43 protein-coding genes, 3 tRNA genes, 1 pseudogene and 1 riboswitch (1 of these 48 only partly in view) are annotated in these 52,591 nt (G+C 75.3%); of the genes and pseudogenes, 26 read left to right on the top strand and 21 right to left on the bottom strand.

Going from position 1 to position 52,591, the window contains the following annotated elements:
• Nucleotides 1-328: 328 nt before the first annotated feature.
• Nucleotides 329-1,672: pseudogene (locus tag ABZ497_RS16670) on the bottom strand (PP2C family protein-serine/threonine phosphatase); the annotation flags it as partial.
• A 171-nt stretch (nucleotides 1,673-1,843) separates the two neighbouring features.
• The gene (locus ABZ497_RS16665) at nucleotides 1,844-3,211 is read right to left on the bottom strand and encodes an FAD-dependent oxidoreductase (protein WP_329492195.1); all 1,368 of its coding nucleotides are present in this window, start codon (nucleotides 3,209-3,211) and stop codon (nucleotides 1,844-1,846) included.
• Nucleotides 3,212-3,810: 599 nt separating this feature from the next.
• Between ABZ497_RS16665 and ABZ497_RS16660 the strand changes: the two genes are divergently transcribed.
• Nucleotides 3,811-4,728 carry a helix-turn-helix domain-containing protein gene (locus tag ABZ497_RS16660; RefSeq protein WP_359805765.1) on the top strand — a complete coding sequence of 306 codons (918 nt, stop codon included), beginning with the start codon at nucleotides 3,811-3,813 and terminating at the stop codon, nucleotides 4,726-4,728.
• Between the two features lie 334 nt (nucleotides 4,729-5,062).
• A complete protein-coding gene (locus ABZ497_RS16655; RefSeq protein WP_359805763.1) occupies nucleotides 5,063-7,321 on the top strand; it encodes a sigma-70 family RNA polymerase sigma factor in 2,259 nt (752 codons plus the stop codon).
• A gap of 41 nt (nucleotides 7,322-7,362) precedes the next feature.
• On the opposite strand, the gene ABZ497_RS16650 is transcribed toward ABZ497_RS16655, so the two are convergent.
• The 3 genes from ABZ497_RS16650 to ABZ497_RS16640 all read right to left on the bottom strand — a co-directional run bounded on the left by ABZ497_RS16650 (nucleotide 7,363) and on the right by ABZ497_RS16640 (nucleotide 11,161).
• Nucleotides 7,363-8,067: a DsbA family oxidoreductase gene (locus ABZ497_RS16650; protein WP_329489075.1), complete on the bottom strand. Its 705-nt coding sequence runs from the start codon at nucleotides 8,065-8,067 to the stop codon at nucleotides 7,363-7,365.
• Nucleotides 8,068-8,320: 253 nt separating this feature from the next.
• On the bottom strand, nucleotides 8,321-8,842 hold the full coding sequence (locus ABZ497_RS16645; protein WP_329489074.1) for a universal stress protein: 522 nt from the start codon (nucleotides 8,840-8,842) through the stop codon (nucleotides 8,321-8,323).
• Nucleotides 8,843-8,989: 147 nt separating this feature from the next.
• On the bottom strand, nucleotides 8,990-11,161 hold the full coding sequence (locus ABZ497_RS16640; protein WP_359805759.1) for an asparagine synthase-related protein: 2,172 nt from the start codon (nucleotides 11,159-11,161) through the stop codon (nucleotides 8,990-8,992).
• Nucleotides 11,162-11,900: 739 nt separating this feature from the next.
• Between ABZ497_RS16640 and ABZ497_RS16635 the strand changes: the two genes are divergently transcribed.
• From ABZ497_RS16635 to ABZ497_RS16595, 9 genes are all read left to right on the top strand, one after another.
• On the top strand, nucleotides 11,901-13,328 hold the full coding sequence (locus ABZ497_RS16635) for an MFS transporter (protein ID WP_329489072.1): 1,428 nt from the start codon (nucleotides 11,901-11,903) through the stop codon (nucleotides 13,326-13,328).
• Between the two features lie 67 nt (nucleotides 13,329-13,395).
• Nucleotides 13,396-13,457: transfer RNA gene (locus tag ABZ497_RS16630), tRNA-Ser, on the top strand.
• A 417-nt stretch (nucleotides 13,458-13,874) separates the two neighbouring features.
• Complete coding sequence (locus ABZ497_RS16625) at nucleotides 13,875-15,464, top strand: TROVE domain-containing protein (protein WP_359805756.1); 1,590 nt, start codon at nucleotides 13,875-13,877, stop codon at nucleotides 15,462-15,464.
• 71 nt (nucleotides 15,465-15,535) lie between these two features.
• Nucleotides 15,536-16,771 carry an L-2-hydroxyglutarate oxidase gene (gene lhgO / locus ABZ497_RS16620; RefSeq protein WP_359805754.1) on the top strand — a complete coding sequence of 412 codons (1,236 nt, stop codon included), beginning with the start codon at nucleotides 15,536-15,538 and terminating at the stop codon, nucleotides 16,769-16,771.
• A gap of 125 nt (nucleotides 16,772-16,896) precedes the next feature.
• Nucleotides 16,897-17,727 (top strand): tRNA (guanosine(46)-N7)-methyltransferase TrmB, encoded by an 831-nt coding sequence (trmB, locus tag ABZ497_RS16615; protein WP_329489069.1) that lies wholly within the window; start codon nucleotides 16,897-16,899, stop codon nucleotides 17,725-17,727.
• 128 nt (nucleotides 17,728-17,855) lie between these two features.
• Nucleotides 17,856-19,133, top strand: coding sequence for a PrsW family intramembrane metalloprotease (locus ABZ497_RS16610; protein ID WP_359805752.1), 1,278 nt, complete (start codon nucleotides 17,856-17,858; stop codon nucleotides 19,131-19,133).
• A gap of 50 nt (nucleotides 19,134-19,183) precedes the next feature.
• Nucleotides 19,184-19,257, top strand: a tRNA-Met gene (locus ABZ497_RS16605).
• A gap of 126 nt (nucleotides 19,258-19,383) precedes the next feature.
• Nucleotides 19,384-19,457 (top strand) — tRNA-Met (locus ABZ497_RS16600).
• A gap of 605 nt (nucleotides 19,458-20,062) precedes the next feature.
• Nucleotides 20,063-21,142 carry a hypothetical protein gene (locus ABZ497_RS16595; RefSeq protein ID WP_359805750.1) on the top strand — a complete coding sequence of 360 codons (1,080 nt, stop codon included), beginning with the start codon at nucleotides 20,063-20,065 and terminating at the stop codon, nucleotides 21,140-21,142.
• Here ABZ497_RS16595 and ABZ497_RS16590 read toward each other — a convergent pair.
• The 3 genes from ABZ497_RS16590 to ABZ497_RS16580 form a co-directional block, all read right to left on the bottom strand.
• On the bottom strand, nucleotides 21,139-21,861 hold the full coding sequence (locus ABZ497_RS16590) for a class I SAM-dependent methyltransferase (protein ID WP_359805747.1): 723 nt from the start codon (nucleotides 21,859-21,861) through the stop codon (nucleotides 21,139-21,141). The two genes, ABZ497_RS16595 and ABZ497_RS16590, sit on opposite strands and share 4 nt — an antisense overlap.
• Before the next feature lie 98 nt (nucleotides 21,862-21,959).
• Nucleotides 21,960-22,673 (bottom strand): sensor domain-containing protein, encoded by a 714-nt coding sequence (locus ABZ497_RS16585; RefSeq protein WP_359805745.1) that lies wholly within the window; start codon nucleotides 22,671-22,673, stop codon nucleotides 21,960-21,962.
• Between the two features lie 101 nt (nucleotides 22,674-22,774).
• Entirely contained in the window at nucleotides 22,775-23,347 is a 573-nt protein-coding gene (locus ABZ497_RS16580) for a GNAT family protein (protein WP_359805743.1), read from the bottom strand.
• Between the two features lie 42 nt (nucleotides 23,348-23,389).
• Between ABZ497_RS16580 and ABZ497_RS16575 the strand changes: the two genes are divergently transcribed.
• On the top strand, nucleotides 23,390-24,406 hold the full coding sequence (locus ABZ497_RS16575) for a hypothetical protein (protein WP_359805741.1): 1,017 nt from the start codon (nucleotides 23,390-23,392) through the stop codon (nucleotides 24,404-24,406).
• A gap of 71 nt (nucleotides 24,407-24,477) precedes the next feature.
• Here the strand turns inward: ABZ497_RS16575 and ABZ497_RS16570 are convergent, their stop codons facing one another.
• The gene (locus ABZ497_RS16570; RefSeq protein WP_359805738.1) at nucleotides 24,478-25,338 is read right to left on the bottom strand and encodes a M23 family metallopeptidase; all 861 of its coding nucleotides are present in this window, start codon (nucleotides 25,336-25,338) and stop codon (nucleotides 24,478-24,480) included.
• A 12-nt stretch (nucleotides 25,339-25,350) separates the two neighbouring features.
• Nucleotides 25,351-25,509, bottom strand: a riboswitch (cyclic di-AMP (ydaO/yuaA leader).
• Between the two features lie 244 nt (nucleotides 25,510-25,753).
• Between ABZ497_RS16570 and ABZ497_RS16565 the strand changes: the two genes are divergently transcribed.
• The 11 genes from ABZ497_RS16565 (at nucleotide 25,754) to ABZ497_RS16515 (ending at nucleotide 35,804) form a co-directional block, all read left to right on the top strand.
• Complete coding sequence (locus ABZ497_RS16565) at nucleotides 25,754-26,044, top strand: YiaA/YiaB family inner membrane protein (RefSeq protein ID WP_329489059.1); 291 nt, start codon at nucleotides 25,754-25,756, stop codon at nucleotides 26,042-26,044.
• A 122-nt stretch (nucleotides 26,045-26,166) separates the two neighbouring features.
• Nucleotides 26,167-26,994 (top strand): alpha/beta hydrolase, encoded by an 828-nt coding sequence (locus ABZ497_RS16560; protein ID WP_359805735.1) that lies wholly within the window; start codon nucleotides 26,167-26,169, stop codon nucleotides 26,992-26,994.
• Nucleotides 26,995-27,057: 63 nt separating this feature from the next.
• A complete protein-coding gene (locus ABZ497_RS16555; RefSeq protein WP_359805733.1) occupies nucleotides 27,058-27,627 on the top strand; it encodes a WHG domain-containing protein in 570 nt (189 codons plus the stop codon).
• Between the two features lie 242 nt (nucleotides 27,628-27,869).
• Nucleotides 27,870-30,146 (top strand): SpoIIE family protein phosphatase, encoded by a 2,277-nt coding sequence (locus ABZ497_RS16550; protein ID WP_359805730.1) that lies wholly within the window; start codon nucleotides 27,870-27,872, stop codon nucleotides 30,144-30,146.
• Between the two features lie 161 nt (nucleotides 30,147-30,307).
• Nucleotides 30,308-31,588, top strand: a complete 1,281-nt coding sequence (locus tag ABZ497_RS16545; RefSeq protein ID WP_359805776.1) for a sensor histidine kinase — start codon at nucleotides 30,308-30,310, stop codon at nucleotides 31,586-31,588.
• Nucleotides 31,572-31,985: a roadblock/LC7 domain-containing protein gene (locus tag ABZ497_RS16540; RefSeq protein WP_329489055.1), complete on the top strand. Its 414-nt coding sequence runs from the start codon at nucleotides 31,572-31,574 to the stop codon at nucleotides 31,983-31,985. The genes ABZ497_RS16545 and ABZ497_RS16540 overlap by 17 nt, the downstream gene beginning before the upstream one ends.
• Nucleotides 31,982-32,329 carry a DUF742 domain-containing protein gene (locus tag ABZ497_RS16535; protein WP_329489053.1) on the top strand — a complete coding sequence of 116 codons (348 nt, stop codon included), beginning with the start codon at nucleotides 31,982-31,984 and terminating at the stop codon, nucleotides 32,327-32,329. Before ABZ497_RS16540 ends, ABZ497_RS16535 begins: the two co-directional genes overlap by 4 nt.
• Nucleotides 32,307-32,939 carry an ATP/GTP-binding protein gene (locus tag ABZ497_RS16530; RefSeq protein ID WP_329489052.1) on the top strand — a complete coding sequence of 211 codons (633 nt, stop codon included), beginning with the start codon at nucleotides 32,307-32,309 and terminating at the stop codon, nucleotides 32,937-32,939. Before ABZ497_RS16535 ends, ABZ497_RS16530 begins: the two co-directional genes overlap by 23 nt.
• Entirely contained in the window at nucleotides 32,936-34,432 is a 1,497-nt protein-coding gene (locus tag ABZ497_RS16525) for a cytochrome P450 (protein WP_359805725.1), read from the top strand. The genes ABZ497_RS16530 and ABZ497_RS16525 overlap by 4 nt, the downstream gene beginning before the upstream one ends.
• Nucleotides 34,396-35,502: a cytochrome P450 gene (locus ABZ497_RS16520; protein WP_359805722.1), complete on the top strand. Its 1,107-nt coding sequence runs from the start codon at nucleotides 34,396-34,398 to the stop codon at nucleotides 35,500-35,502. The genes ABZ497_RS16525 and ABZ497_RS16520 overlap by 37 nt, the downstream gene beginning before the upstream one ends.
• 44 nt (nucleotides 35,503-35,546) lie before the next feature.
• Nucleotides 35,547-35,804, top strand: a complete 258-nt coding sequence (locus tag ABZ497_RS16515; protein ID WP_359805719.1) for a hypothetical protein — start codon at nucleotides 35,547-35,549, stop codon at nucleotides 35,802-35,804.
• 206 nt (nucleotides 35,805-36,010) lie between these two features.
• Here the strand turns inward: ABZ497_RS16515 and ABZ497_RS16510 are convergent, their stop codons facing one another.
• Nucleotides 36,011-36,823 (bottom strand): isocitrate lyase/phosphoenolpyruvate mutase family protein, encoded by an 813-nt coding sequence (locus ABZ497_RS16510; RefSeq protein ID WP_359805717.1) that lies wholly within the window; start codon nucleotides 36,821-36,823, stop codon nucleotides 36,011-36,013.
• 10 nt (nucleotides 36,824-36,833) lie between these two features.
• Nucleotides 36,834-37,307, bottom strand: coding sequence for a carboxymuconolactone decarboxylase family protein (locus ABZ497_RS16505; protein WP_352291176.1), 474 nt, complete (start codon nucleotides 37,305-37,307; stop codon nucleotides 36,834-36,836).
• Nucleotides 37,308-37,538: 231 nt separating this feature from the next.
• Between ABZ497_RS16505 and ABZ497_RS16500 the strand changes: the two genes are divergently transcribed.
• Nucleotides 37,539-38,360, top strand: a complete 822-nt coding sequence (locus tag ABZ497_RS16500) for an NRDE family protein (RefSeq protein ID WP_359805714.1) — start codon at nucleotides 37,539-37,541, stop codon at nucleotides 38,358-38,360.
• A gap of 49 nt (nucleotides 38,361-38,409) precedes the next feature.
• Here the strand turns inward: ABZ497_RS16500 and ABZ497_RS16495 are convergent, their stop codons facing one another.
• On the bottom strand, nucleotides 38,410-38,940 hold the full coding sequence (locus ABZ497_RS16495; RefSeq protein WP_352291178.1) for a hypothetical protein: 531 nt from the start codon (nucleotides 38,938-38,940) through the stop codon (nucleotides 38,410-38,412).
• A 275-nt stretch (nucleotides 38,941-39,215) separates the two neighbouring features.
• Nucleotides 39,216-40,121: a sigma-70 family RNA polymerase sigma factor gene (locus tag ABZ497_RS16490; RefSeq protein WP_329489044.1), complete on the bottom strand. Its 906-nt coding sequence runs from the start codon at nucleotides 40,119-40,121 to the stop codon at nucleotides 39,216-39,218.
• A 99-nt stretch (nucleotides 40,122-40,220) separates the two neighbouring features.
• Between ABZ497_RS16490 and ABZ497_RS16485 the strand changes: the two genes are divergently transcribed.
• Together ABZ497_RS16485 and ABZ497_RS16480 are read left to right on the top strand one after the other, a co-directional pair.
• The gene (locus tag ABZ497_RS16485) at nucleotides 40,221-40,682 is read left to right on the top strand and encodes a carboxymuconolactone decarboxylase family protein (RefSeq protein WP_359805711.1); all 462 of its coding nucleotides are present in this window, start codon (nucleotides 40,221-40,223) and stop codon (nucleotides 40,680-40,682) included.
• A gap of 138 nt (nucleotides 40,683-40,820) precedes the next feature.
• A complete protein-coding gene (locus ABZ497_RS16480; RefSeq protein ID WP_359805708.1) occupies nucleotides 40,821-42,269 on the top strand; it encodes a PLP-dependent aminotransferase family protein in 1,449 nt (482 codons plus the stop codon).
• Nucleotides 42,270-42,309: 40 nt separating this feature from the next.
• On the opposite strand, the gene ABZ497_RS16475 is transcribed toward ABZ497_RS16480, so the two are convergent.
• The 8 genes from ABZ497_RS16475 to ABZ497_RS16440 form a co-directional block, all read right to left on the bottom strand.
• Nucleotides 42,310-42,534: a DUF6126 family protein gene (locus ABZ497_RS16475; protein WP_359805706.1), complete on the bottom strand. Its 225-nt coding sequence runs from the start codon at nucleotides 42,532-42,534 to the stop codon at nucleotides 42,310-42,312.
• Nucleotides 42,535-42,566: 32 nt separating this feature from the next.
• On the bottom strand, nucleotides 42,567-43,202 hold the full coding sequence (locus tag ABZ497_RS16470; protein ID WP_359805705.1) for an XRE family transcriptional regulator: 636 nt from the start codon (nucleotides 43,200-43,202) through the stop codon (nucleotides 42,567-42,569).
• A 92-nt stretch (nucleotides 43,203-43,294) separates the two neighbouring features.
• Nucleotides 43,295-45,028 (bottom strand): pyruvate dehydrogenase, encoded by a 1,734-nt coding sequence (locus ABZ497_RS16465; RefSeq protein ID WP_329489040.1) that lies wholly within the window; start codon nucleotides 45,026-45,028, stop codon nucleotides 43,295-43,297.
• Between the two features lie 111 nt (nucleotides 45,029-45,139).
• Complete coding sequence (locus ABZ497_RS16460) at nucleotides 45,140-47,548, bottom strand: glycosyl hydrolase family 65 protein (protein WP_359805703.1); 2,409 nt, start codon at nucleotides 47,546-47,548, stop codon at nucleotides 45,140-45,142.
• Nucleotides 47,545-48,294, bottom strand: coding sequence for a beta-phosphoglucomutase family hydrolase (locus tag ABZ497_RS16455; protein WP_329489038.1), 750 nt, complete (start codon nucleotides 48,292-48,294; stop codon nucleotides 47,545-47,547). The genes ABZ497_RS16460 and ABZ497_RS16455 overlap by 4 nt, the downstream gene beginning before the upstream one ends.
• A 172-nt stretch (nucleotides 48,295-48,466) precedes the next feature.
• Nucleotides 48,467-49,252 (bottom strand): VOC family protein, encoded by a 786-nt coding sequence (locus ABZ497_RS16450; protein ID WP_359805700.1) that lies wholly within the window; start codon nucleotides 49,250-49,252, stop codon nucleotides 48,467-48,469.
• A 237-nt stretch (nucleotides 49,253-49,489) separates the two neighbouring features.
• A complete protein-coding gene (locus tag ABZ497_RS16445) occupies nucleotides 49,490-51,265 on the bottom strand; it encodes an LCP family protein (protein WP_359805699.1) in 1,776 nt (591 codons plus the stop codon).
• A gap of 699 nt (nucleotides 51,266-51,964) precedes the next feature.
• Nucleotides 51,965-52,591: the 3' end of a tyrosine-type recombinase/integrase gene (locus ABZ497_RS16440; protein ID WP_359805697.1), read on the bottom strand. Its footprint extends 1,008 nt past the window's final position; only the last 627 of its 1,635 coding nucleotides appear in the window; the start codon falls outside the window, past its right edge; its stop codon occupies nucleotides 51,965-51,967.

The following is a 52,591-nucleotide window of genomic DNA, read 5'->3' as shown; positions in this document are numbered from 1 at the left end:
GCTTCGTTCATCCAACTCGCTGGTGTCTTCTCGGGCTTGACGCCCTGTCCGACGTTTCAAACTCTAGCCGATCCCCGCCCCGAAAGGCGAATCCGACCGCAATCCATATAAACAGGCATGACGAATAAGGCATGAGCTACACCGTCAATATGACAGCGCACAGCCCAGACCGAGCCGAAATGGTGTTTCCAGGGATTGGCCGCCTCGGGACCGTCCGCGTTGATACGTGTCCGGTGCTCCCAGCCAGGCAGCTCGAAGAACACTAGACCTGTCAGGGGGTCGAGTCAAGTGCCGCTCCCAGCTCCGGGAGGGCGGGCAGGCTCTCCTCGGCCGGCAGCTGGAAGGCCAGGATGGCGACGTCGTCGTCGTGGTCCGAACTGACGCCCATGGCCCGGAGCAGCCGGGCGCAGATCACCTCGGGAGCGCCGGCGGCCCCGGCGAGCGTCCGGGCGAGCAGGTCGAGGCCCTGGTCGATGTCCTCGTCCCGGCGCTCCACCAGACCGTCCGTATAGAGGACGCCGGTGGTGCCGGGGAGCAGCCGCAGGGTGTGGGAGAGGTGGACGCCGCCGCCGGTGCCCAGGGGCGGGCCGTTCTGCTCCTCGCTGCGCAGGATGGTGCCGTCGGGGCAGCGGAGCAGCATCGGCAGGTGTCCCGCGGAGGCGTAGGTGAGGGCGTGGCGCTCCGGGTCCCAGACCGCGTAGGTGCAGGTGGCGATCTGGTTGGCGTCGATCTCCATCGCGAGGCCGTCGAGCAGGCGCATCACCTCGTGCGGCGGCAGGTCGAGCCGGGCGTAGGCCCGGACGGCGGTGCGGAGCTGGCCCATCACGGCGGCGGCGCGCAGGCCGCGCCCCATCACGTCGCCGATGACCAGCGCGGTGCGGCCGCCGTCGATGGCGATGACGTCGTACCAGTCACCGCCGACCGCGGCCTCCGCGCCACCGGGCTGGTAGGTGGCGGCGACCCGGAGGTCGGCTGGCTGGTCGAGCTTCTGGGGGAGCAGGCTCCGCTGGAGGGTGACGGCGGCCTCGCGCTGGCGGCGTTCGGCCTCGCGCAGCCGGGTGGCGGCGAGCACCTGGTCGGTGACCTCGGCGGCGAAGATGAGGACGCCGGCGGGCAGCGCGTCCCTCGGCTCCTCGCCCTCCACCATCTCGGTCCGGCCCTCGGCCCTGTTCTCGCGCCGGCCGTCCACCCGGCTCTCGGCCCGGCTCTCGTGCCGGCTGAGCGGGACGCAGGAGACGTTGTAGTAGCGGTTGCCGGTGAGCCCGAGGATGCAACGGGCCTTGACGCTGCGCGGGCTGCCGCCGCGGATGACCTGGTCCATCAGCGGCAGGACGCCCATGGTGCCGAGCTCGGGCAGTGCCTCGCAGGCGGGCAGGCCGGTGGGCCGGTCGCCGAAGAGTTCGCGGTAGGCGCGGTTGGCGTAGCCGAGCTGGTGCAGCGGGCCGTAGGTGACGGCGACCGGGGCGGGGATGCGGTTCAGCACCTCGCGCAGGTCTTGGGGCCGCTGCGGGTCGAGTACCTCGGTGGGGCTGACGAGGCTGGTGGGGTCGCGGGGGCTGGGGACGACCACGCCGTCGCCGGACGGCGTGCCCTGGTCGGTGCCGCGCCCAGCGGGCGGGGCGGTCCGCCACGGGGCTCCGGTGAGCCGGGCGCTCCAGCGCATGAGGTTCAAACGACGGCCGCTTCCTCGTTTACCAGGCATATCATCACTTTTTGTGTGCGGACTGCCACACCGGGTAATGACTCGGTCGGGCCGATCCTGTCAGGCGGAGGCCCGATTCCGGAAGTCGCGCGCGCTGGGCGCGGCCGTCTTGTCGGTCACAGCCGGCCGCCGGCGCCGCCCTCAGGTCGGCCGGTCGTCGGCGCCGCCCTTGCCGAAGCCGGCCTCGAACTCCGAACGCGGGTGCTCCACCGTCCCGAGCGAGACCACCTCCCGGGAGAACAGCCCGCCGAGCACCCAGTCCATCAGCACCCGCACCCGCCGGTCCGCGCTCGGCAGCCGACGCAGGTGCCGGGCCCGGTGCAGCCACCAGGCGCGACGGCCGGTGAGCCGGCCGCCCCCGCTGGTGTGGGCGACCGCGCGGCCCAGGCCCAGCGAGGTCGAGCAGGCCGCGCGGTCCGGCCGGTACTCGACGATGCCCTCGGCGCGCGGGCCGCCCTCCAGGGCGACGAGCACGTTGGCGGCGAGCAGCTCGGCCTGGGCGAAGGCGTGCTGGGCGTTGGGCGCGCAGGGCGCCCCGTCCGCGTGCGGGTCGGGAACGGCGGCGCAGTCCCCGGCGGCCCAGACCCCGGGCAGTGCCCGCCCGTCCGGGCCGACCGCCTGGAGGGTGGCCAGACAGCGGATCCGGCCGGCGGTGTCCAGCGGCAGGTCGGTGTCGCGCAGCAGCGGGGACGGGCGCACCCCGGCCGTCCAGACCAGGGTCCGGGCGGCGAACCGGCTGCCGTCGGAGAGCGCCATCACCCGGTCGGCGGCCGACTCCAGCCTGGTGCCCAGGCGGACGTCGACGCTGCGCTCGCGCAGTTCGGCCAGGGTGTGCGCGGCCAGCTCGGGCGACTCCTCGGCGAGGATCCGGTCGGTGGCCTCGACCAGGACCCAGCGCAGGTCCCCGGGGCTGATGTTGTGGTAGCCGCGGACGGCGGTGCGCGCCATGTCCTCCAGTTCGGCGAGCGCGCCGACGCCGGCGTAGCCCGCGCCGACGAAGACGAAGGTGAGCGCGGCCTGGCGCAGGGCCGGGTCACGGGTCGCGGAGGCCAGGTCGAGCTGTTCCAGGACGTGGTTGCGCAGGCTCACCGCCTCGCCGACGGTGGAGAACCCCAGCCCGTGCTCGGCCAGCCCGGGCACCGGCGCCGTCCGGGAGACCGAGCCGGGGGCCACCACCAGGACGTCGTAGTCGAGCTCGACCGGGGCGGGCGGTTCCCCGCGGGCGGCGGCGTCGGCCCAGGCGCGGCGGGTGCCGTGCTCGATCCGGGTGATCCGGGCGGTGAGCACCCGGCAGTCCGGCAGGGCCCGGCGCAGCGGGACGACCACGTGGCGGGGGTCGATCGAGCCGGCCGCGACCTCGGCGAGCAAGGGGTGGTACGTCAAGTAGGACTGCGGTTCGACCACGGTGATCTCCGCCTCGCCCCGGCGCAGCCGTTCGCGCAGGCCGCGCTGGAGGTGCAGCGCGGTGGACATCCCGGCGCAGCCGCCGCCGACGATCAGAATTCTGATGGCGAACCTCCTGCCGATGCGACCTGTCCCCGGCCCTCGGCCGGGGGTGCCCCCCACCACGCCCTCAATGAAGGACCGTCGGAGGGCCTCTTGTCCACCGTCCGTGCCGGGTCGGTTGGGGCGGGAGTTGCCCCGTGGTGCCAGATGTGCTGCCTGGGTGAGTTTCTGACGCACTTTCGGCTTCGAACGGCCGTGAACTATGGTCGGATTGTGCATCGGGGCGGCCATCGCCATGACAACTGGCGGCGACGCACCGTGGAGCGGCCATTACGGCCAGTTCCAGTGTTGGCGCGTAAACCCGACTGCGGGACGGTGTTCCGGGGAAGGGTAGTTCCCGGACGAGGCCCCGTGGGGTGCCGACGCGCCAGGCCGGATGTGCGGTCCCGGCCCGGTGGCACCGGTCGTGGCGGAGTCCGCATGGCCTTGCGTGCGCGGTCGTCGTGCGCGTGCGGTCTGGCGTCACCCGGACGCGGCTTGCGTCACAACCGACTACGAGCGATGGGTCATCGGGTCATTTCTGACAGGCGGAGCTGCACCGGGGGGTGCAGGGGCGGGCGACGGCAGGGTCCGGGATCGGGCACCTGCGGGGGAGAGTTGGGATGATGGAGCAGGAGCGACTGTTGGGCCGGGCGGCGGTACCGCGCGTCGGCCAGGGCGTGGTGCCGGAGCAACGCAGCCCCGCGGACCTGCCACCGCAGGCCGCGGTGGCGTACGCGGCGGTCCACTACCCGGCCGAACCGCCGCAGGGCGGTGGCGGACCGGTGTCCGGTGCCCGGCTGCGGGTGGACGCCCGGCGGAACCTGGAGAGCGTGCTGCGCGCGGCCCGCGAGGTGTTCGGCGAGTTCGGCTACGGCGCGCCGATGGAGGAGGTCGCGCGCCGGGCCGGGGTCGGGGTGGGCACGGTGTACCGGCGCTTCCCGAGCAAGGAGGTGCTGGTCCAGCGGATCGCCGCCGAGGAGGTGGCGTGGCTGACCGCCCAGGCGCGGGAGTCGCTGTACGGCGGCGGTGGTGCCTGGGAGTCGCTGGCCGGCTACCTGGCGCGGGCGGTGAGTACGGGGGCCGGGCGGCTGCTGCCGCCGGAGGCCTTCCGGTACGCGGAGGAGCTGGGCAGGGTGCCCGAGCAGCGCTCGGGGGATCCGGCCGGCGCGGGTGCCCTGCTCGGCAACCGGTTCGAGCCGAGGCCCGGCGGGCTGCCGGAGGGCGGCGGAGAGCCCGCGGCCGACGCGGACCCGCGGCAGTTGCTGCAACTGCTCGCCGCCCTGGTGGCGCGCGCGGGCGCGGCCGGGGAGCTGCGGCCGGGGGTGACGGTCGCGGACGTGGTGCTGGTGCTGACCGCTTCGGTTCCGGTGCACGCCTCGCGCGGCGTGCCGGGGGCGGACCCGTACACGGCGCCCGTGTCGGCCGCGTTCGGCGGCGCGTTCCCGGCGGCGGGCGGCCAGCAGACGGACGGTCAACCCGTCGAAGGACCGGCCGACCGGCTGCTGCGGATCCTGCTGGACGGCCTCCGGGCGCGCTGATCCCACCAATCTGGTGGCCGCGGGCCCAGGAGGGCAAGGGAGTTGAGGATCAACCCGGCGTGAGCGGCTCAGCCGCGCGCCGGGTGCGGCCGCCGCCGCGCCGGTGCACCGGACGGGGCGAACACATCCTCGACGGCCCCTCGGAAGAGTGGGTCGCGGCGGTCCGGCTACCGCCCAACTCTGCGCTATGCCATCCTTTGCCCGTGGTTGGAGCCAATGTCCCGATGCGCGCCGTTCGCGCGCCCTCGGCGCCGTACAGCGGGGAACCGTGCGCTCACGCACTCCCGTGCGCTCTGCCGCACTACGGGGGCTGTCGTGGAATCTGGGGTCCGTTGTGAGCGCCGAGGAACAGAACGACTACGGCTACGGCCTCGACTTCGGCCGCTCCGGCCCGGGCGGACCGAACGGCGGGACGGGTGGCGCGGACGGGGGCCCCGGCAGGGCGGGGCACGGGCCGGGGCAGGCGCCCGGCGCGGTGCCGAGCGCGTCGGGGCAGGTGCCTGACCAGGCCGGGATGCCCAGCCGCGAGACCCTCTCCGCCTCCGACGCGTACCCGCAGACCCGCGTCCCCGGCCAGGCGCCGGCCGGCCGCGGCGGCGTGGCCCCGGAGGCCTTCGTCGACGACGGCTCCCGCGCCCGGCCAACCGTACCGGCCCCCGCCGACCCGGTGGACGGCGAGCGCCCGGCCTCCGACGCCGAGTTGACCGCCCGGGTGCGGGCCGGCGACGACGCCGCGTACGAGGAGATCTACCGCCGGCACGCCGACTCGGTGCGCCGCTACGCGCGGACCTGCTGCCGGGACAGCTTCACCGCCGAGGACCTGGCAGGCGAGGTGTTCGCCCGCACGCTGCAGGCGCTGCGGGCGGGCAAGGGGCCGGAGTTCGCCGTCCGCGCCTATCTGCTGACCGCCGTCCGCAACGTCGCCGCGGCCTGGACCCGCAGTGAGCGGCGCGAGCAACTCGTCGACGACTTCAGCACGTTCGCGCAGACCTCGGCCGCCACCGTCGACCTGGACCTGGCCGACCCGGGGGCCGACGCCTGGGCGATGGCGCTGGCCGACCAGCGCATGGTGATGCAGGCCTACGCCGAACTGCCCGAGGACGACCGGATGGTGCTCTGGCACACCGAGGTCGAACGGGAGTCCCCCAAGACCGTCGCGGTGATGCTCGGCAAGACCGCCAACGCCACCGCCGTCCAGGCGCACCGGGCCCGCGACCGGCTGGCCGCGGCCTTCCTCCAGGCCCATGTCTCGGGCAGCCAGGCCAGGGCCTGCGAGGCGTACGCCAACCGGCTCGGCGCCTACGCGCGCGGCTCGCTGCGCAAGCGGGCGTCCGCGGAGGTCGGCCGGCACCTGCGGGAGTGCGACCGGTGCACGGCCGCCTGCCTGGAGCTGTCCGAGATCAACCACAGCCTGCGGGCGCTGCTGCCCGGCGGCGTCCTGGTCTGGGTGGGGGTGGGCGGCTTCAGCGCCGCCGCTGCCGCCGTGGGCGGTGCGGCGGCGGTCGGCGGCGCGGCCGCGGGAACGGCGGCGGCCGCCGCGGGCGGCGCGGCCGGCGGGACCTCCGGGGCGACGGCAGGCGCCGCGGCCGGGTCCGCGGGTGGCGCGGCCGGCGGAAGCGGTGGCGCCGCCGCGGCGGCGGGCGAGGGCCTGGGCATGGCGGCCAAGGCGGGCATCGCGGCCGCGGTCGCCGTGGCGGCGGCCGCCGTCGCCGCCTACGCGCTGACCGGCTCGCCCGAGCCGAAGCCCCCGCTGGCCGCGCCGCCGGCCTCCTCCCCGGCCCTACCGGCGCCGCCGCCGGTGGCACCGGTACCGAGCGCGGCGCCGCGCACCCCCGATCCGGTCCCGGTGGTGGAACCCGCGCCGAGCCCCTCCGCCACCCCGTCACCGACGCCGGCGCCCTCCGTCGCACCGCGCCCGGCGCCGAAGGCCGTGCCGCCGCCCGCGCCGAGCAGCCCGGCCGCGTCCTCCCCCGCACCGGCCCCGCCCTCGCCGCGGCCGACCCGGCCGACCCCTCCGCCGCTGCCGCCGGTACCCGTGGTGCCGACCCCGACGCCGCCCCCGGTACCCACCCCCGAGGTGCCGGTCCTGCCCACCCCGACTCCCCCGCCGCTGCCGACCCCGACCGTCACACCGCCGGCTCCGACCGACTTCTGGGCCGACCACCTGCCCGTGCTGAAGCCCGGCAACAACCGGGTGCCGGCGTCGGCCCCGAGCATCCGGCAGCGCGGCAGCGACTGGTTCTGGCAGCGCGACAGCGTCTCGATCGGCGGCACCCCCCGGGCCCACGGCATCACCGTGCACGCACCCGCGACCACGGTGATCGACCTCAACCGCGGCTGCACGGCCTTCGACGCGGTGGCCGGGGTGGACGACATCGCCGCCTCGATCGGCGGCGTGGTCTTCTCGGTGCAGGGCGGCGACGGCCGTACCCTGTGGCGCTCGCCGCCGCTGGCCACCGGGGACGACGCGGTGCCGGTGCACGTGCCGCTGGCCGGGCAGACGTCGATCCGGCTGGTGGTCACACCGGCGCACGGCGTCTGGTCGGCACTGAACGTGTCCGACTGGGCCGAGGCCCGCTTCAGGTGTGCCTGAAGCGGGCCCCGGGAGGGTGCCGGCGGTCCCGGTAGGGCCGGTCAGACGGCGCAGGAGCCGTCCGCGCAGGCCTCGCCGGCCGCGACGACCGGCACCGGCGCGGGCCGGCGCTCGCCGATCTCCTCGGCGACCTGCTCCAGCACCTTGCGGAAGGTCTCGGCGTCCTGGCCGCCCTGGACGGCCCACTTGCCCTCGAAGACGAAGGTCGGCACGGCGGTGATGCCCAGCTCGCGGGCCTCGGCGAGCTGGGCGCTCACCTCGGCGGCGCCCTCGTCGCCCGCGAGGTAGGCCGCCACCCGGTCGCCGTCCAGGCCCGCGGACACCGCCAGCCGGGTCAGCGCGGCGCGGTCGCCGACGTCCACCCCGTCGCTGAAGTGGGCCTTGAGCAGTGCCTCCTTCAGCCGGCCCTGCGCCGCCGCGCCGTACTCGGTCCCGGCGAGGTGGAGCAGCCGGTGGCCGAGGAAGGTGTTGGCGTGCAGCGCGGCGTCGAAGTCGTAGCTGATGCCCTCGGCGCGGCCCAGCTCGGCCACCCGGGCGTCCATCGCGACGGACTGCGGGCCGTAGCGCTCGGCCAGCCACGCGCGGTGCGGGCTCGCGGTGGCCGGGGCGTCCGGCACCAGCTGGTACGGCCGGTAGACCACCTCGACGTCCTCCTTGCCCGCGAAGCCGTCCAGCGCCTGCTCGAAGCGGCGCTTGCCGATGTAGCACCAGGGGCAGGCGATGTCGGAGTAGATCTCGACCTTCATGGCGGCGGTTCTCCAGGGGTGGGGAGGGCGGGGTTCCGGGATAGGTGAACGATGAACCATCTCGGGACATTCCCGGCGCGCGAGCGCTCCCCTCCCACCTCCCGGCGGGCCGCGCACTCCGGCGCGGAGCGTGCCAGACCGGCGCGGGACCGTGCCCGGGCGCCCCCGGCCGGCCTCCGTGGCCCGGCGGCCGGCCGGGGGTCGGCTCAGCGGCCGGCCGGGGGTCGGCTCAGCGGTCGGCCCGGCGGCCGGCTCAGCGGTCCGGGGGCGCGGGGACGATCAGGACCGGACAGGCCGCGTGGTGGACGGCGGCCGAGCCGACCGAGCCCAGCAGCAGCCGGCCGAAGCCGCCGTTGCCCCGGGTGCCGAGCACCAGCGTGTGCTGCCGGGCCGAGGCCGCCAGCAGCACCTCGATCACGTTGCCGAGCACCACGTGCAGCGACAGCTCCCCCGCGTACGGGCGGAGCCGGGCCCGCTGCACCGCCGCCACCGCACGGCGCAGGCCGTCCGCCATGCTCTCGACCAGCGTCTCGACGCTCTCCTGGACCAGTTCGGCCATCCCCGGCGGGTACCCGGTCGGGGCCGGGTTGACCACCGCGAGCACGTACAGCGGCAGTTCGAACCGCTCGGCCTCGGTCATCGCCCGGTCCAGCGCCCAGAGCGAACCGTCCGAGCCGTCGCACGCGGCCAGCACCCCCGGCGGACGGCCCGTCGGCGGCCGGCCGAGCACCGAGAGCAGGACGGGGACGGACGGATCCGGGCTGGCGCTGGTCACCACGGCCTCCACGGGGACGGGACGGGATGGCGTCATGATCACCCGCCCGGGGGACGGCGCCCGCGAGCCGCGCCGAACCGGGCGCCGCCGCCCGGCCGCCCCGGCCCGGCCACCGGGGTCGGGCCACCGCGGTCGCACGCGTCGGGGTCAGGCGAAGCGGGCGGCGGGGAGGGCGGTGCGCCGGGCGAGGGGCAGGCCGGTCCAGCAGGCGCCGTGCCGCCGGGCGCGGACCCGGCGGAGCCAGAGTTCGGTGGAGACCAGCTCGGCGAGCCCGGCCAGGGTGCCGGGTGCGAGCGGCGCGTCGGGGTCGGCGCAGCGGGCCAGCCCGGCCCGGACGGCGGGGAGGTCGATCAGCCCGGCCTCGGCGAGCAGCGGGGCGTCGAAGAGCTCGGCGATGCCGTCGGCGGCGAGCCGCAGGCCCGCCCGGGCGGGGGCGGTGCGGTCGGGGCGGGGGCCGCGGCCCCAGTCGAGCGGCAGGTCCGTCCGGCCGGCCCCGGTGAGGACGGCGTGCAGCAGGGCGTGCCGGGCGCCGGGCTGGAGCCGGATGTCGTCGGGCAGCAGCCGGCTCGCCCGGACCACCTGGTTGTCCAGGAACGGCGCGTGCAGCCGCTGGCCGGGCTGCTCGGCGGCGTGCACCAGCGTGCGGAACCCGCGCGCGTGCCGGTGCAGGGCGTACCGGGCCCGGCGCACGCCCGGTGGCTCGGCGGGCGCCGGTCCGCGCGCTGCCAGCCGCAGCCGCAGCGCGACCGCGGAGAGCGCCTCGTCGGAGAGCCAGCGGGCCGCCGGTCCGGGGACGCACCAGAGCAGGTCGTCGGCCGAGCGGGCGCCCGCCGTACCGCCGCCGTCCGGGACGTGCCGCAGCGTCAGCCGGACGGCGGCGTCGTCGAGCGCGTCGGCGTAGCGGATCCGGGAGAGCCGGTGGGCCGCGCGCACCACGGTGAGCGGGGTGCGCAGCGCGCCCGCCAGGACGCCCGCCGTCACCCGGTCGGCGCCGGCCAGGGCGGCGACCGGGGGCAGCAGCTCGCGCGGGCGGCCGGCCCGGACGAGGTCGGCCAGCCGGGCCGGGTGGCCGTCCAGGACCTGGCGGGCCCCGTACCCGGTGAGGTGGTCGGTGCCGCCGGCGTCGAAGCGGGCCGCGGCGCGGGCGGCGGCGATCAGCTCCGGACCGGGCTCGTCGGTGAGGCGTCCGGTCTGCGGGTCGGCCACCAGGTCGGCGTACGGGAGGGTGTCCGGCCCGGGGGCGAGCACCGTGTGCCGCAGCCGGGGCGTGTGGGGGGCGATCGCCAGGGTGGCCGGGCCCTCGCTCTCGCCCAGGGTGACGGCGGCCAGTGGCTCGGGAGCGGACCGGCCCGGGGCGGACGCCCGGGCCCAGGAGCCCTTGACCGCGCCGTTCCTGGCCCGCGCTCCGGGTACCGCGGCCGGTCCGGCGACGGCGGGCACGGGTGCGGGGGCGGGTCCGGCGACGGGTGCGGGCGGGACGGCGGCGGCGAGCAGGGCGACGGTGGCCGAGGCCGTCCCGTACGAGAGGTCGACCCCCAGCCGGGCCCGGCCGGGGCCGGCGGCGCCGGCGGCGGGGGTGCGGACCCGGGACCGGACGGACTCCAGCAGGGCGCGGGTGAGTTCGCGGACGGCCGGTGCCTCGCCGCGCGGCCGCGGCCCGCCGCCGGGCTCGTCGTACGCCGCGAGGTAGGGGCGGCCGCCGCGGATGGCCAGGGTGTGCCCGGGCGGTACCCGCTGCACGCCGAGGTACGGGGTGCCGGTGCCGAGCGCCTCCGGGGACTCCGGGCAGGCGAGCCGGGCGGCGAGGTGGCCGGTGTCCAGCGGGGCGCCGATCAGATCGGCGAGCGGGAGGGCGGCGGTGGCGTACGCGGTGCCGTCGGCCCAGGGGGTGTGGAAGACGGGCCGGGCGCCGGCCAGGTCGGTGAGCAGCGCGGTGGACCGGGTGCCGGTGCGCAGGACGACGGTGTAGCTGCCGGGCCAGGTGGTGAGGTGGCGGACGGCGCCGCCGCGGGCGGCGGCGAGGCCGGCGGCGAGTTCGGCGTCGGTGGCGCCGCAGTGGCCGATGACGGCGAGCCGGGTGGTCGCGGGGGTGTCCTCGACCGGGTCGGGCGCGCCGGCACCGGTGGTGACGACGGCGGGGGCGCCGGGGCGCAGGGTGACCAGCCGGATCTCCTCGGGGCGCCAGTCGCCGACCGCCCAGAGGGGGTTGGGGCCGGTCCACAGGGGGCGCGCGGCGATCGGTGCCACCGCTCCGGGCGGCTCGTGCGCCGGGGCACCCGCTCGGGGCGCACCCGTGCTCCAGCCCGTCAGCCACCGCATCGCGCCTCCACCGGACGAGGACCAGCACCGTGCGGCGCGTCCGCCGGCGGGCGGCCCGGCCGGGCCGTGGCGCGCCGCGGCGACCGGCCGCCGCGATCGGGCGCGCCGTCAGGAGACATCGTGCCACCGCTCGTCCGTCCCGTGACCGGAGTTGTCGTTTCCGATTCGCCGGGCGGGGCCCCCGGGGGTGCGGCGGGCACACCGGACGGTCCGGCCGGAGCGGCCGCGCGGGCCGCGTCTCGGCCGGGCGGGCCGGGCCTTCCCCTCCCCGGCCCGGACCGCCCTTTCGCCGCCTTTGTCATGGCCATCGCGAGATGGCCGAAAGGCGTCGTCCGGCCCGGGAGGGCATCCGCATGCCCTCCCGGACTTCGCCGCCGTCCGCGGGGATTGAGACGGCGGCATCCCCCGGCCCGCCGGGTCCTCGACGGCGGGCCGACCCACGACCACCAGCGAATCGCCGACCAGCCGGTCGGGCCAGGGGGCACGGCCGGGCGCACATCGACACGGGACCGGAGCACAACGCTCCGGCGCGCGGCCGGCCCGATCGCCCCCGGCCATGTCCGCGCGGTCCGCCCGGGCCCGCCGGAGCGCCCGCCGCCGATCGGCGGGTGCGCGATCCCGCCATCCGGAATGCGGCCTCTTAACCCTCGGAACGCGTCCGACTACTCTAGGTACAGCAGCTACGGCCCGGTGCCGCCCGGGCCCCGCGCACAAGGCCGCAGGAGGTGCCGCCGCCACCATGACCATCAGCCCACGAGGACCGAACGAACGGCTCGGCACGCTCCTGACCCTCGCCCAGATCAGCAACGCCGGCCTGGCCCGGAGGGTCAACGACCTGGGCGCGCAACGGGGTTTGACGCTGCGCTACGACAAGACCTCGGTGGCCCGGTGGGTCAGCAAGGGCATGGTCCCGCAGGGCCCGGTCCCGCACCTGATCGCCACCGCGATCGGCGGCAAGCTCGGCCGGCCGGTGCCGCTGGAGGAGATCGGCCTCGGCGACACCGACCCGGCGCCCGAACTCGGCCTGGCCTTCCCGCGCGAGGTGTCCGAGGCGGTCCGCTCGGCCACCGACCTCTGGCGGGTCGACCTCGACCTGCGGCGCGGCCCCGGCGGCGGCCGCTGGAGCGACAGCCTGGCCGGCACCTTCTCGGTCGCCGCGTACGCGACGCCCGTCTCCCGCTGGCTGATCAACCCGGCGGACGGCTCGGTGGCCCGCGAGGCGCCGCGCACGCCCGCCGAGGCGGGCTCGTACCGGGTCGGCCACTCGGACGCCGCCAAGCTCCGCGAGGCCGCCCAGGAGGCCCGCCGCTGGGACTCCAAGTACGGTGGCGGGGACTGGCGTTCGTCGATGGTGCCGGAGTGCCTGCGGGTGGAGGCGGCGCCGCTGCTGCTGGCCTCCTACAGCGACGCGGTGGGCCGGGCACTGTTCGGTGCCACGGCCGAACTCACCCGGCTGGCCGGGTGGATGGCCTTCGACACCGGCCAGCACGAGGCCGCCCAGCGGTACTACATCCAGGCGCTTCGGCTCGCCCGCGCCGCCGCCGACGTTCCGCTCGGCGGCTACGTGCTGGCCTCGATGAGCCTGCAGGCCGGCTACCGGGGCTTCGCCGAGGAGGCGGTCGACCTCGCGCAGGCCGCGCTGGAGCGCAACCGCGGGCTGGCCACCGCCCGCACCATGAGCTTCTTCCACCTGGTCGAGGCCCGGGCCCAGGCCAAGGCCCGCAACGCCGCCGCGTGCGCGACGGCGCTCGGCGCCGCGGAGAACGCGCTGGAACGGGCGCGCGCCGGGGATCCCGATCCGGCCTGGATCGACTTCTACGCCTACGACCGCCTCGCCGCCGACGCCGCCGAGTGCTTCCGCGACCTCGGAGTGCCCTCCAAGGTCCGCCAGTTCACCCGGGAGGCGCTGGCCCGGCCCACCGAGGGGTTCGTCCGCTCGCACGGGCTGCGGCTGGTCGTCTCGGCGATGGCCGAGGCCGAGGCGGGCGACCTGGACGCGGCGGTCGCGGCCGGGGAGCGGGCCGTCGAGGTCGCCGGCCGGATCTCCTCGCAGCGCAGCCGCGAGTACGTGGTCGAGATGCTGCGCCGCCTCGAACCCTTCCAGGGGGAGCGCCGGGTGAGGGAACTGACGGAACGGGCGCGCGCGGTGATCGTCGCCCCGGCGTAGCGGGCCCGGCGGTAATTCGGATGCACCGGCGGGAGAGGCCTGGCTATCGTCTCTCTCGTCCAGGTGCGCAGGCAGAGGTTACTTCCACTCTTCATGGGCAGGTCGCGGGTTCGAGTCCCGCCGCCGGCACTCGTGCCGGTGTAGCTCAGTCGGCAGAGCAGCTTCGTCACCTCAGCCGCCATCGATCTCTGGACACCCATACCTCAATAGGTTTTCCGCACCTCCCGGTGCGACGGCAGCGGTTACTTCGTGGAGCGCCCCCAGCGGGGCGCGGTGAACCGGACAACAACACCGCCGCCACCTCGATCTCGGGAGGCACAGCGCCGGGGGGTGCCCGGTGCGCAGGCGGGGGTTACTTCGGATCTTGCGGTTCCGGGTTCGAGTCCCGGGCGTGCCGCGCGCGAGCGCGGCCGTTAGCTCAATCCGGTAGAGCACAAGGCATACACCTCCGCCGACGCCGGCCGCCGGGCCGGCACGATCTCGGGCACCCCTTCCTCCGCCGTGCCTCCTTCGCGTTCCACCAGCCAGCAGGGGGCAGCTTCCACCATGTCGCGTTTCAACACCCGTACGGCCCGGCCGAGTCCGGCCTCGCCGGTACGCAGCACCGGGAAGCGCACCGTGAACCACAACGGCGGCACCGGGTTCCAGCGCGACGCCAGGTCCGAGCTCTTCCTGCTGGCGGTGGCGAACCTGGTCGGCCAGGACACCTTCTACGAGAAGGGCGGCGCGCGGGACGACCGCTACACCGCGCTGGTGCGCGGACTCGCCGTCACCGACCCGGAGTGGACCACGGGCCTGCTGCGCTGGCTGCGGTCCGACGCGCACCTGCGCACGGCCGCGCTGGTCGGCGCCGCCGAGTTCACCCGGGCCCGGCTGGACGCCGGGGCGCCCGGCCACTCGCGGCAGGCCGTCGACGCCGTCCTGCAGCGCGCGGACGAGCCCGGCGAACTGCTCGCCTACTGGACGTCCCGCTACGGCCGGGCGCTGCCCAAGCCGCTCAAGCGCGGGGTCGCGGACGCCGTCCGCCGGCTGTACCACGCCCGCTCGCTGCTCAAGTACGACACCGCGTCCAAGGGCTACCGCTTCGGTGACGTGCTGGAGCTGACCCACCCCTCGCCCGACCCGGCCAAGCCGTGGCAGGGCGAGCTGTTCCGCTACGCGCTGGACCGCCGGCACCGGCCGGACGAGGCCGTCCCGCCCGCCTCCGACCGGCTGCTCGCGGCCAACCGCGAACTGCTCGCCCTGCCCGTCGAGCAGCGGCGGGCGGCGGTGACGGCCGAGGGCGGTGCCGAGCGGCTCGCCGCGGCCGGGCTGACCTGGGAGGCACTGGCCGGCTGGCTGCGGGGCCCGCTGGACGCGGCCGTCTGGTCGGCGGTCATCCCGTCCATGGGCCCGATGGCGCTGGTGCGCAACCTGCGCAACTTCGACCAGGCCGGCGTCCCGGACGAGGTCGCGGCCGAGGTCGCGCGGCGGATCGCCGACCCGGACGAGGTGCGCCGCTCCCGCCAGTTCCCGTTCCGCTACCTCGCCGCGCACCGGCACGCGCCGTCGCTGCGCTGGGGGCACGCGCTGGAGACCGCGCTCTCCCACTCGCTCGGCAACGTGCCCGCGCTGCCCGGCCGGACGCTGATCCTGGTCGACCGCTCGGGCTCGATGTTCGACCGGCCGAGCGCGCAGACCCAGCTCAACCGGGCCGACTCGGCGGCGATCTTCGGCACGGCCCTCAAGGTCCGGGCCGCCGACGCCGACCTGGTCGAGTTCGGCACCACCAGCCGGGTCGTCCGGGTCGCCCCGGGCGAGGCCGTGCTGCGGGTCCTGGACCGCTTCACCGACCTCGGCGGCACCGACACCGCCCAGGCCGTCCGCACCCACTACCGGGGCCACGACCGGGTGGTCGTCGTCACCGACGAGCAGACCGGCCGCGACCACTGGGGCGGCGACGCCCTGGCCGCCGTGCCGGCCCACGTCCCCGTCTACACCTGGAACCTGGCGGGCTACGCGCCCGGCCACGGCCCGAGCGGCGCGGCGAACCGGCACACCTTCGGCGGGCTGGGCGACGCCGCGTTCCGGCTGATCCCGCTGCTCGAAGCGGGCCGGGACGCGACCTGGCCGTGGCTGGAGCCGGACGCCCGCTGAGGCGCCCTCGACCGGCCCCGCCCACCGTGACAGCATCGGCGGGCGGGGCCGGGCCGAACGAGGAGCGAGCGGTGGCGTACGACTTCGACGTGCTGGTGGTGGGCGGCGGGATCGTCGGGCTCTCCACGGCGTACGCGCTGACCCGGGCCCGGCCCGGGTTGCGGCTGGCGCTGCTGGAGAAGGAGCCCGGCTTCGCCGCCCACCAGACCGGCCGCAACAGCGGGGTGATCCACAGCGGCGTCTACTACCGCCCCGGCTCGCTCAAGGCCCGGTACGCCGTCGCCGGGGCCACCGAGATGGTGGAGTTCTGCCGCGCCCACGGCGTCCCGTACGAGGTGACGGGCAAGCTGATCGTCGCCACCGACCCCGCCGAGCTGCCCCGGCTGCGGGCCCTCGCCGAGCGCGGCCGGGAGAACGGCATCCCGGTCGCCGAGCTGGACCGGGCCGGCATCACCGCGTACGAGCCGCAGGTGACCGGTATCGCCGGGCTGCACATCGGCACCACCGGCATCTGCGACTTCCCCGCCGTGGCCGCCGCCTACGCCCGGCTGGCCCGCGAGGCGGGCGCGGAGCTGCGCACCGGCACCGAGCTGCGGGCGGTCGCCCGCCGGGCCGACGGCGTGACCGTGCAGACCTCCACCGGCGAGCTGCGCGGCCAGGTACTGGTGAACTGCGCGGGACTGCACAGCGACCGGATCGCCCAGCTGGCCGGCGACGACCCCGGTGTGCGGATCGTGCCGTTCCGCGGCGAGTACTACGAACTCGCCCACGAGCGAAGGGACCTGGTACGCGGCCTGGTCTACCCCGTCCCCGACCCGGCCTTCCCCTTCCTCGGCGTGCACCTGACCCGGGGCATCCACGGCGACGTGCACGTCGGCCCGAACGCGGTGCCCGCGCTGGCCCGCGAAGGGTACGACTGGCGCACCGTCCGCCCGCGCGACCTCGCCGGGACGCTCGCCTTCCCCGGCACCTGGCAGATCGCCTGCCGGCACTGGCGGTACGAGCTCGGCGAGCTGCACCGCTCGCTCTCCAAGCGGGCCTTCACCGCGGCCGTCCGGCGGCTGCTGCCCGCCGTCACCGCCGAGGACCTGGTGCCGGCCGTCGCCGGGGTCCGGGCCCAGGCGGTGGCCCGGGACGGCGCGCTGCTGGACGACTTCGCCTTCGCCGGCTTCGACCCGGACGACCCGCGCTCCACCCGCCGTCTGGTGCACGTCCTGAACGCCCCCTCCCCGGCCGCCACCGCCTCGCTGCCGATCGGCCGCGAAGTGGCCCGCCGGGCGCTGGCCGCCCTCGCAGCGGGCGGCTGAGCCGGCCCGTCCCGACCGGCGCGCGCCCTGGCCGGGACGGAGCGGGGCGGACTCGGCCCGGCCCCGCGTCAGGTGCGTCACAGCCCCTGGGGCCGCACCCGGCGGCCCCGTAGAATCGGGTGATTGTGACTGCCACCGCCCCGATCCCCCAGCAATCGCCGTCCGCCCGGCTCTCCGCCGCGCCGGCCGGCTACCCCGCGCCGATGTACCCGCACCGGGCCACCGAGGCCCAGCACAGCGAGCGACGCATCCGCAGCTTCCAGCCGCGCCGGGGCCGGATGACCAACGCCCAGGCGGGCGCGCTGGACCGGGGCTGGGAGACGTACGGCATCGCGATCGACGGCAGCCCGCTGGACCTGGCGGAGCTCTTCGGCGGTCTGCCGGTCACCCTGGAGATCGGCTTCGGGATGGGCGAGACGACCGCCGCGATGGCCGCCGCCGACCCGGCGACGGGCATCCTCGCCGCCGACGTCCACACCCCCGGCCACGGCAACCTGCTCGGCCTGCTGGAGCGGGACGGCTCGCGCAACGTCCGCCCGGCCGCCGGCGACGCCGTCATCCTGCTGCGCGACATGCTGCCCGACGCCTCGCTGGCCGGCCTGCGGGTCTACTTCGCCGACCCGTGGCCGAAGCCGAAGCACCACAAGCGCCGGCTGGTCCAGGCCTCCTTCCTGGAGCTGGTGCTGCCCCGGCTGGCCCCCGGCGCGCTGGTGCACTGCGCCACCGACTGGGAGCCGTACGCCGAGCAGATGCTGGAGGTGCTCTCCGCCTCGCCCGAGCTGGAGAACCTGCACCCCGAGGGTGACGGCACCGGCTGGCTGGAGCCCGCCGACCACCCGGCCGGCAGCGTGCCCGGCTACGCTCCCCGGCCCGACTGGCGGCCGGTCACCAAGTTCGAGCGGGCCGGCATCGCCAAGGGCCACGTGGTGCACGACCTGCTCTTCCGCCGCCGCTGACCCGCCGCCGGGCTGACCACTCGGCCTGACCGCCCGGCCTCACCGCCGGCCCCGGCCGCCCGGTCCGCAGGGGTGGATTCGTCCCGAGTCCTCCCGGCGGGCCGGTGCCGTGGCCTACCCTGTGCCGGGTGAGCAGCCCGTCCGGCGGCTACCGGGCCACCGCCCGGACCGTCGGCGACCGAGAGATGCCCACGCGCACCGCCGGCACCCGCGCCATCCCGGGGCCCAGGACGCGCCGGGGCCACCGGCTCACGCCCTGGCCCACCGCCGCCCCGCCGGCCACCGCCGGACCGGGGCCGCGCCCCGCCCGCTCGGTCGTGCTCTCCTCGGTCACCACCACCGCCGTCCTGGCGCTGGCCGGCTGCGGCGTGCTGATCCTCCAGCTGGTCCGCCGCCAGACCGGGACCACCGGGCTGCTGGTCGGGCTCGGCCTGGCGCTCGTCCCGCTGCCCTTCGTGCTCGGCGGCCTCGCCTGGCTCAACCAGACCGCCCGGGTGCCGCTGCGCCACATCGTGTTCTGCCTGGGCTGGGGCGCCTTCGCGGCGACCACCGTCGCGATCCTCGCCAACGGCTGGACCAGCACCTACCTCACGGCCCACCAGGGCAGTCTGGGCGAGGTGCTGGGCGCCGACCTGGTCACCCCGGTGATCGAGGAGAGTGCCAAGGGCGCCGCCCTGCTCCTCCTGCTGCTGCCGCTGGGCACCCGGATCCGGTGCCACGGCCACCGCACCGGCCGCCCGTGCGCGAGCGTGCTGCGCCGGCTGCCCGGCCCCGGCCTGCCCCTCGGCCACGGCCGCGGACCCGCCCTGCCGCACGCCCGGGGCCGGCCGCGGCCGCGCCCCTACCTGCGCCCGCTGCCCTACCTGCGGCCCTACCCGCCGACGCCCGACCGCCCGCGCGCCCGGGCCCGCCCGCGCACCCTGGCGGCCGGGGTCGTCCTCGGCGGGATCACCGCCTGCGGCTTCGCCTTCACCGAGAACGCGCTCTACCTGGGGCGGGCCTTCACCGACGACCAGCAGCAGCGGCTGGACAGCATCGGCCTCGGGGAACCGCCCAGCCTGCGGGACTTCGACAGCACGGTGCAGACCTTCGTCCTGCGCGGGCTGCTCTCGCCCTTCGCCCATCCGCTGTTCACCGCGCTGACCGGGCTCGGCCTGGCCATCACCCTCACCACCGGCCGGCGCCGGCTGGCCAGGATCGCCGCCCCGGCCGGACTGCTGCTGTCGATGGTCCTGCACGGCACCTGGAACGCCGCCGCCGACCTCGGCACGCACGGCTTCCTGCTGGTGTACGCGGTGCTGATGGTGCCGTGCTTCGCCGCCCTGGTCTGCTTCGCCGCCTGGGCCAGGAGCAGGACGGCGCGGCACGCCGCTCGCCGTGCCCGGGCACCCGCCGCGGTCCGGTGACGAACTGATTTCCCATTCGGGCGACTTCCCCGTAGGGTTGCGTTCACCGACGCGGGGTGGAGCAGCTCGGTAGCTCGCTGGGCTCATAACCCAGAGGTCGCAGGTTCAAATCCTGTCCCCGCTACTCAGTAGCACAGAGGCCCGGAGGATTCGTCCTCCGGGCCTCTCGCGTGTCCGGTCCGGGGTCCGGGGTCCGGTGACGAATTGATTTCCCATCCGGGCGACTTCCCCGTAGGGTTGCGTTCACCGACGCGGGGTGGAGCAGCTCGGTAGCTCGCTGGGCTCATAACCCAGAGGTCGCAGGTTCAAATCCTGTCCCCGCTACTCAGTAGCACAGAGGCCCGGAGGATTCGTCCTCCGGGCCTCTCGCATGTCCGGGGCCCGGGTCCGGGGTCCGGGGTCCGAGGTCCGGGGGCCCCGGCTCCCCGCCGCTCCCGGCCCGGTTCGGGAGCCGTCCCGGAGCCGCACCGGAGCCGCCCCGGAACCGGTGCGGCGGCCGCGAATTAATCCGTTGCCCCCGTTCCGAGGAGCTGCCTAAGCTGGCTGCACACTGAAGGGAGGTGATCCTGAATTGAGTTCCATCAGGATGCGTGAGGTGGCTGCTCGCTAGAGCCGCCCCTGCCTGCGCAGGACGAGGCCCCGTGCCTCCGGCAGGCGAATTCCAAGCAGTCACCCGGCCCGTGGGCTCACCGGAACATCCCCGGTGCCTCGCTGCAGCGAGGAGCAGCCCACGGGCTGTCTGCTGTTCCGGCACCGATCGGCCCGGACGGCGCCCCGGAGCGTTTGCCTCCCACCGCTCCGACGCTAGAGTCGGCGCGGGTTCCGGAGCGGAGCGGGGCGGCCACAGGGGGTAGGCGATGGCGAGGACGCGGCGGACCGGGGGCACGACGGCCCTGCGAACGGCACAACGGGGAGCGGCCGGAGCGCTCGTGGGGGTGGGAGCGCTCGGCCTGGTGCTGTTCTCCCTCGACCGGGCGCACAGCTGGCAGGCGCTGGGCGGCGGGTTGGTGGTGACCGGGGCCTCGGCGGTGCTCGGCGGCGCGCTCGGCTTCCTGTTCGGCGTGCCCCGGGCGCGCGGTGGCCCGGCCGGTGAGCCGCACGGCTCCTACGCCCCGAACACCAATCTGGAGCAGGTCTCCGACTGGCTGACCAAGGTCCTGCTCGGCGTCGGCCTGACCCAGCTCGGCTCGCTCGGCGAGCGGCTGCACCAGCTCGGCGCGGCGCTGGCCCCCGCGCTGGGCGGCGGCGAGGGCGCGGCCCCCTTCGCGGCCGCGCTGGTCCTCTACTTCCTCGTTCTCGGCTTCCTGACCGGCTGGCTGGTGACCCGGCTCGCCCTGCCCCGGGTGCTCTCCGGCGCCGACCAGGCGCTCGACCTCTTCCTGGCCGGCCAGGACCGCGACCTCCGGGGCGACAAGGTGGGCGCGGACGACCTGCGGGTCCGCGCGATGCAGCACCTGGGCCTGCTGGGCGGCAGCACCGGCCGGGCGGACGACCCGGCCCGCCTGCCGCCGTCGAACGCGACGACCGGGCCGGAGAGCGTGATGGCCGAGGTCCGGTCGACGGCCCGGCGCTCGGCGCTCACCGCGGACCGGGTCCGGGAGCTGTTCGCGGACGGCGCCGACGACCGGCGGATCCAGGCGCTCGCCCTGATGCAGGGCGATCCCGCGCTGGCCGACCTGACCAGCGTGCTGGAGGCGATCGAGCACCCGCGCTCCGGCTTCGAGCAGTACCACGCGCTGCTGGCCGCCCGGGGCCTGCTCTCCTGGCTGCCGGCCGCACAGGCGCAGCGGCTGCGGGACGCGGTGGCCGGCCGGCTGGTGGCGCCGGACGGCATCCCGTACGGCTCCGACCGGAGCTGGCTGGCGGAGAAGATCCTCTCCCGGCTGGAGTCGCCGGCTCCGCTCCCCCCGCAGGTCACCCTCCCGCAGCAGACCGGTCCGGTCGGCCCGCCGGCCGGGCAGCCGGTCGGCCCGCCCGAGACCGACCGGCCGGAGCGGCAGCCGGGCTAGCCGCCCCGGCGCCGGCGGTCGGCGGCCCGCAGGACGAGGACCCGGCCGAGTCGCCCCGCACCGGCCGGGAGCGGGCGGACCTCGCTGGCGATCCGGCGCTCGCCCAGCGCGCGGCGCAGCCCGTCGAGGTGCCGGCAGCGCCGGCCCGCGGCGTCGTTCAGCGGGTGGACCCGGACCTCACCGCCGGGGGCGGTCACCCGGACCAGCTCGGTCAGCGCGGCCAACTGCTGCGCGGGGCCGAAGAGTTCGGGGTAGACGAACAGCAGGAACCCGCTGAGGGTGAGCGCGAAGGTGTCGTCCGCGAACGGCAGCCGGGGCAGCGCGGCGGCCACGTACCGCTGCGGGTGGGCGGCGGCGTCCGCGGCGAACAGCCGGCGGGCCCGGTCCCAGCTGCGCAGGTAGCGGTCGGCCGGGCGGTGGTGGGGCGCCGGGTACAGCTCGGGGCGGGCGGCCATCGCGGCCGCCATGGCGGCGCGGGCGGCCAGCGCGCGGGCCGCGAGCTCGGGGGCCGGCCAGGCGTACGCGGGATCGGTGGCGATCACCCGGCAGCCCAGCTCGCGTGCCTCGGCGGCGAGCCCGGCGGCGCCGCCCGGGCAGTCGAGGACCGGCCCGGGGAGGGCCGCGAGCCCGGCCCGGGTCAGGTCGAACAGCGCGCAGTACTCGTCCAGCGGGCGGGAGGTGACCGGGACGTCGGCGGCGAGGTCGGTCGGGGCGGCCATGCGGTCATCGGACCACGGGCCGGCCCCGCCCGCACCCCGGAGCGTCCGGGGCGGGGCGGGGCCGGTGGGGCCGGGCGGTGGGGCGGTGGGTGGGCCGGTCAGCGGCCGAGCAGGGCCCGGGCGGCGAGCCGGTTGACGTTGGTCAGGCCGCGCACCAGCTGCGGGGTCAGGAAGACGAACACGAAGCCCAGCAGCGAGAGCCCGGCGATCTGCAGCGGCCCCTCGACGTAGTAGACGTGCTCGACGCCGTTGCCGTCGTAGTAGTCGAACACCCGGAAGCCCCGCCAGCCGACGTACTTCGGGTAGACCCAGTGGTAGAGCGGGTAGAGCGCCAGCGTCCAGCCGACCAGCAGGAACGTCAGCGACATCACGAAGCTGAAGAGCGCCCACGGGAGCATCACCACCTGGTAGAGCACGGCCTTCCAGCCCGCCGCGTCCACCAGCCGCGCGGTGATCGCGCCCCAGCTGCCCGGCCGGCGCGCCCGGACCGGCTTCGGGCCGGGCACGTCCAGCGCCAGCATGCCGCGGACCCGGGCCCGCTCCAGCCGGCCGAAGCCCCGGGCCCCGGCGGTCAGAGCGGCCAGCACCGGCATGCCGAGCACGGTGACGAGGGTGCCGACACCGAAGGCGAACAGCGTGGTGGCGAAGGCGAACCCGGCGAGGGCCACCGGCACCGCGGTGAGGGTGAAGCCGAGCTCCCGGTAGTAGTAGGACGAGAACGGCGCCCGCCAGGCGTACGGCGGCTCCTCGGTGCGCCGTACCGCGTCGTCGCGGTCGTACTCGCTGCGCTGCGTGCTGAGGCTGCTGCTCATGGCCCTCGGGTCCTTCTCGGTGGCGTGCCGGGCTGACGTCACAACCCTGTCAAAGGCCGGGCCGGGCGGACATCCGGCTCCCCCGTGAAGCGGGCCGGGGGTTAACCCCCCACCCGGGGCCACTCGTGGGCGAGCAGCGAGTACTGGAAGGAGTCGCGCCAGCAGCCGCGCAGGTGCACGTCGTGCCGGATCCGGCCCTCCAGACGGAAGCCGGCCCGGGTGAGCACCCGGACCGAGGCCGTGTTCTCCACGTCCACCCGGGCGACCAGCCGGTGCAGCCCGAGCGGGCCGAAGGCGAAGTCGCAGAGCAGCCCGGTGATCTCGCCCGCGTAGCCGTTGCCCCAGGTGTCGGGGCGCAGCGCGTAGCCGAGGTCGGCGCTGCGGTGGCCGCCGAGCGTGAGGGCGGCGTTGCCGATCGGGACGGCGCGGGACGGGGCGTCCGCGTCGGCGCGGCGGGTGACGGCCAGCCGGTAGACCGTCCGCTCGTCCTGCTGCGCCTCCTCCAGGTACTGCTCGATCTGGTCGGCGCAGTCCTCGCGGTCACGCGGCTCGAACGGGAGGTAGCGGGTGGCCTCCCGGTCGCCGAACACCGCGTACAGGGCGTCGACGTCGGCGGCGCTGTGGTGGAACTCGCGGATGGCCAGGCGGGGGCCGGTGAGTCGGACGGGGACCATGCCTGCCGACCCTACCCGGGCTTTCCGGTTACCTTACGTGACATGGAAGAAGAAGACCTGCGGCTCGCCCCGCGCACCAAAACCGCCGAACTGCTCGCCTGGGCGCAGGCGCACGGCCACCCGCCGGTGGCCGAGGCGCCGGTGCGGGCGGTGCTGGCGCTGCTGGAGCTGGGTGAGGGCAGGATGCGTGACGGCTGGCCGGAGCTGACCTCGGACGCCGTGGAACAACTGCTGTACGAGCGGCTCTACCTGTACGTCCAGCCCGAGCCGGAGCAGGACCCGCTGGCGTACGGCGCCGCGGTGCGGCTGCTGATCGACCACCAGCGGGCGGCGAAGCGGCTGAACGCCAAGCGGCAGGAGCGGCTGCACGCGGAGGCCGAGTGGCAGGGCGAGGTGGCCGCCGGGCTGCTGCGCCGCGCCGACCTGGTGACCTGGCCCCGGCTGTACACGCTGCTGCTGCGCGCGGACGGGGTGGACCCGGCCGACGGGGCGACGGTCCGGGCCTGGCTGGAGGCGTTCCGGGAGCTGGCGCCGGAGGACCGGGCGGCCGCCTACGAGCGGCTGGAGGCGACGGGCGCGCTGGACCCGGTGGACGACGGGGGCTGGGACGGCGCCCGGCCGCTCAGCGTCGGGATGGCCACCGACGGTGCCCGGCGGCTGCTGGAGCAGGGGCTGATGCGGCGCAGCTACCGCAACCTGGAGGAGCTCACCGCGCAGGGCCGGCCGATGCCCGACGAGCTGGCCGGGGACTTCGGGGCGTTCGAGGAGGCCGCCGTCGAGGCCGCGCTGGACCTCTTCGGCGAGTGGACGGTGCCGGGGCTGCCGCGGCTGCTGGTGGAGGAGTTCCCGGAGCTGGCCCCGGAGCCGGGCCAGGAGGAGATCGACGCGTACCTGGCGCAGCTGCCCGGGGCACCCGGCGAGGCGGAGGAGGCCGGGGAGTACGGGGACGACGAGTACGGGGACGAGTACGGGGACGAGTACGGCTACGCGCCCGGGGACGGGCACGTGCACGGGTCCGCCGACCGGCCGGACGGGGCCGACGCGGCCGCCGGGGCCTGAGACGCGACGGTGCCCCGGCCGTCGTGACGACGACCGGGGCACCGCGGCGGGCTGTCAGAAGGTGACGCCGGTCAGGGGGTCACGCCGCGCTGCTCGAACCAGCTCTCCGGGTCGACCGGGGCACCGCCGCCGGGGCGGACCTCCAGGTGCAGGTGCGGGCCGGTGACGTTGCCGGTGGCCCCCACCTTGCCGAGCTGCTGGCCGGGGACGACCTTGCCGGAGCCCTTGATGATCGAGGAGAGGTGGCAGTACCAGATCTCGGTGCCGTCGGGCAGCGTCTCGACGATCCGGTAGCCGTACGACCCGGCCCAGCCGGCCGAGGTGATGGTGCCCTGGCCGACCGCGTAGACCGGGGTGCCGGTGTCGGCGGCGAAGTCCAGGCCGGTGTGCAGGTGGGCCCAGTAGGAGGCGCTCTGGCCGTAGTGGGCCGAGAGGTGGTAGTCGCGCACCGGCAGCTCGATGGCGGCGAGCTTGGCCTTCTCGGCCTCCTCGGCGGCCCGCTTGGCCTCCTGCTGCTGGGCCGCGCGCTTGACCTCGGCCTCCTTGGCGGCCTGCAGGCGGGCGCCCTCCTCGGCGGCGGTGCGCTGGCTGTCGGCCTGCTGCTGGATCCGGGCGGCGAGCGCGAGGCCCGGGTCCGCGGCGAGCGCGACCGGGGTCTCGTCCGGGACCTCGACGGCGGGGGCGGCGGCCGGGGTGGCGGAGGCGAAGCCGGTCGCACCGAGGGTGGCGGCCACGGCGGTGACGCCGAGCAGCGGGGCGGTGCCGCGGGTCTGACGGGGCATCCGGTGCCGGTTGCTGTCGGGGGCCTGCGGCCCGGTCTCGGCGCCGGACCCGCCGAACTCGCCCGGGTGGGCGGGCGGCCAGGGGTGGTCGAGCAGCTGGGTGCCGGCGGGGGAGCCGGGCAGGTGTGCCGGAGAGTGCGACGACGCCACGGAGGCGCGCTCCTTTCCTTCCTTCGCGCCTACCGGGTTAGCTGACGGGTTCGGAGCAGGAAGGTCTCCTACGGCTGGGCCTGGGCCCGGCCGATTCACCCCAAGGAACATGGTTCCCCGGCTCCCTGGCCTGCCCGGAGGCCGGCCGGCGGGATTAGGCGACGGCGCACGGTGCCGTCTGGGTACGGCGTTACGAACCGCGCTGCGTTATCAAACGTTAATCCTAGGAGCCTCTGATTCCAAGCCGTCCGTTCGGGACAACCGGATACTACCCGGGCGGTACGTGACCTGATGGGCGATTTGGGCGGATCGACGGCAACTGACACCACCGAACGTGAGGGGACGTCAACGAACGGTCCCCCACTTGAGTACTCCTACTCATGTGCGGCACTCCCGGCGCGGCCATCCTGGCGCCATGAACGCACCGATGCAGTCACGCACCACGGCCGCGTACCACCTCCAGGCCGTCCTCTCCTTCGCCCTCTCCGGCGGCGCCCTCGCCGTCGGCATCGCCTATCTGCCGGTCGGCGGCTGGACCCGCGCCTTCCTCGCGGTCGGCCTGCTCTACACCGTCACCTCCGCCTTCACCCTGGCCAAGGTGATCCGGGACCGGCAGGAGACCAACGAGATCGTCACCCGGGTGGACCAGGCGCGGCTGGAGAAGCTGCTCGCCGAGCACGACCCGTTCAAGGTGGAGGGGGTCTGAGCCGCGGCACCGGGGCCGCCCCGGGGGTCCGACCGGTCGAGGGCTTGACGGCTAAGGCTATTAGCCTTAGCTTTATGGCTATCGGCGCAACGCCGACAGCCCCGCGGACCGAGGAGGCCCCCATGCCCGGCACCTTCACCCCCAGCACCCAGTACCTCGACCTCCCCGGCGGCCGGCTGGCCTTCGACGACACCGAGCAGGGCGACGGCGCCCCCCTCGTCCTGCTCCCCGGGATGCTCGACAGCCGTGCCGCGTACCGGCACCTGCGCCCGCTGCTGGTGGCCGCGGGCCACCGGGTGATCACCCTGGACCTGCGCGGCTTCGGCGAGTCCTCGATCGCCTGGGACGACTACACGCCGGCCGCGATCGCCACCGACGTCCTCGCCCTGCTGGACCACCTCGGCATCGACCGCGCCACGCTGGTCGGCAACTCCTACGCCGGTGCGACGGTGGTCAAGGTGGCCGGGGACGCGCCGGAACGGGTCGCCGGGATCGTCCTGGTGGACGCCTTCGTCGAGAACCCGCCGCCGAACGCGCTGCAGCGCGCGATGTTCGGCGTGATGGGCGTCCTGCTGGTGCACTCGCCCGCGTCCTGGGGCCTCTACCACCGCAAGATGGCGTACCCCGGCCCCAAGCCGGCCGACTTCGACGCCTACGTGGACGGACTGGTCGCCGCGATGCGCACGCCGGGCCGCAAGCAGGCCACCCGGGGCTACGTGCGCGGGGACTCCGCGCCGAACGGCTGGACCGCCGCCGTGAGCTGCCCGGCGCTGGTCCTGATGGGCACCAAGGACCCCGACTTCCCCGACCCCCAGCTGGTCGCCGACCGGCAGGCCGCCGCGCTGAACGGCCGCAAGGTGATGATCGAGGGCTCCGGGCACTACCCGATGGCCGACCGGCCGCAGGCCACCGCCGACGCCCTGCTGCCCTTCCTCGCCGAGCTGGCCTGAGCCCGCCCTTCCGCGCCGCGCCGGCCCGAGCCCGCCCGCTACCTCGCCCACGGAGACCGCACCATGCCCCGAGTCGGACTGACCCCCGAGCAGGTCGTCGACCACGCCCTCGCCCTCATCGACGCACAGGGCCCCGAGGCCCTCACCCTGGCCGCCGTCGCCGGACGGGCCAAGGTGGCCACCCCCTCGCTGTACAAGCACGTCAGCGGCGGACTCGCCGAGCTGCGCCGGCTGATCGCCGTCCGGGTCACCGAGGAACTCGCCGACCGGCTCGCCGAGGCCGCCCTCGGCCGCGGCGGGGACGACGCCGTCGCCGCCGTCCTGCGGGCCTACCACGGCTACGCCACCGAGTACCCGCACCGGTACACCGCGCTGCCGCAGGCCCCGCAGCCGGACGACGACCTGGCCAGGGCGGGCGGCCGGCTGGTCGGGGCGATCCTCGCGGTGCTCCGCGGCTACGGGCTGGAGGGCTCCGAGGCCGTCCACGCCGCCCGGACCGTCCGCTCGGTCGCCCACGGCTTCGCCTCGCTGTCGATCGGCGGCGGGTTCCAGCTCGCCGAGAACCTCTCCGACACCCAGGACCGCCTGATCACCCTCCTCACCGGCGGCCTCCGGAACTGGCCCGGGGCCTGAGCCCCGCCCCCACCGCGCGCCCGGCTCCGTGAGTTCCCCCGGCCGGGCGCCGCACCCGGCGCACCCCGCGCGGCGGGTCGGCCGGACCACGGCGGACCACCCGGTCGGAGCGGCCGGGCAGGGCACCACCGGCGTCCGCACCCCGGCACCGGTGCGCCGTCCGGGTCACCCTTCACCGGCATCGGAAATGAGGTATGAAGAATTGGGTGCCCGACAAGGCGACGGAAAGGCCGGGAAATCCCATGGACCTGACCTCACCGTGGCTTCCCCCCTCCGAGGACGAGAGCCGGGCCCCGCGCAGCAGCCCCACCGCGCGCAGCGCGATGCGCTGTGTCCGGTTACTGCTCGGCTGCACCACCGCCGCCGAACTCCTCGGGACCGTGCTCGCCGAGGGCCCGGGCTGGATCACCGGTGAGGGCTCCGCGCTCTACCTGCTGGACAGCGCCGGAATGCTCCGGCTCACCGCCTCGCACGGCCTGCCCGACTGGGTCCACGAGCGCTACGGCGTCATCGATCCGGCGAGCGAGCTGCCCGCCGCGATGGCCCTGCGACTGCGCCGCCCGTACCTGCTCAGCCCGGAGCGCACCAGCGTCGACTATCCCAACCGCAATGCCGGTATGGGCACCGGAATGGTCGCGCTGATCGCCCTGCCGATGATCGTCGACGAACAGCCGGTCGGCGTGCTCGCCCTCGCCCTCGCCCACCGGGGCACCGTCCCCCGCCGCGATCTGGACGTGCTGGAGACGCTCGGCGACGCCTGCGCCCACCGGCTCGCCCATCTGCTCGACAGCGCGCGGGCGGAGACCCGCCCGGCCGGGACGGCCCACCCGGGGCCCGGCGGCGAGGCCGGTACGGACGGGCGGTCCGCCGCACTGGCCCACCCGATGCTCTCGCTCGCCGTCCGGTCCGCCGGGCACGGCGCCTTCGAGCGCGATCTGGTGACCGGCGAGACCTTCTGGGACGCCACCGCCTACCGTGTGGTCGACCGCCCCGTGCCGCCCGACGGCCCGCCCACCGCACCCGACCTGGACGGGCTGGTCCATCCCGAGGACCTCCCGGACGTCCAGGCCGCCCTCGCCGAGGCACTCGCCACCGGCGGCCCGTACCGGATCGAGTACCGGGTGCCGCGCCGCGACGGCGGTGTGATCCGGATCGAGGAGACCGGCGAGGTGATGCTGGACGTGCACCGCCGGCCGGTCCGGGTCGCCGGGCTGCTGGCCGACCGGGACCGCGGGGGCGCCCCCGCGGAGGAGGCGGCCGGCGGCGGAGCGGGCGGCGGCGCCCCGGCGGCCGGCGCCCGCTCGGCACTGCTGCTTGCGCTCACCCGCGCGCTGTCCCGCGCGGTCACCGTCCGGGACGTGACCACCGCGGTGACCGACGTCGCCCGGCCGGCGTTCGGCGCCGCCAGCATCGTGCTCGACCTGGTCGACGAGGGTCGGCTGCTGCCCGTCTCGCACACCGTGTACGGCGGCCCGCGCCGGACCGAGCTGACCCGGCTGGCCGACCTCTCCGAGGGCGTGATGCAGCACTCGCTGGCCCGCTCCGCCCCGCTGTTCAGCGAGCCCGCCACCACCCGGCCCGGCGGCGGGCCACTGACCCCGGCGTCCTGGGCGGTGCTGCCGCTGGTCGCCTCCGGGCGACAGGTCGGCTCCTGCCTGATCACCTTCTCCACCGAGCGGGTCTTCGGCCGCGAGGACCGCACCCTCTACTCCGCCTTCGCCGGCATCCTGGCGCAGTCCCTGGAGCGCGCCCGGCTCTACGACACCCACCACCACCGGGCCACCGAGCTGCAGCGCGCCATGCTGCCGCGCACCCTGCCCCGGCTGCCCGGGATCGCCAGCGCCGCACGCTACCTGCCCAGCACCGAGGGCATGCAGATCGGCGGCGACTGGTACGACCTGCTGCGGCTGCCGGACGGCCGGATCGGCCTGGTGATCGGCGACGTCCAGGGCCACAACGCCGAGGCCACCGCCGTGATGGGCCAGCTGCGCAGCGGTCTGCGCGCGTACGCCACCGACGGCCACGACCCGGCCGCCACCCTGGCCCGGACCAGCCGGCTGCTGTCCGAACTCGACACCGACCTCTTCGCCACCTGCCTCTACCTCACCCTCGACCCCGCAGACGGGACGGTCCGGGCGGCCCGGGCCGGTCACCCCTCGCCGGTCCGGATCGCGCCGGACGCCCCGGCCGTCGAGCTGGACCTGCCGGGCGGCCCACCGCTGGGCGTGGACCCGGGGCAGCCGTACCACCTGACGGTCGGGCACCTGGCGGTCGGCGAGACGCTGCTGGTCTACACGGACGGGCTGGTCGAGGACCGCGAGGAGGACTACGACGAGTCGGTGCAGCGGATGCTCGGCGGGCTGGAGCTGTGGGCCCGGCAGGCCGGTCCGGTCCGGCTCGGCCCGGCCGCCGCCCTGGAGCGCCTCGCCGACCTGCTGACCCTCAACGTGACCGAGCGCCGCTCCCGGCCGGACGACGTCGCTCTGCTGTTGCTGCACCGGAGTTCGCCGGTTCAGTGAGCCTCCGACGGGGCCGGGGGAGCGGCCCCGGGCGGGGCGCGGCCGGGCCGGAAGCAGGTCGGATTGACGTCGTATGGACGGGATATTGACGAGATCCGGTCACTTGGCGAGATCCGTTCACACCTTCGTAGGATCATCACCCTAGAATTCGCGGCGTGACGATGACTCAGTGGTGTGCAACGGCAACCGGCGTTCTCGCCGCCCTCGCCCTCGTGGCCGCCGCCCGCTACCGCGCCGTCTCCGTCACCCAGCGCCGCCGGGCCGACCGGCAGCAGCGCGAGAACGCCCGCCTCCAGGAGCAGCTCGCCGTCGAACTCGCCCGCCGGGGCAGCGAACTGGCCGCCGTCCAGCAGGAGCAGGAACTCAACGCCTCCACCCAGCGGGCCTTCCTCAGCGTGGCCCGCCGGATCCTCGTGATGGCCCACGACCAGCAGGCCCTGCTCGACGAGATGGAGCGCACCCACGACGACCCGGCGCTGCTGGAGGGCCTGCTCAAGGCCGACCACGCCGCCGCCCAACAGGCCCGCCTCGCCCAGACCCTGGCCGTCCTGTGCGGCGCCCGGGCCGGGCGGCACTGGCCCGAACCGGTCTCGCTGGAGGACGTGGTGCGCGGTGCCCAGTCGCGCATCCTGCCCTTCCAGCGGGTGGTGGTCCGCAGCCGGATCGAGACCGCCGTGGTCGGCGCCGCCGCCGAGGCGCTCATCCACGCCGTGGCCGAGCTGCTGGACAACGCCACCCGCTACTCACCGCCCAGCACCCAGGTGTTCGTCACGCTGATGCCCGTCCACAACGGCGCCGTCGTCGAGATCGACGACGGCGGCGTCGGGATGCCCGAGCCGGCCGTCGCCAAGGCGGCCTCGGCGCTGGCCGGCGGCACCTCGCTGGAGGTGTCCCGCCTCGGCGAGGTACCGCAGCTGGGCCTGGCCGCGGTCGGCCGGCTCGCCGAGCAGTACGGGTTCCGGGTCACCCTCAGTTCGGCGCCCTCCCCGTACGGCGGGGTCCGGGTCGTGGTGCTGCTGCCGAACGCGCTGCTCACCGAGCCGCTCCCGCCGACCGTCCCGGGCCTCGGCCCCGACGACCCGGCGTTCCCGGCCGACCCCCACCGGAACCCGGCCTCCCCCTACCCGGGCGGACATCCGCGGACCCCCGCACACCCCCTGGTGGAGACCCCGCCGGCCGGCCCCGCCGCTCCGCCGCCGCTGCCCCGCCGGAGCCACCGGCGCGACCGCTCCAACCGCCACGCCTCGCCGGCCGCTCCCCCGCCGGCGCCCGCCCCGCCCTACCGGTCGGCGCAGGATGCCCGGGCGTTCATGGCGATGTTCCAGGCCGGCACCGCCGACGGCCGGTCGGCCGCCCGGACGCAGGCCCAGCCCCACCGTTCCCTGCCCGCTTCCCCCCAGCTCCCCCAGCGCTTCGGAGAGTTCCATGACCACCACCCCTGACCTCGGCTGGCTGCTCGCCGACATCATCTCCGTCCCCGAGGTCCAGCACGCCGTCGTGGTGTCCAACGACGGCCTGGAGATCGGCCGCAGCGCGGGCATCCTGCGCGAGGACGCCGAGCGGCTCGCCGCCGCCTGCTCGGGCCTGCAGTCGCTGGCCCGCGGGGTCGCCCAGGGCTTCGGCGGCCACGGCAGCGCCACCCGCCAGATCGTCATCGAGTACGGCGGCGGCTACCTCTTCGTGGTCGCCGCCGGGGCCGGGGCCCACCTGGCCGTGGTGACCGGCGAGGCGGTCGACGCCGGCCTGGTCGCCTACCAGATGCAGGTCCTCGTCGAGCGGATCGGCAGCCACCTCACCAGCCCGCCGCGCGTCGATCACGCGGCGGGGGGCCGGCGGTGAACGGGCCGGTCCGGCCCTATGTGATCACCGGCGGACGCAGCCGGCCCACCCGGTCCGCGCTCGCCGTCGAGAGCCTGGTCAGCGCCTTACCCGACCGGCCCGACCTCCCCGAGGACGCCCTGCTCAACCGCGAGCACCAGCGCATCCTGGACCTCTGCCGCAGCCTGCTGTCGGTCGCCGAGGTGGCCGCCTACCTCGGGCTGCCGCTCGGCGTCGTCAAGGTGCTGGTCGGCGACCTCTGGGACCTCGGCGCCGTCCAGGTGCTCCCGCCCGTCCCGCAGGCCGAACGCCTGCCCGCAACCCTCCTGGAAGAGGTGCTCGTTGGCCTCCGCCAACTCCGCTGACCCGCGCACCGCCGAGCCCTCGGCGCCGGAGCCCCAGTACCTGCCGCCGTCCGTCCAGGGCGCCGTGAAGATCCTGGTCACCGGCCCGTTCGGGGTCGGCAAGACCACCCTGGTCGGCGCACTGAGCGAGATCACGCCGCTGCGCACCGAGGAGACCATGACGGCCGCCAGCAGCGGCATCGACGACCTCACCGGGCGGCCGGGCAAGACCACCACCACGGTCGCGCTGGACTTCGGCCGGATCACGCTCAACCCCCGGCTCGCCCTCTACCTCTTCGGCACCCCCGGGCAGCAGCGGTTCTGGCCGCTCTGGGACGACCTGTCGCGCGGCGCGCTCGGCGCCATCGCGATGGTCGACCTGCGCCGCCCGGACGAGAGCTTCGACGTGCTCGGCCGGCTGGAGGAGCAGCGGATCCCGTTCGCGGTCGCCGTCAACACCTTCCCGGACACCCCGAGTTACCCCGAGGAGGAGCTGCGCTCCGCCCTCGACCTGCTGCCCGACGTACCGATCCTGTACTGCGACGCCCGGGACCGCCGGGCCGCGTACGACCTGCTGATCGACTTCGTCGACCATCTGCACTCCACCGCCGTACTGGAGCTCCAGCGATGACGACCCCCGACCCGGGCACGGCCGTTCCGCCGTCCGCCGGGCAGCTGTCCGCACCCCCCGGCTGCCCGGCGCACGCCGCCGGGACCCTGCCCGCCGGGGTGCCGCTGCCCCGGCTGTACGGCGCCGCCGTCGCCGACGACCCGCACGGCCTGTACGCCCGGCTGCGGGCCCAGTACGGCCCGGTCGCGCCGATCGAGCTGGAGCCGGGGGTCGAGGCCTGGCTCGTGCTCGGCTACCCCGAACTGCTCGAACTCACCCGCAACGAGGCGCTGTTCTCCAAGGACTCGCGCCGCTGGAGGGTCCCCGCCGAGGGCCGGCTGGCCGCCGACTCCCGGCTGCTGCCGATGACCGCCTGGCGTCCCACCCTGCTCAACCTGGACGGCGCCGAGCACCAGCGGCTGCGCGCCGCCGTCGCCGACACGCTGGCCGAGATCGACCACCGCCAGCTGCGCGAGACCACCGAGGCCGCCGCCGACGCGCTGATCGACAGCTGGGGCCCGGACGGCACCGCCGACCTGATCGCGCAGTACGCCCGCCGGCTGCCGCTGCTGGTCTTCACCCAGCTGATCGGACTGCCCGCCGAGGCCGGACCGCACCTGGTCGGGCTGATCAGCCACTTCGTCGACAGCAGCAAGGACTCCGTGCGCGCCAGCGCGGAGTTCCAGGCGATCCTGGTCGACCTCGTCCGGCGCCGCCGCGCCACGCCCGGGGCCGACCTCACCTCCTGGCTGCTGGCCCACCCGGCCGCGCTCAGCGACGAGGAGGCGGTGCACCACCTGGTGGTGATGATGGTCGCGGGCAACGAGACCACCATCAACTGGACCGGCAACACCCTGCGGCTGCTGCTCACCGACCGCCGGTTCCGGGCCACCCTGACCGGCGGCCGGCTCACCGTCTCCGACGCGCTGGAGGAGGTGCTCTGGCGCGACCCGCCGACGCAGAACTTCCCCGGCCGGTGGGCGACCGGCGACACCGTCCTCGGCGGCCAGTACATCAGCGCCGGCGACATGCTCGTGCTCGGCCTGGCCGCGGCCAACGCCGACCCGGCCGCCCAGGGCGTCTCGGCCGCCGCGCACGGCTCGCTCGGCGGCAACCGGGCGCACCTGGCCTGGGGCGCCGGCAAGCACGTCTGCCCGGCCCAGCACCCGGCCCGGATCATCGTCGAGACCGCCGTCGAGACCCTGCTGCACCGCCTTCCCGATCTCCAACTGGCCGTACCGCCCAGCGAGTTGGCCTGGCGCCGGTCGCCCTGGTCACGCGCCCTGGTCAGCCTGCCGGTGCTCTACAGCGCCTTCACCCCGCCCCGCCCGCCAGCCCCCGAGAGGCCGTCATGGACACCGCCGCCCCTGAGCTCGACCGACCCGGCCACCGACCCGAGCCCATCCGGCTCGACCCCTTCGGACGGGACCAGCACGGAGAGAACGCCCGGCTCCGGGAGGCCGGCCCGGCGGTCCTGGTGGAACTCCCTGGCGGGGTGGTGGTCTGGGCGATAGCCCGGCACGACACCCTCCAGGAGCTGCTCGCCGACCCCCGGGTGGGCAAGAACCCGCAGCTCTGGACCGCCTTCACCGAGGGCCGGCTGCCCGAGGGCTGGCCGCTGCTGAACTTCGTCACCGTGCCGGGCATGATCACCGTGGACGGCGAGGACCACCGGCGGCTGCGCGGCCTGGTCACCCAGGCCTTCACCCCGCGCCGGGTCGCCGAACTGCGGCCCGCCGTCGAGTCCCGCACACGGGCGCTGCTCGACGACCTCGCCGGGCTGGAGGGCCCGTTCGACCTGCGCGAGCACTTCGCCTACCCGCTGCCGATGCAGGTCATCGGCGAACTGCTGGGCCTGCCGCCCAAGCAGCAGGACGAACTGCACGAGCTCTCCGACACCCTGGTCTCCAGCTCCGCCACCCCGGCCGCCGCGATCGCCGCCCAGCGGGGGCTCCAGGCGCTGCTCGCCTCCGTGGTCGAGGCCAAGCGCGCCGAACCCGGCGACGACCTGACCACCGACCTGATCGCCGCCCGCGAGTCCGGGGACCGGCTCAGCGAGCAGGAGCTCGTCGGCACGCTGCTGCTGATGCTGGTGGCCGGGCACGAGACCACCCTCAACCTGATCACCAACGCCGTCCGTGCCCTGCTCTCGCACCCCGAGCAGCTGCGGCTGGTGCTCGACGGGGAGCAGCCGTGGTCCGCGGTGGTCGAGGAGACGCTGCGGTACGACTCGCCGGTCGGGCAGTTCCCACTGCGGTACGCGACCGAGGACATCCCGGTGGGCGACGTGGTGATCCGGCGCGGCGAGGCGCTGCTCGCCTCCTACGCGTCCGCCGGCCGGGACGCCGCGCACTACCCGGACGCCGACCGCTTCGACATCACCCGGCAGCCGAACCGGCATCTGTCGCTCGGCCACGGCCCGCACTTCTGCCTCGGCTCCGGACTCGCCCGGATGGAGGCGGAGACCGCGCTGCGGTACCTGTTCGACCGCTTCCCGGGGATCGCCCTGGCCGAGGGGCCCGCGCCGGAGCCGATCGGGTCGTTCATCAGCAACAGCGTGCGGACGCTGCGGGTGACGGTCTGACGCCGCCGCGGTGACCTGAGGGCGGCCGGGTCGTTGGGGGTTCCATGAAGAAACTCGCCACCCTGGCCGCCCTCACCATGGCAGGCCTCGCCCTGGCCGCCCCGGCCGCGTCGGCCACGACCTCCACCGCCACGTCGCCGGACGCCCTGGACGGGCTCTCCAGCGGCCTCACCCTCTCCCCGGGCGACCTCGCCCTGAAGGAGGCCGGCAAGCTCCCGCTGGTCGGTCACGCCGCGCAGGAGGTGGAGGCGATCGGCACCAACCAGTTGACCCATCCGGGCCTCAGCGGGCAGATCGGCTGAGCGGTCCGGCGCGGGGACCCGGCGGTCCGGGAGCTCCCCTGTGGCTCCCGGGCCCCGTGGTCTCCCGGCTCTCCCGGCTCGCCCGGCTCGCCCGGCTCTCCCGGCTCTCCTTCCGAAGCGGCCGCCACCGCTGCGCGCCGCTCGGGGCGCACAGCGGCCGGCGTCCGTCGCCGACTTCGCGGTCGGGTCCGGACGCCGGCTCCGGGTCAGCCCTGCGCGAGGGCGTTCAGCTCCTGGTAGGTGAGCCCGCCGTCGAGCGCGGTGTACGTCCCCTCGGAGTACACCTCCTCGGCGGCGCGGCGCACCGCCGCGTACGCCGCCCTGGCCAGGCCCGGCCCGAGGCTGACCCGGGCCACGCCGAGCTTCGCCAGCTCCGGTACCGACGGTGAGCCCGGCCCGGCCAGGACGTTCAGCGGCGCCGGGACTGCGGCCACCAGGGCGGCGATCGTCTCCGGGTCCGCGACCCCGGGCACGAACACGCCGTCCGCGCCGGCCGCGACGTACGCCCGCAGGCGGTCGACGGCCTCGTCCAGCCGGCCGGCCGGGTCGCCGAGCTGCTTCAGGAACACATCGGTGCGGCCGTTGACGAAGAGCGGGACGCCGGCCGTGTCGGCGGCGGCCCGGGCGGCCGCGATCCGTTCGGCCGCCTCGGCGGCGGGGCGCCCCCCGTCCTCCAGGTTCACCCCGACCGCGCCGGTGCCGAGCAGCGCGGTGACGGTCTCGCCGACCTCGGCGGCCGTCGCGCCGAAGCCGCTCTCCAGGTCCGCCGTCACCGGCAGCGCGACCGAGCGCACGATCAGCGCGGTCTGGGCCAGCACCTCGGCGCGGTCGGCCGCGTCGCCGTCCGCGCTGCCGAGCGTCCAGGAGACGCTCGCGCTGGCCGTCGCGACGGCCCGGGCACCGGCGGCGGCGACCAGCCGGGCGCCCACCGCGTCCCACACGTTGGCGAGCACCAGGGGCTCGCCGGGGCGGTGCAGGGCGTGGAGGGCTCGGGCCAGCTCGTGCTGAGTGGTCGTCATGCCGGGCACCCTACTTCGCGGCGGGGCTGAGGCGGGAGGTGACGCCGATCCGGTTCCAGGAGTTGATGGCGATGATCAGCGCGATCAGCTGGGCCAGCTCGGCCTGCTCGAAGTGCTCGGCGGCCTCCTGGTAGACGGCGTCCGGCACGTGCCCCTGGGTCAGCAGGGTGACCGACTCGGTCAGCGCGAGGGCGGCCCGCTCCTTGGCGGTGAACCAGGACGTCTCCCGCCAGGCCGGCAGGGAGAGCAGCCGGTGGTTCTGCTCGCCGTTCTTCAGGGCGTCCGTGGCGTGCATGTCGATGCAGAAGGAGCAGCCGTTGAGCATCGACGCGTGCACCTTGACCAGCTCGGCGAGGACGGGGTCGACGCCCTGCCGGGCGGCGCGGTCCAGGGCGATCATGGCCCGGTAGAACTCGGGGGCGAGGTCGGGGAGGGAGATCCGCTGCTCGGGGGCGGACACGGTGGCGTTGTCGTTCGTCGTCATACCGGCCAGCCTAGGGTCCGACTGGACTGGCTCCCTGGCACATTCGGGCCGAGAGATCGTGGGCCACTTCACGGTCAGGGCAGGCCCTCGGGCGGCTCGCCCGAGTGTGGCACGGCGGGCGCCGGAGGGCGAGGGCCCGGACCTGCCCGGATCCGAACGACCGTGCGAGGATCGCGGGGAGGGTGGTACAGCCGGGCCGCCCGGGGTGGGCGAGGTCAGGGGGCCAGGATCGTGTGTACCGCGTTCGTCAGCATCGAACCGTCGGCATCGGTGCCCGTGCTGCTGCTGTCGGTGCGGGACGAGTACGCCGGGCGGCGGTGGTCCCCGCCGGACCACCACTGGCCCGCGCACCCGGCGGCCGTCGGCGGGCTCGACCTGGCGGCGGGCGGGACGTGGCTCGCCATCGAACCGGGGGCCGCGGTGCCCGGGGCCACGGAGCCGGGCACCGCGGGGCCGGCCGCGGCCTGTCTGCTGAACGGCTTCGGGGCCATGGCACCCGCCCGGGCCCGGCTCTCGCGCGGGGAGCTGCCGCTGATCGCCCTGCGGGACGGCGGCCTCGCCGGCGTCGACCTGGAGCGGTACGACCCGTTCCACCTCGTCCTCGCCGGCCGGGCCGGCGCACGGGTACTGAGCTGGGGCGGCAGCATCCTGGCGGAACGCGACCTGCCGGTCGGGCTGAGCGTGGTGCTCAACGACGGACCGGAGGGGCTGGCGGCGGACCGGACCGCGTCCGAACTGGTCCGCTCGCTGATGGCCGCCCGCGCCGCGCACTTCCGGGCCCGTTTCCGGGCCGCCGTCCGGCCCGCGCCGCGGCCCGGCCCCGCCACGACCGAGCAGGCCTGGGGCGCCTGGCTGCCGATCGTCTCCGGCGACGGCCTGGCGCTCGACGATCCGGCCGCGCTGGTCCAGCGGCGGGAGTTCGGCGACGGGCGGATCTGGGGCTCGTCCTCGATCTCGCTGCTCGCCTTCGGGCCCGACGGGCCGCGGTACGACTTCGGCCCGGCCCCGGTGACGGAGCCGGGCACGCCCGGCGGCTGGCGCCGGATCGGATAGACGAGTGGAGTAACTGGCAGACTCCCCCGTCCCGGCCGGGGCGAGTCGTTCAGCCCTGCGCCCGGGCCTCCAGCCAGCGCCTCGCGAGGGTCGCGTTGACGGTGTAGAAGAACTCCGACTTGAGCCCCGGCTCGCTGGTGAGCGCCTCCACCCAGGTCATCGGCCAGTTGCGGCGGTGGTAGTGCCGGTGCACCGCCCGGGTGAAGGCGGCGAGGTTGCCCTGCAGGCTCTTCTTCTCCAGGCCCAGCCGGGTGGCCAGTTCGGTGTAGCTCACCCGCGCGTCGGGCTGGGTGGCCAGCACGTCCAGCACCCGGGCCACCACCTGCACCGATCCCAGCGGCTCGATCATCAGCCGGCGGAAGTCCTCGACGGTCCACTCGACGACCGGGAGCTTGCCGGGCTCCCCGGCCGCCCCCTCCTCCGGCGCGGCCGGGGGCGCCGGAGGAGCGCCGCCCGCCCCGGCGGCCGTCGGGGCACTCGCCGTGGCGCCGGTCAGCCCGGCCAGGTAGGCGTACACCTGTGTGACGTACTGACTCGGCACCGGTACCGAGACGAACTGCGGCTGGTCGTCCTGCGACATGTGGTCCTCCCCTGGTGTGGCCGCCGGCCCTGTTCCCTGGCGACAGCCCTGATCCTGACAGACCGCCAGTCACCTTGTCCAGCCTTTACTGCCAGTTACTTCCGGCCTATCTCGCTTCCTCTCCCGGCTACTCCATCGATTCGGTCCCACCGGTCGCCCCAGTGAGCCGCTTCCCGGGACGAAGGGGAACGCACCCCTTCGGTGGCCGGTGGACGTTCCGGTCGGGGCGGCGGGCGCGTAGGTGCGCCCGCCGCCCCGCTCAGCCGCTCAGCCGCTCAGCCGCCGAGGATCGGCCCCAGGTCGATCCGGGCCAGCCGCTCCGGATCGGTGAGGATGTCGAGCGCGGTGACCCGGCCGTCCCGGATGGTGAACGCCATGAGCGACAGCGGCTTGCCGTCCGCGAAGGACAGCACCCCGGGCGCGCCGTTGACGAGCACCGGGCGGGCGTTCTCGGCGAAGCGGGCGAAGGTGATCGCCTGCGAGGCGACCTCGGCCGCGCCGCGGCGCAGCGTGCTCGGCCGCAGGGCGCCGCCGTCCGAGCGGGCCACGATCCCGGGGTCGAGCAGCGCGAGGAGGGCGTCGAAGTCGCCGCCGCGCGCGGCGCTGAGGAAGGCGTCCACCACCTCGCGGCGGCGGTTCAGGTCGCCGTCCTGGGCGGGCGCGGCGCCCTGGACGCGGCGGCGGGCCCGGCTGGCCAGTTGGCGGGTGGAGGCGGAGGTGCGGCCGAGGATCGGCGCGATCTCGTCGAACGGGACGGCGAACAGGTCGTGCAGGACGAAGGCGAGCCGCTCCGCCGGGGCGAGCGTGTCCAGCACGATCATCAGCGCGATCCCGACCGAGTCGGCCATCAGGAGCTCCTGCTCCGGGTCGACGACGCCGAAGGCGCCGACCACCGGATCGGGCAGCCGGACCGCGCCCTCCTGCCCGTCCGGCCCGTCCAGCGGGTCCTCACGCCGCGCGGTGCGCGAGCGCAGCAGGTCCAGGCAGACCCGGCCGACCACGGTGGTCAGCCAGGCGCCGAGGTTCTGCACGGCGCTGACGTCCGAGCGGTCCAGCTTCAACCACGTCTCCTGGACGGCGTCCTCGGCCTCGCTGAGCGAGCCCAGCATCCGGTAGGCGACCGCCCTCAGTTGGAGCCGGTGCTCCTCGAACTGCCCGGCCAGACATTCGTTCCCGCTCACCTGTCACATCCCCGTTCCGCGATCCGTCGGTGCAGTGAAGGACGATAACCGGCCCGGCGCGCAAGGCACTCGGGCTCCTGACGCGACGGAGGAAACGCCGTGACCGCTCGGATGAAGAACCCCGCGATGGTCCTGCCCGACGCGATGAAGGGCATCCAGAACATCTACAAGGCCATGTACCAGGGCGGCATCCCGCCCCAGATCCTGGAGCTGGTGCACCTGCGGGCCAGCCAGATCAACGGCTGCTCCGCGTGCGTCTTCGCCGGCGTGACCAACGCGAGGAAGGCCGGTGAGACCGACGAGCGCCTGCACGCCGTCGCCGCCTGGCGCGAGGCCCCCTTCTTCACCGGGGAGGAGCGCGCGGCCCTCGCCCTGACCGAGGCGGCCACCCGGCTGGCCGACCGTTCCGGCCCGGCCGTGCCGGACGCGGTCTGGGACGAGGCCGCCGACCACTTCAACGAGGAGCAGCTCTCCGCGATCATTCTGATGATCGGCCTGACCAACCTCTTCAACCGGCTGAACGCCACCATCCAGGAGCCCGCCGGCGCGACCTGGGGCTGACCGCGGTGCGGGCCCGCGCACCGGCACCGACCGGCGGCGCGGGGGCCGGGGCCGCCGCCCGGCCGCCCGCGGCCACGCGATAATCCCCTACGGACACAACCCGGACGGCACAGCGCCCCGCACGGATCGGCCCTCCCCATGAGCACCACCTCCTGGACCGCGTTCGGCGGCGACCTGCACCTCGACCTCAGTGGCCGGCGGGCCGCCGGAGTCGGCCTGCGGGCGGCCCTGGAGGACGCGCTGCGGGAGGCCGTGCAGGACGGCCGGCTGGCCCCGGGGACGCGCCTGCCCTCCTCCCGGGCGCTCGGCGAGGACCTCGGGATCGCCCGCAACACCGTGGTCGAGGCGTACGGGCAGCTGACCGCCGAGGGGTGGCTCGCCTCGCGGCAGGGCTCGGGCACCACGGTGGCCGGGCGGACCGCCCCGCGGTCCGGCCGTCGCCCGGCCGAGGCGCCGCCCGAGCGCCGGACCGCCCGCCACGACCTGACGCCCGGGCGGCCGGACGTCTCGCTCTTCCCGCGCACCGCCTGGCTGACCGCCGCGCGGCGGGCGCTCGCCACCGCGCCGCACGAGGCCTTCGGCTACGGCAGCCCGCTCGGGCGGATCGAGCTGCGGCAGGCGCTCACCGACTACCTCGCCCGGGTGCGCGGCGTCCGGACCGACCCGGACCACCTGCTGATCTGCTCCGGCTTCACCCAGGGCATCGGCCTCCTCTGCGCCGCCCTGCGCGAGCGCGGTCCGGCCCGGACGCGCGGGACCCGCACCCTGGCGGTCGAGGGGTACGGGCTGCCCCCGCAGCGCGAGATGGTCCGGGCCGCGGGGCTGACCCCGGCGCCGCTGCCGGTGGACTGCGCGGGGGCCCGGACGGACCTGCTCGGCGCCCGGCGGGACGCGGCCGTCCTGCTCACCCCCGCCCACCAGTACCCGACCGGCGCCGCGCTGGCCGCCGAACGCCGGTCGGCGGCCGTCGGCTGGGCCCGCGAGCAGGACGGGTACGTGATCGAGGACGACTACGACGGCGAGTTCCGCTACGACCGGCAGCCGCTCGGGGCGATGCAGGCGCTCGACCCGGAACGGGTGGTGTACGCGGGCACCGCGGCCAAGAGCCTGGCACCCGGCCTGCGGCTGGCCTGGCTCGCCCTGCCGGACGCCCTGGTCGAGCCGGTGGCCCGGCGGAAGCAGCTGGCGGACACCATGTCCCCCGTGCTGGACCAGCTGACCCTCGCCGAGCTGATCACCTCCGGCACCTACGACCGGCACGTGCGCCGCTGCCGGCTGCACTACCGGCGGCGCCGCGACGCGCTCGTGGCGGCACTGGCCGAACGCGCCCCGCACGTCCGGGTGACGGGCATCGCCGCCGGGCTCCACGCCGTGCTGCAACTGCCGCCCGGGGCGCCGACGGAGGCCGAACTGCTGGCCCGCGCCGGGGCGCTCGACCTGGCCGTCACCGGCCTCTCCTGGCACCTGGCCGACCCGGCGCTCGCCCCGGACGCCTCGCCGGCCCTGGTGGTCGGCTACGCCACGCCGCCCGACCGGCTCTTCCCGGCCGCCCTGGACGCGCTCTGCGAGCTGCTGCGGACGGCCTGACCGGGCCGGTCCGGTTCGTTGAACAGCTTTACCCCACCGGCTACTTGTTCCGGTTGCCCAGCTCGAAGAGCAGCATGATGAAGCCGGCGAAGGCGTGCGTGGCGACCATGTAGATCAGCACCCGGATGCCGACCCGGCGGTTGGCCCACTTGCCGGCGTCGACGGTCTTCGGCGCGTCGGCGGCGGCCGCGACGGGAGCCGCGGCGGCGTCGGCGGTAACGGTGGTGGCGGTGGTGGCGGTGGTGACGGTGGTGGGATCAGCCATGGGAGATCTCCTCCAGGAGGTCCGACGGTGGGTCAGTGCGGGGCTGCGGGGCCGCCGCCGAGGCAGAGTTCGCCGCCGGGGCTCTGCAGCAGGGTGTGCACGAAGAGCAGCTCCACCCCGTCCGCCGAGTCGGCGGCGATGCAGTGCGGGGTGAGCGAGTCGAAGTGCGCGGAGTCGCCCTCGTCGAGCAGGTGGGTGCGGTCGCCGAGGGTCAGCCGCAGCCGGCCCTGCAGGACGTACAGCCACTCCTCACCGGGGTGGACCCGGACCACCGCGTCCTGCACGCCCGGGGGGACGTGCACCCGCAGCGCCTGCATCGCCCGCCCGGGCGCGCCGGCCCGGCGGTAGCCCCAGCCGCCCGCGCGACCGGGGTCGATCGCGCCGCCGCGCACCACCGGGTCCGCCTCGGCCGGGGCCTCGCCGAGGAGGCCGGAGACGGAGGTGCCGTAGGCGCGGGCGAGTCCGAGCAGGACGGGCAGTGAGGGCTGGCGCCGGCCGGTCTCCAGCCGGGACAGATAAGCTGGGGAGAGTCCGACCCGGGAGGCGGCGACCTCCAGGGTGAGGCGGCTGCCGAGCCGGTGCTCGCGCAGCCTCGCGGCGAGGCCGGCGACCTCCAGGTCGTCGGTCCGGTCGCCGGGGGTGGAGGGGCCGGCTGGGCTGGTGGTCATGTGACCAGTGGACACCCCGCCTGCCGTACGGGCAAGAAACTTGCCTCAGAGGCAAACCACCGCGCGTCCCCCTCGACGGGGCTGGACCGGCCCTACGGGCGGGGGATGTTCCGCAGGTTGCTCCGGGCCAGGTCGATCATGCGGCCGACCCCGCCGGAGAGCACCGTCCGCCCGGCGGCCAGCGCGAAGCCCTTCAGCTGGGCGGCCGTGATGCGCGGCGGGATGGAGAGCGCGTTGGGGTCGGTGACCACGTCCACCAGCGCCGGACCGGGCCGCTCCAGCGCCTCCGTGAGCACCTCCCGCACCCGCGCCGGGTCGGTCACGCGCTTGGCCGGGATGCCCATCGCCCGGGCGATCCCCGCGTAGTCCACGTCCCCGTTGTCGATCTCCGCCTCGGGGTAGCCGGAGACCAGCATCTCCAGCTTGATCATGCCGAGCGCGCCGTTGTTGAAGACCACCGTCTTCACCGGCAGCCGGTGGCGCACCACCGTGAGCAGTTCGCCGAGCAGCATCGAGAGCCCGCCGTCCCCGGACATCGAGACGACCTGCCGGCCGGGGCAGGCCAGCTGGGCGCCGATCGCGTGCGGCAGCGCGTTGGCCATCGAGCCGTGCAGGAAGGAGCCGATCACCCGGCGGCGGCCGTTGGGCTGGAGGTAGCGGGCGGCCCAGACGTTGTTCATCCCGGTGTCCACGGTGAACACCGCGTCGTCGGCGGCGACTTCGTCCAGCACCGAGGCGACGTACTCGGGGTGGATCGGCAGGTGCTTCTCGATGTCCCGGGTGTAGGCGCCGACGACGTCCTCCAGCGAGCGGCAGTGCTTGTCCAGCAACTCGTCCAGGAAGGCGCGGTCGTCCCTGGGCTCCAGCAGCGGCAGGACCGCGCGCAGGGTGGCCGAGACGTCGCCGTGGACGGCCAGCTCCAGCGGGGTGCGGCGGCCGAGCCGGGTGGCGTCGTGGTCCACCTGGACGGTGCGGGCCTGCGGGAGGAAGGAGTCGTAGGGGAAGTCGGTGCCGAGCAGCACGACCAGGTCGGCGGAGTGCAGCGCCTCGTGGCAGGCGCCGTAGCCGAGCAGGCCGCTCATGCCGACGTCGAACGGATTGTCGAACTGGATCCATTCCTTGCCGCGCAGGGAGTGCCCGACCGGCGCGTTCAGGGCCTGCGCGACCGCCATCACCTCGGCGTGCGCCCCGCGGACGCCCGCGCCGCAGAACAGGGTGACCTTGCGGGCCCCGTTGAGGGCGCGGGCGAGCGCCCGGACCTGGTCCCAGGGCGGCGCCGCGACCGCCTGCTCGGTGAGGAAGTGGCTGCTGCCGGTCGGCCCGGCGGCCGGCAGCGCGGCGATGTCGCCGGGGAAGGCCAGGACGGAGACGCCGTGCGCGCCCAGCGCGTGCTGGATCGCGATCCGCAGCAGCCGGGGCAGCTGCGCGGGCGTGGACACCGTCTCGCACCAGCTGCTGCAGTCGGTGAACACCCGCTCGGGGTGGGTCTCCTGGAAGAAGCCGGTGCCGATCTGCCCGGACGGGATGTGCGAGGCCAGCGCCAGCACCGGCAGGCCGCTGCGCTGGGCGTCGTACAGGCCCTGGATCAGATGGGTGTTGCCGGGCCCGCAGGAGCCCGCGCAGACGGCCAGCCGCCCGCTCAGCTCGGCCTCGGCGGCCGCCGCGAAGGCGCCGGCCTCCTCGTTGCGGACGTGCACCCAGCTGATCCCCTCGGCCCGGCGGATGGCGTCCACCACCGGGTTGAGGCTGTCCCCCACCACGCCGTAGACCCGCTCCACCCCGGCCTGCCGGAGCACCTCGACCATCTGCTCGGCCACACTCACCACGGGGCGCTCCTTCACCGGCCGCCGGTTGCCACGGGACACCTGCACCCTCCGGCGGAGCGCCCCGCGCCGCACCCCGGCCGGGGCCGAAGGGGTGACGGGCGGGGCCGGGCGTCACTCGGCCGCGAGGTGCTCCGGCCCGGGGCCGAGGGTGCCGCCGATCACCCCGGCCTGCGGCTGGCGCCGGGCCGGCTCGCGGCCCGGCGGCTGGCTGCACCGCTCCTGGGCGGGCGGCACGGTGGTCGGCAGGGTGACCGGCGACCCGACCTTCACCTGCACCCCCTCGCCGTCGTGGCGCAGGTGGATCACCTCGCCGCGGCGCAGCGTGTACGTCGTGCCCGCGTGGGTGATCCGCACCCCGAGCAGCTGGCCCCGCACCATCAGCGAGAAGCTCAGCCGCATCAGCCCGGGTGGCAGCCGGGGCCGGAAGGAGAGTGCCTCGCCGTGGTCCCGCAACCCGCCGAACCCGGCCACCAGGGCGATGCAGGCCCCGGCCAGCGAGGCCATGTGCAGACCGTCGCCGGTGTTGCCGCCGAGGTCGTGCAGGTCCATCAGGGCGGCTTCGGCGGTGTAGTCGAACGCGAGGTCCAACTGTCCGACCTCGGCCGCGATCACCGCCTGGGTGCAGGCGGACAGCGAGGAGTCGCGGACGGTCAGCCGCTCGTAGTAGGCGAAGTTGCGGGCCTTCTGCTCGTCGGTGAACGCGTCCCCGCGCACCTGCATGGCGAGCACCAGGTCGGCCTGCTTCACCACCTGCTTGCGGTACAGGTCGAAGTACGGATAGTGCAGCAGCAGCGGGTAGTTCTGCGCCGGGGTGTGCTCGAAGTCCCAGACCTGGTGGTCGGTGAAGCCGTCGGCCTGCGGGTGGACGCCGAGGTTCTCGTCGTACGGGACGAACATCGCGGCGGCGGCGTCCCGCCAGGCGGCGGTCTCCTCGGTGTCCACCCCGAGCGCGGCCGCCTCGTGCGGGTGCCGGGCGGCGGCCTCGGCGGCGGCGCGCAGGTTGCTCTGCGCCATCAGGTTGGTGAACACGTTGTTGTCGGCGACGGCGCTGTACTCGTCCGGACCGGTGACGCCCTCGATGCGGAAGTTGCCGGCCGCGTCGTGGTGGCCGAGCGAGCGCCACATCCGGGCCGTCTCGACCAGCAGCTCCAGCCCGTACTCGCGCTCGAACTCGACGTCCCCGGTGGCCCGCACGTAGCGGGCGACGGCGGCCGCGATGTCCGCGCCGATGTGGAACGCCGCCGTACCGGCCGGCCAGTAGCCGGAGCACTCCTCGCCGCGGATCGTCCGCCAGGGGAACACCGCTCCGGCGAGGCCGAGTTGGACCGCGCGCTCGCGGGCCAGCGGCAGCGTGGTGTGCCGCCAGCGCAGCGCCTGGTTGACGGCGCTCGGCAGGCAGTAGGTGAGCACCGGCAGGACGAAGGTCTCGGTGTCCCAGAAGCTGTGCCCGTCGTAGCCCGGGCCGGTCAGCCCCTTGGCGGGGATGGCCCGTTCCTCGCTGCGGGCGCCCGCCTGGAGGACGTGGAAGACGGCGAACCGGACGGCCTGCTGGAGCTCGACGTCGCCCTCGACCTCGATGTCGCTGGTCTCCCAGAACTCCTCCAGGAACCCGGCCTGTTCGGTCACCAGGCCGTCCCAACCGGTGTACCGGGCGGCGGTCAGCGCGGCCTCCACCTGGTCCCGCACGGCGGGCAGCGAGCGGGTCGCGGACCAGCCGTAGGACATGAACTTCACCAGCCGCAGCTTCTCGCCCGGTTCGAGCAGGGTGGTGACGCTGATCCGGCAGTTGTCCGCCTCGGCCTCGGCGACGGTGTCCAGCCGGTCCGGGCCGTCGATGATGTGGTCCATCCCGGCCGCGACCCGGATGCCGCTGTAGCGGGTCCGGTGCACCAGGACGGCCTTGGTGCCGCCCGCGTGGTGCGCCTCGGCGAGCAGCGGCGCCTCCAGCACGGCGGAGGCCCGCGGGTCGCTCTCGGCGCCGCCGGGCAGCTGCTCGTTGGCGACCAGCTCCGACTGCAGGACGATCCGGACCGGACCGTCCACCGCCTCCACGGTGTACTCCACGGCGGCGATCGCCCGCTGGGTGAGGGAGACCAGCCGGGTCGAGTGCACCTTGATGGTCCGACCGGCCGGGGAGGTCCACTCCGCCTCGCGCCGCAGCAGCCCGGTCCGGAAGTCCAACCAGCGCCGGTGGCTGAGCAGTTCGCCGTAGCGCAGGTCGAAGGGCTCGTCGTCCACCAGCAGCCGGATGATCTTGCCGTTGGTCACGTTGATGACGCTCTGGCTGGACTCCGGGTAGCCGTAGCCGCCCTCGCCGTACGGCAGCGGCCGCAGCTCGAAGACGCCGTTCAGATAGGTGCCGGGGAGGCCGTGCGGCTCGCCCTCGTCCAGGTTGGCGCGCAGGCCGATGTGGCCGTTGGAGAGCGCGAAGACGGACTCGGCGCGGGCCATCGCACCCAGGTCGAGGCCCTGTTCGGTGATCTGCCAGGGATCGACGGCGAAGTTGTCCAGCCCGGTCATGCCGCACCTCCTTCGAGCAGCTCGGCGAGGTCGGCGACGACCACGGTGGCGCCGTGGCGGCGCAGTTCGTCGGCCTGGCCGGTGCGGTCCACGCCCACCACCGTGCCGAAGCCGCCGGCCCGGCCGGAGGCGACCCCGGCGAGCGCGTCCTCGAAGACCGCGGCGTGCGCGGGCTCGACGCCCAGGGCCCGGGCGGCGGCCAGGTAGGTGTCCGGCGCGGGCTTGCCCGGCAGGCCGTCCCGCTTCGCCACCACGCCGTCCACGACCACCTCGAACAGCTCCTCGATGCCGGCGGCGCGCAACACGTCCCGGCAGTTGGCGCTGGAGGAGACCACCGCGGCGGGCAGCCCGAGCCCGCGCAGCCGCCGCACGTAGGCGACCGAACCGTCGTACGGCTGGACGCCCTGCTCGCGGATCATCCGCAGCACGGTCTCGTTCTTGGCCAGGCTGACGCCGTGCACGGTGCGGGCACCGGGCGGGTCGGCGTCGGTGCCCTCGGGGAGGTCGATGCCCCGGCTGTGCAGGAACGCCCTGGTGCCGTCGAGTCTCGGGCGGCCGTCGACGTGGGTGTCGTAGTCGGTCACGGCGTCGAAGGGGACGAACTGCCCACCGGTGCGGGCCGCTTCGGCGCGCAGGAAGGCGTCGAAGGTGTCCTTCCAGGCCGCCGCGTGCACCTTGGCGGTCTGAGTGAGCACCCCGTCGAGGTCGAAGAGGAAAGCGCGGATGTCGTCCGGAAGCCCCAGCATGGGTGCAGTCTTACCCGCGAAACCGGGGAAGCCTCCCATTCCCGGCGGCGCGTCGCGGGAACGGGAGGCTTCCGGGGGCGCAGCGGCTACGGGGCGCTACGGCGCGATTACGGCGCGGTGGGCTACGCCGTGACGTGACTGGCTATGACGTGACGGGCTATGGCGTGACTGGCTACGGCGCGGTGGGCGAGGCGATCACCGCGAAGACGGCGCCCTGCGGGTCCTGGACGACGGCCATCCGCCCGGCCGCCATGTCGAACGGCGGCTGGAGCACCGAACCGCCGCCCCGGACCAGGGCGTCCACGGTGGAGTCGGTGTCGTCCACCGAGAAGTAGGTCAGCCAGTGCGGGGGCGTGCCGGGCGGCAGGTAGTCCGGGAGCCGCTGCATGCCGCCCACCGAGCGGTCGCCGACACTCAGCGAGTAGTACCCCTCCAGGCTCTCCAGGGCGGCCGGGCTCAGGCCCAGCGCCCGCTGGTAGAACGCTCCGGCCGCGTCGGTGTCGGTGGTGTTGAGCTCGTTCCAGACCAGCGCGCCGGGCTCGTTCACGACGCCCGCGCCGATGAAGTCGACCTTCTGCCAGACGCCGAACACCCCGCCGGTCGGGTCCGCCGCGACCAGCATCCGGCCGACGGTGCCGACGTCCATCACCGGGTACAGGATCGTGCCGCCGCTCTCGGCGACGGACCGGGCGGCGGCGTCGGCGTCGTCCGAGGCCAGGTAGGTGGTCCAGCCGACGGGCGGGAGGGGCTGGCCCTCGGGCGCCATCTGCGCCATGATCCCGGCCACCGGCTTCCCGTTCAGCGCGCACACGGCGTAGCCGCCGAACTCGGGCGGGCCGACCTCCCCCTGCCAGCCGAACAGGTCGCGGTAGAAGTCGAGGGCGGCCTGCTGGTCGCTCGCCATCAGGTCGATCCAGCACGGGGTGCCGGGCGCGTACGGAGCGGTCACTTCGGGCATTGCTGGGCCTCCGGGAGTACGGGTTCCTCGTCCTCCGCCACGACCGGCCGGGGTGCCCGGGGCCCGGGCCCCGGGCCGCGACGCGGGCGGAGGCCCGGGCGGCGGCGCGACCGGCGGGCGGTACACCGCCCACCTTCACCGGGCCACCGCGATCCCGCCACCGGACGGCGACCCGGCGGGCCACCCGGACGCGGGCGGCGGACGGGGGCCGCCGCGGGCGCTCTCCCGCCGGTCGGGTCAGCCGTAGGAGACGTCGGCGCAGATGTCCTCGTCCGCCGAGCGGGCGTCGTTGGTCACGCTGGTGGGCAGCGGGGCCGGCACCGAGGGGGCGGCCGCGACCCCGGGGGCCGCGGCGGTACCGGGGGCGGCCGCGCCACCGCCGTTCGCCGCCGCGAAGTCCTTGCCGACGATCACGGTGATGCCGGCCGACTTGGCCGCCTCGACGGTGGCCCCCGGGAACAGCTCGGCGACCTTCTCGGCGTTGGCCTTCTGCCCGGAGCCGTACTCGATCATCGTGGTCGCGTACTTGGTGCTGGCCGCCGGGCCGGCCTTGGTGGCGGTGAACTTGGCCGCCTTGAGCGCCTCGCTCGCCTTGCCGTCCAGCCCGGTGGTGGTGGTGCCGTTGTAGACGGACACCTTGACCGCGGCGTTGCCCGGGTCGGAGGCCGCGGCGGGCGGCGTGGTCGGCGCCGCCGGAGCGCTCGGCGAGCCGGCGTCGGTCGGTGCGGCCGGCGCGTCGGTCTGCTGGCCGGTGGCGTTCTGACCGTCGATGGTCCGGTCGGCCTTGAGGGCGTCCCAGAGCTTGTTGGCGTCCGGCTGGATGATGTCGATGTTCTTGTCCTGGGTGCGGTAGCGCCAGGGCAGCGTCACGAACTTGAGCTCGTGCATGTCGATGTTCTTCAGCGAGAGGCCGAAGGAGAGCAGCTTGTCGGCGGAGCCGAGGCCCGGGTCCACGGTCATCGACTTGGTGGCGGCGTCCGCGAGCGGGAGCAGCGTGGTGGGGTTGAGGCCCTGGCTCTTGATGCTGGAGGCGAGCGAGCCGAGGAAGGCCTGCTGCCGCTTCATCCGGCCGATGTCGGAGCCGTCCCCGATGCCGTACCGCAGCCGGACGAAGTTCAGCGCCTGCTGGCCCTCGACCTTCTGCTTGCCCTGCGGCAGGACGACGGCGCCCTTCTTGGGGAGCTTGGGGTTGATGTCGTTCTCGTAGATCGGCTTCGGCAGGCAGACGTCGACCCCGTTGACGGCCTTCGTCATCGCGGAGAAGCCCTGGAAGTCCACCACGATGGTGTGGTCCACCCGGATGCCGGTGAGCTTCTCCACCGTGTTCTGGGTGCAGGCGGGGTTGCCGTCGTCGCTCTCACCCTTCGAGAACGCCGCGTTGAACAGGTCGCTGGTGGCAGCCTTGGTCCACTTGCCGTCCGGGAGCTTGCAGGACGGGATCGCCACCATGGCGTTGCGGGGGATGGAGATCCCGACGGCGTGCTTGTGGTCCGCGTAGACGTGCAGCAGGATCGTGGTGTCCGAGCGGGCGCCGCCGTCCTCGCCGCCGCCCAGGTCGGCGTTGTTCTTGCCGCGGCTGTCCGAGCCGATCAGCAGGACGTTGACCGGCTTGTTGCCGTCCGCGTCGGGCTGCGCCTCCGGCGGCCGGTCGCCGGCTATCGCGTCCGCGTCGAAGGTCTTGATGTTGGCGTTGAGCTTGAGGTAGATCGCGCCGCCCGCGCCGGCCATCAGCACCAGCACACCGGCCGCCGACCAGGCGACGATCTTCTTCACGTTCTTCTTCGGCTTGCGGCTGTTGCGGGCCGCCGCCCGGCCACCGCCGGCCGCGGCCCCACCGGCACCGGCCGCACCGGCCGCGCCGGCCGCCCGGCCCCCCTTGCCCTGCGCCGCGCGCCGCGCCTGCGCCCGGCCTCCGGCCCGCGGCTGCGGCACCCCGCCGTCGCCGCCCTCGGCCGTGAGCGCGCCGGGCGCGTCGTCACCACGAGCCGGGCCCTCGCCCCACTGACCTGACATCCGTGTACCTTTCACCGGCCGACGCGACGCCCCACGACCGGGCACTCCGCATACAAGAAGGACGGTCCGGGCCGCCCCCAGGTTGCACATACGAAGGTCGTAATGACCGACGAACGCCCCCGCGACCCTTCCCACCCCGTCCCCCGGAGCCCCCGCAGGCACCACAAGCCCCTGTCGGAGCATACAAGCCGGTCGTATTATTCCAGCCGCCTCGCCACCCCCGTCCCCCGACCAGGACCCCACCCCCATCTCCCCCGGCCCCCAGGGCACTTCGGCCGAACGCCCGACCCCCACCAGCCGTCCGCGCTGGACCGCGAACCCCTGACGCACACTCACCCGCGCACCGGGCGGCGAGCCGCCCCGCCCGCCCGGCGGCCCGCTGCCGGAAACCCGAAAGGCCCCGGTCAGACATTGTCTGACCGGGGCCTTCACGGGTGGGCCGCCAGGGGCTCGAACCCTGAACCTACGGATTAAAAGTCTGAATGAGCCTGTGATGGCCCGTGTCGGCGCGTGCTGCCCTATGCCTTGCACTGCTGGTCAGAGCGGGTATGGCTTGACTTCTCGTCCGCTGCGGACAGCTCTCGTGGTGCCTCGTTATGGAGCGTTCGGGCCAGCAGCGGGCCAGCAGAAGAGCCCTGCCGAGCTGGGCTTTCGCCTGGCCGGCAGGGCTCCGAATGAAGCTCCTCGCTGGTGTCCATGCTACCCCGCCGGGGCCGCCGGGGCCCCTTCCGTTCCCGCGTCCGGGTCCTGCGGGTCTTCGCTGTACATCGGCTTCCGCCGGGCCCGCGGCACCATGCCGGCCGCCCGCTCGGCGACCTCCTTGTCGACCTCCGGCAGCAGCGTCGTGTAGGTGTCCGACGTCAGGGTGACCGTCGAGTGCCGCAGCGTCTCCTTGATGACGTGGATGTCACCGCCGCCGGCGTGGATCACGGTGGCCGCCTGGTGGCGCAGGTCTCGCAGGTTGATGGGCGGGAGGCCGGCCGCCTTGCGGATGCGGTGGAACGCGTCGGTGACCATCTGGGGGTGCAGCCAGGTCCCGTCCTCCTGGGTGAACACCTTCCCGGTGTCGATCCAGGACGGCGCCTTCTCCGGATCTCCGCCGGCGGCGAGGAACTCAGCCCGGGCGGCGAGTTGGCGGTCTCGCTCGGCGAGCTGGCGCACGCGATGCTCGCGGAGGACCTGGACGGTGACGGAGTCGAGGGCGATCGTCGCCGCGCTGCCGTCGGTCTTGGGCTCGGTCTCCATGGGCGTCCACCCGTCCTGGACGATCTCCTTCGCGACGGTGAGCTCGGCGCGGTCGAGGTCGGTGTTGTGCCAGTCGTGGCC

The organism is Kitasatospora sp. NPDC005751 (assembly GCF_040630835.1).
Taxonomy (GTDB): domain Bacteria; phylum Actinomycetota; class Actinomycetes; order Streptomycetales; family Streptomycetaceae; genus Kitasatospora.
Note: the sequence above shows the minus strand (reverse complement) of the source record. Positions and strands in the feature narration are given on the sequence as shown.

Coding starts and splice junctions, on each gene's coding strand:
- ABZ497_RS16660 (WP_359805765.1), top strand. CDS start 3,811: ATGATGGAGCAGGAGCGACTGTTGGGCCGGGCGGCGGTACCGCGCGTC.
- ABZ497_RS16650 (WP_329489075.1), bottom strand. CDS start 8,067: ATGAAGGTCGAGATCTACTCCGACATCGCCTGCCCCTGGTGCTACATC.
- ABZ497_RS16640 (WP_359805759.1), bottom strand. CDS start 11,161: ATGCGGTGGCTGACGGGCTGGAGCACGGGTGCGCCCCGAGCGGGTGCC.
- ABZ497_RS16635 (WP_329489072.1), top strand. CDS start 11,901: ATGACCATCAGCCCACGAGGACCGAACGAACGGCTCGGCACGCTCCTG.
- ABZ497_RS16625 (WP_359805756.1), top strand. CDS start 13,875: ATGTCGCGTTTCAACACCCGTACGGCCCGGCCGAGTCCGGCCTCGCCG.
- ABZ497_RS16590 (WP_359805747.1), bottom strand. CDS start 21,861: ATGGCCGCCCCGACCGACCTCGCCGCCGACGTCCCGGTCACCTCCCGC.
- ABZ497_RS16585 (WP_359805745.1), bottom strand. CDS start 22,673: ATGAGCAGCAGCCTCAGCACGCAGCGCAGCGAGTACGACCGCGACGAC.
- ABZ497_RS16580 (WP_359805743.1), bottom strand. CDS start 23,347: ATGGTCCCCGTCCGACTCACCGGCCCCCGCCTGGCCATCCGCGAGTTC.
- ABZ497_RS16575 (WP_359805741.1), top strand. CDS start 23,390: ATGGAAGAAGAAGACCTGCGGCTCGCCCCGCGCACCAAAACCGCCGAA.
- ABZ497_RS16565 (WP_329489059.1), top strand. CDS start 25,754: ATGAACGCACCGATGCAGTCACGCACCACGGCCGCGTACCACCTCCAG.
- ABZ497_RS16560 (WP_359805735.1), top strand. CDS start 26,167: ATGCCCGGCACCTTCACCCCCAGCACCCAGTACCTCGACCTCCCCGGC.
- ABZ497_RS16555 (WP_359805733.1), top strand. CDS start 27,058: ATGCCCCGAGTCGGACTGACCCCCGAGCAGGTCGTCGACCACGCCCTC.
- ABZ497_RS16550 (WP_359805730.1), top strand. CDS start 27,870: ATGGACCTGACCTCACCGTGGCTTCCCCCCTCCGAGGACGAGAGCCGG.
- ABZ497_RS16545 (WP_359805776.1), top strand. CDS start 30,308: ATGACTCAGTGGTGTGCAACGGCAACCGGCGTTCTCGCCGCCCTCGCC.
- ABZ497_RS16540 (WP_329489055.1), top strand. CDS start 31,572: ATGACCACCACCCCTGACCTCGGCTGGCTGCTCGCCGACATCATCTCC.
- ABZ497_RS16525 (WP_359805725.1), top strand. CDS start 32,936: ATGACGACCCCCGACCCGGGCACGGCCGTTCCGCCGTCCGCCGGGCAG.
- ABZ497_RS16515 (WP_359805719.1), top strand. CDS start 35,547: ATGAAGAAACTCGCCACCCTGGCCGCCCTCACCATGGCAGGCCTCGCC.
- ABZ497_RS16510 (WP_359805717.1), bottom strand. CDS start 36,823: ATGACGACCACTCAGCACGAGCTGGCCCGAGCCCTCCACGCCCTGCAC.
- ABZ497_RS16505 (WP_352291176.1), bottom strand. CDS start 37,307: ATGACGACGAACGACAACGCCACCGTGTCCGCCCCCGAGCAGCGGATC.
- ABZ497_RS16495 (WP_352291178.1), bottom strand. CDS start 38,940: ATGTCGCAGGACGACCAGCCGCAGTTCGTCTCGGTACCGGTGCCGAGT.
- ABZ497_RS16480 (WP_359805708.1), top strand. CDS start 40,821: ATGAGCACCACCTCCTGGACCGCGTTCGGCGGCGACCTGCACCTCGAC.
- ABZ497_RS16475 (WP_359805706.1), bottom strand. CDS start 42,534: ATGGCTGATCCCACCACCGTCACCACCGCCACCACCGCCACCACCGTT.
- ABZ497_RS16470 (WP_359805705.1), bottom strand. CDS start 43,202: ATGACCACCAGCCCAGCCGGCCCCTCCACCCCCGGCGACCGGACCGAC.
- ABZ497_RS16460 (WP_359805703.1), bottom strand. CDS start 47,548: ATGACCGGGCTGGACAACTTCGCCGTCGATCCCTGGCAGATCACCGAA.
- ABZ497_RS16455 (WP_329489038.1), bottom strand. CDS start 48,294: ATGCTGGGGCTTCCGGACGACATCCGCGCTTTCCTCTTCGACCTCGAC.
- ABZ497_RS16450 (WP_359805700.1), bottom strand. CDS start 49,252: ATGCCCGAAGTGACCGCTCCGTACGCGCCCGGCACCCCGTGCTGGATC.
- ABZ497_RS16445 (WP_359805699.1), bottom strand. CDS start 51,265: ATGTCAGGTCAGTGGGGCGAGGGCCCGGCTCGTGGTGACGACGCGCCC.